Source organism: Streptomyces sp. NPDC057694 (genome assembly GCF_042799415.1).
GTDB lineage: Bacteria > Actinomycetota > Actinomycetes > Streptomycetales > Streptomycetaceae > Streptomyces.
In genome coordinates, this window is sequence record NZ_JBHVIX010000032.1 from 47,232 (window position 1) to 101,435 (window position 54,204).

Consider the following 54,204-nt stretch of genomic DNA (forward strand, 5'->3'; position numbering starts at 1 on the left):
GGGGGGTCGGGTTGTTTGCTGTTTGGGTGTGTTTTTGGGGTGTGCGGGGGTGGAGGCTGGGGCAGGTGGGGGGGGGGGGGGGGGCAGGACCGCGGGGGGCGCCCCCCCGCCCCCCCCCCCCCCCCACACCGGCCGGAAGAGCCGAAACAGGGATCTGACAGGCGGTTTCGGCTCGGCCCGCCGAAGGGCGGGCAGTGGGACTCCACCGACCTTCCGTGGCTCCTCGATCGAGGCTCAGCCGAACTGACCGGGCGTGTAGTCACCGCCCGCGATGCGGTTGAGAACGCCGATGCGGTTCGAGGAGTTGATGAGCGAGATGAAGCACACGATGGCGCCGAGCTGCTCGTCGTCGTAGTACTTGGCGGCGTTGGACCATGCGTCGTCCGTGATGCCGCCGGCGCCGTCGGCGATGCGGGTGCCCTGCTCCGTCAGCTCCAGGGCGGCACGCTCGGCGTCGGTGAAGACCTTCGCCTCACGCCAGGCCGCGACCAGATTGAGCCGCGTCGAGGTCTCCCCCGCGTGCGCGAGGTCCTTGGAGTGCACGTCCGTGCAGTATCCGCATCCGTTGATCTGGCTCGCCCGCAGCATCACCAGGTCCTGGGTCGTCTTCGGAAGCGTCGACTCCTTGATGAGCGCCGCGCTCGCCGCGCCGAAATTCTTCAGGGCCTTGGCGACGACCGGAATGGAGAAGAGGTTCAGACGGGGTTCCATGACAAACTCCTTTTTCCTTTGTCGGTGGGTACATCACTTAAGACACCGCCCACCGCCGGACTGTGACAAGGATGCGCGCGATCCGCTCCCGCCAATCACGCCCTTGAGAGGGACTCCAGCCGGATTCGAGACCGGCTAGCGGCACGTTGACCTCTTCGACGGCACCGCCTGCAATGTTGCTCGGAAACGGATCCGTTTCCGCAGACGCTCCGCAGACGCCGTCAGGAGGCGCACCTTGTCCATGGCCGAGCAGGTGACGTACCGGGCCGACGGACCCGGCGGATTCGCGCCGTCGGCCCGCTGGATCGAGGCTCACCCGGTCACCCGGGTACGCGTCGACTCGCTCGCCCTGGACGGCTCCCCCCGGCAGTCCGGCCCGGACCAGGCCCACGTACAGGTGCTCGCCAAGGCCGGAGACAGCATGCCGCCGATCATCGTGCACCGCCCCACGCTGCGCGTCATCGACGGTGTCCACCGGGTCCACGCGGCCCAGGTCAACGGGGACAGCGAGATCCCGGCCCGGCTGATCGACTGCGACCGGGCCACCGCGTTCGTGCTGGCCGTGCGGGCCAACGTCACCCATGGCCTGCCGTTGTCGCGCGCCGACCGGACAGCGGCGGCGGCGCGTATCGTCCGGGCCTTCCCCCAGTGGTCCGACCGCGCGGTCGCGGCGGCCGTGGGCATCTCCGACAAGACCGTCTCCCGCCTGCGCAAACAGGCGGGGGACGGTCGCGCGGCGCCGACCGGCACCCGGCTCGGCCAGGACGGCCGGACGCGCCCCCTGGACAGCGGGCGGCGCCGCCGCCGGGCCGCCGCGCTGCTGCGCGAGACGCCCGACGCGGGACTGCGTGAGGTGGCCCGCGCCACCGGGCTCTCCCCCGCCACGGTGCGCGACGTGCGGCGCCGGGTCGACCAGGGCGAGGACCCCGTGCCCGGCCGCTACCACGACGGCGGGCCCGCCGCCCCCTCCCCGACGCCAGCCGACCGCAGGCGCCCGCTCACCCCGCCCGCCCGCGATGAACGCGAGGCCGTCGCGGTGGACGGGCCCAGACTGCTCGCCAAACTCCACGAAGACCCCTCGCTGCGACTGAGCGAATCCGGCCGCCGCGCCCTGCGCTGGCTGCACCACTACTCCGTCACCGGCCAGGACATCGAGTCGCTCGCCCACGGGCTGCCCTGTCACTGGGCCCCGGAAGTCGCCGACCTGGCCCGCAGCTGCGCGGCCGCCTGGAGCGAACTGGCCGGACGGCTCCAGGAACGCGCCCGGTAACGCATCCGCTCGTCTCTCACCATCCACGCACCTCAGGAGGACGTCCGTGTCCGAGCACGCCGAGACACCCGGAACATCCACCGGCCCCGACAGCGGTCGTCGGACCGGCGTCTGGTTCATCGGAGCCCGCGGCTCCGTCGCCACCACCGCGGTCGCCGGAGGCGCCGCACTCGCCGCAGGGCTCTACGGGCCGACGGGCATGGTCACCGAGTCGCAGGCGTTCACCGGCGCCGCGCTGCCCGCCCTGTCCGACCTCGTCTTCGGCGGGCACGACACCGTCGAGACACCACTGCCCAAGCGCGCCGAGGCCCTCGCCGAACAGGGCGTCCTGCCGCACGGCCTGGTACGGGCCGTGCACCGTGAACTCGCCGCGGCCGACCGGGAGATACGCACCGGCGGACCGCTGGCCGGCGACACCCGCGCCGACGAGGAGCTGATCGCCGCGTTCGCGGCCGACATCGAGGACTTCACCCGGCGCGCCGGCCTCGCCCGGACCGTCGTCGTGAACGTCGCCTCCACCGAGCCCGCCCCGGCGAAGGACGCGGACCGGCTGCCGGCCAGTTCGCTGTACGCGGCGGCCGCCCTGCGCGCGGGCTGCGCCTACGTCAACTTCACGCCGTCCACCGGGATACGTCACCCGGCCCTGGCCGCGGCGGCCGCCGCGGCCGGAGTGCCGTACGCGGGCCGGGACGGCAAGACCGGCCAGACTCTGCTCCGTGCGGTGCTCGCGCCCATGTTCCGCCAGCGCGCGCTGGACGTAAGGGCCTGGTCCGGCACCAATCTCCTCGGCGGTGGCGACGGCGCCGCGCTCGCCGACTCCGCGGCCGCCGCGGCGAAGAACGCGGGCAAGAACCGGGTCCTTGAGGACAGCCTCGGCGTGCTGCCCGAGGGCGAGGTGCACATCGACGACGTGCCCGCACTCGGCGAGTGGAAGACCGCCTGGGACCACGTCGCCTTCGAGGGTTTCCTCGGCTCGCGGATGATCCTGCAGACCATCTGGCAGGGCTGCGACTCGGCCCTCGCCGCGCCCCTGGTGCTCGACCTGGCCCGGCTCACCGCCCGCGCCCACGAGGCGGGCCTCACCGGAGGCCTGACCGCGCTCGGCTTCTACTTCAAGGACCCCGACGGCACCTCGGCCGCCCTCGCCGAGCAGTACGACGAGCTCCTCGCGTTCGCCGCGACGCTGTCGGAGTCCCGGTGAGCACCCCCCGCGACTGGGCCGAACTCCTGCGGGTCTCCGCCCTGTTCACCGTCCCCGGCGACGCGCTCGCCGGTGCCGCGGCGAGCGGCGCCCGCCCCGGGGGCCGTACCGCCCTGGTGACCGGTGCCTCGCTGTGCCTGTACGAGGCGGGCATGGCCCTCAACGACTGGGCCGACCGGGCCGAGGACGCCGTCGAGCGCCCGCACCGGCCGCTGCCCTCGGGCCGGATCCGGCCCGGCCAGGCGCTGGCGGCGGCCGCCGGTCTGACCGTCGCCGGGGTGGGCCTCGCGCTGGCCGCGGGCCGCCCCGCCGCGCTGACCGCGACCGCGCTGGCCGGCACCGTGTGGGCGTACGACCTGCGCCTGAAGCACACACCGGCGGGCCCGGCCGCGATGGCGGCCGCCCGCGGTCTCGACCTCCTGCTCGGCGCCGTGGCGAGCACCGGCTCCCGTGCCGGTGGCGGCGGTACGGCCGCTGCCGTGCGCCGCGCCCTGCTGCCTGCCGCCGTGCTCGGCGCGCACACCTACGCCGTCACCACCGTCTCCCGGAGCGAGACCCAGGGCGGTTCGACGGGCGCACCGCTGGCCGCGCTCGGCGCGACGACCGCGCTCGGCGCGCTGACCGGCGCCCGGCGGCGCACCGGCCGGCGACCCCAGGTGTATGCCGGCACCGCCCTCGCCGGCGCCTACGTGGCGACGGCCGCGGCCCCCTATCTGCACGCCGCGCTCAACCCGTCGCCGCAGCTGACCCAGAGGGCCGTCGGCGGCGGGATCCGCGCGATGATCCCGCTCCAGGCGGCACTCGCGGCCCGCTCCGGTGCGCTCGCCTCCGCCGCGCTGCTCACCGGGCTCGGCCCGGTGGCCCGTCGGCTCGCCCGGAAGGTGAGTCCCACATGAGCGTCCGCCTCGGCTACGGCACCAACGGGCTGACCGATCTGCGGCTTGAGGACGCTCTCGCCGTCCTGGCCGAACTCGGTTACGACGGCGTCGGCCTGACGCTGGATCACATGCATCTGGACCCCCTCTCCCCCGGCCTCGCGGGCCGCGTCGACCACGTCGCCGCGATGCTGGACAGTTTCGGTCTCTCCGTCACCGTCGAGACCGGCGGCCGCTACGTTCTCGACCCCCGCCGCAAACACGGTCCGACCCTGCTCGACGCGGAGCCCGGGGCGCGGGCCGCGCGGACCGGGCTGCTGGTCACCGCGGTGCGGGTGGCCGCGGACCTCGGCGCGCACGCGGTGCACTGCTTCAGCGGCGTCCGGCCCGCGGGCGTCGACGAGGCCGCCGCCTGGGAGCTGCTCGGCGACTCCCTGGGTCCGGTTCTCGACGCCGCGGAGCGGGCCGGCGTGCCGCTCGCGCTCGAACCGGAGCCGGGCCATCTCGTCGAGTGCCTCGCCGACTTCCACCGGCTGCGCGCCCGAACGGGCGAACACCCGTGGCTCGGCCTCACGCTCGACATCGGCCACTGCCAGTGCCTGGAGCCGCTGCCGCCCGCCCAGTGCGTGCGCGCCGCCGCTCCCTGGCTGCGGCACGTACAGATCGAGGACATGCGGCGCGGAGCGCACGAGCATCTTCCCTTCGGCGAGGGCGAGATCGACTTCCCGCCGGTGCTGGCCGCGCTCGACGCCACCAACTACCAGGGCCTCACCGTCGTCGAGCTGCCCCGCCACTCGCACGCCGGACCCGAACTGGCCCGCTCCTCGATCGAGTTCCTGCGCGCACGGCTCGCCAAGCCGCATGACGCAGCCCCGGCCCCCGTCGCCGCGCTCGCGGCCCCGTCCACGTAGGGAGACCCGCGAGAATGCCGATCACGCAGGAGTGGGAGCTGCGCTTCTCAGCGGCCGGCCGCGAGAGCGACTCGCCGCAGGAGGCGCTGACAGCCCGGGTGCTGCTGCTGCGCACGGCCCGGCCCGACGCGGCCGCCGTGCGCAGGCTCTACGAGCGGGGCACCGGGGCCGAACGCCGGGCCGTCCTGCTGGCCCTGCCGCACCTGCGGCTCACCCCCGAGGAGGGCACGGCGCTGGTCGAGGACGCGCTGCGCGCCAACGACACCGGCCTCGTCGCCGCCGCCGTCGGGCCGTTCGCCGCGACGCACCTGGACGCCCACGCCTGGCGCCACGCCGTCCTCAAGTGCCTGTTCACCGGGGTGCCCCTGGCCGCCGTCGCCGCACTCGCGGAACGGGCCCGCGGCGACGGCGAACTCGCCCGCATGTTGGGCGACTTCGCCGCGGAGCGCACCGCCGCGGGGCGACCCGTCCCCGGGGATCTCAGCCATGTACTCGCCCTGACCGCCAAGGACACCTGATGCGCATCTTCGACCCGCACATCCACATGACCTCGCGCACCACCGACGACTACGAGGCAATGTATGCGTCCGGGGTGCGCGCCCTGGTCGAGCCCGCCTTCTGGCTCGGCCAGCCGCGCACCTCACCGCAGAGCTTCCTGGACTACTTCGACGCACTGCTGGGCTGGGAGCCGTTCCGGGCCGCGCAGTACGGGATCGCGCACCACTGCACCATCGCCCTCAACCCCAAGGAGGCGAACGACCCGCGCTGCACCCCGGTCCTGGACGAACTGCCGCGCTATCTGGTCAAGGACGGTGTCGTCGCCGTCGGCGAGATCGGCTACGACTCGATGACGCCCGCCGAGGACACGGCGTTGGCGGCGCAGCTCGAACTCGCCGCGGAGCACGGCCTGCCCGCCCTGGTGCACACCCCGCACCGCGACAAGCTGGTGGGACTGCGCCGCACCCTGGACGTGGTGGCCGAGTCGAAGCTGCCCGTCGACCACGTCGTCGTCGACCACCTCAACGAGACCACGGTCAAGGAGGCCAAGGCCGCCGGCGCCTGGCTCGGCTTCTCCGTCTACCCGGACACCAAGATGGACGAGCACCGCATGGTCGCCGTCCTGCGGGAGTACGGGCCCGAGCAGGTCCTGGTCAACTCGGCCGCGGACTGGGGCCGAAGCGATCCGCTCAAGACCCGCAAGGTCGGCGAGGCGATGCTCGCCGCCGGCTTCGACGAGGACGACGTGGACCGGGTGCTGTGGCGCAACCCCGTCGCGTTCTACGGGCTCAGCGGCCGGCTCGCGCTCGAACTCCCCGAGCCCGTGTCGCTGCACGAGGGCAACTCCATCCTGCGTGGCGGCGAGTGACCCATGCGCCTGACCCACCCCGACGGCTCCACCGTGCACCTCGCCTACTGCACCAACGTCCATCCGGCCGAAACCCTCGACGGGGTCGTCGCCCAGCTCGCCGCCTACGGTGAACCGGTCCGCCGGCGTCTGGGCACCGACCGCCTCGGTGTGGGACTGTGGCTGGCCCGCGACGCGGTGCGCGCCCTGAACGCCGATGCCGCCGCGCCGCGCCGCCTGCGCACCGAGCTGGAACGGCGCGGCCTGGAGGTCGTCACGCTCAACGGCTTCCCCTACCAGGGTTTCGGTGCCGACGTGGTCAAGTACCGCGTGTACCGGCCCGACTGGAGTGACCCGGAGCGGCTCGACTACACCAGCGATCTGGCCCGTCTGCTGGCCCGGCTACTGCCGCGGGACGTCACCGAGGGCAGCATCTCCACGCTGCCGCTGGCCTGGCGCACCGGCTTCGACGAGGCCGCCGCCGAAGCGGCGCACCGGGCGCTGGCCGAACTGGCCCGCCGCCTCGACCACGTGGAGCAGGAGACGGGCCGCTCGATCCGTGTCGCCCTGGAGCCGGAGCCGGGTTGCGTGGTGGAGACGACCGCCGACGCGCTCGCCCCGCTCGCCGCCCTGCCGGGCCACCGCATCGGCCTGTGCCTGGACACCTGTCATCTGGCGACCTCCTTCGAGGATCCCGTGCAGGCGCTCGCGGCCCTCGACCGGGCGGGCGTCCCCGTGCCCAAGGTGCAGCTGTCGGCGGCCCTGCACGCGGACGACCCGCGCGATCCCGCGGTCCGCGCCGCGCTCGCCGCCTTCGACGAGCCCCGCTTCCTGCACCAGACGCGGGCCCGCGCGGGCGGTGTCCTGCACGGTACCGACGATCTCGGGCAGGCGCTGGCGGGCGGGCTCCTGCCGGACTCCGTGCCCTGGCGCGCCCACTTCCACGTACCGCTGCACGCCCCGCCCGCCCCTCCGCTGGCCTCCACCCTCGACGTGCTGCGCACGACGCTCGCCGTGCTGGTCGGCGGGGAGACGGCCCGCAGCACCCACTTCGAGGTCGAGACCTACACCTGGCAGGCCCTGCCGCCCGCGGCCCGCCCGGGCTCCGGCGCCGAGCTCGCCGACGGTATCGCCGCCGAACTGCGCCTCGCCCGCGACCTGTTGACCGATCTCGGACTCAAGGAGCAGCTGTGACCGCGTCCGCGACAGACCCCACCCCCCTGCTCGTTCTCGACGTGGTGGGACTCACCCCCGCGCTCCTGGAACACATGCCGCGCCTGCGCGCCCTCGGCGGCGCCGGCTCGCGTGCCGGTCTCGGTACGGTGCTGCCGGCCGTCACCTGCGCCGCCCAGTCGACGTTCCTGACCGGCACCCTGCCCGCCGAGCACGGCATCGTCGGCAACGGCTGGTACTTCCGTGAGCTCGGCGAAGTGCTGCTGTGGCGTCAGCACAACGGTCTCGTCGAGGGCGACCGGCTCTGGGACGCGGCCCGCCGTCTGCACCCCGGCTACACCGTCGCCAACGTCTGCTGGTGGTACGCGATGGGCGCGGACACCGACTTCACGGTGACGCCGCGGCCGGTGTACTACGCCGACGGCCGCAAGGAGCCGGACTGCTACACGCGGCCGCCCGAACTGCACGACGAACTCCACGCCGCACTCGGCACGTTCCCGCTGTTCAGCTTCTGGGGGCCGGGCGCCGACCTCGTCTCCAGCCAGTGGATCATCGATGCGACCCTGCACCTCAACCGCACGCGCCGTCCCGACCTGACGCTGTGCTACGTACCGCATCTCGACTACGACCTTCAGCGCTTCGGCCCGAAGGATCCCCGCTCGCTCAGAGCCGCCGCCGACCTGGACGCGGCGCTCGCCCCGCTGCTCGACGACGCCGAGGCGGAGGGCCGCACCGTGGTCGTCCTGTCCGAGTACGGCATCACCGACGTCAGCCGGCCCGTCGACCTCAACCGGGTGCTGCGCCGCGCCGGCTACCTCGAGGTCCACACTCAGGACGGCATGGAGTACCTGGACCCGATGGCTTCCCGTGCGTTCGCGGTCGCCGACCATCAGCTCGCCCATGTGTACGTACGGCGGCCCGAGGACGTCGCCGGGGTGCGTCAGGCGCTGGAGGACGTCGCGGGGGTCGCCCGGCTGCTGGGCGACGAGGGCAAGAAGGAGCACGGTCTGGATCACCCGCGCTCGGGTGAGCTGGTGGCGCTCGCCGAGCCGGACTCCTGGTTCACCTACTACTACTGGCTGGACGACGCCCGCGCCCCGGACTTCGCGCAGCTCGTGGAGATCCACCGCAAGCCCGGCTACGACCCCGCCGAGCTGTTCTTGGACCCGCTCGACCCGTACGTCAAGGTGCGGGCGGCGGGTGCGGTGGCCCGCAAGAAGCTGGGCATGCGCTACCGGATGGCGGTGGTCCCGCTGGATCCGGCCCCGGTGCGCGGCAGCCACGGCAGGCTGCCGGAGCGGCCCGAGGACGGCCCGGTGCTGCTGTGCTCACGTCCCGGCGAGGTGAGCGGGACATTCGCCGCGACCGAGGTGAAGTCGCTGCTGCTGCGGCTCGCGGGGCTCACCTGACGCCTGCCTCCGAGTGCGAACTCCCTATGAAAAACGAGCGGTCCGGGCGGTGTGCACCGCCCGGACCGCTCATGACGCCTGCCGAAGAGCCCTGATCACCTGGCAAGTCGGGCGGGCTCGCCCAGCCGGGTCAGCTTGCTCGGGTTGCGCACCACGTAGATCCGGACGACGCGTCCGTCCTCCACGTCGACACTGATCGCGGTCGGCGCACCGTCGAACTCGACACGGCCCGCGGGCGTGCCGTTGAGCCACACGGCCTTCGTCCCCTGACCGTCGCCCACCTGCTGCACCCGGGCGAGCACCGGTGCCACTTCGGCCGCTCCGTGGATCGGAACGAGCGAGGCGGCCACCACTCCGCCTCCGTCGGTGATCATGACGACGTCGGGTGCCATGACCTCCAGCAGGTCCTGGAGCCTGCCGGTGCGCAGCGCGGCCAGGAACCGGTCCACGACGGCCTCTTGCTCCGAGCGGCTCACGCGCATCCGGGGCCGTCGGGCCGCCACGTGCTCGCGCGAGCGTTTCGCGATCTGCCGCACGGCGGCCGCCGACTTGCCGACGGCCTCGGCGATCTCCCCGTACGGCATGTCGAAGACCTCGCGGAGGACGAACACGGCGCGCTCGGTGGGAGCGAGCGTCTCAAGCACGGTGAGCATGGCGATCGAGACGCTCTCCGCGAGTTCGACGTCCTCTGCCACGTCGGGGCTGGTCAGCAGCGGCTCCGGGAGCCACTCCCCCACGTAGTCCTCGCGGCTGCGCGACAGGGTCCGCAGCCGGTTGAGGGACTGGCGGGTGACGGCCCTTACCAGGTACGCCCGCGGCTCGCGCACCTGGGCGCGGTCGACGTCGGCCCAGCGCAGCCAGGTTTCCTGGAGCACGTCCTCGGCGTCGGCCGCGGAGCCGAGCATCTCGTAGGCCACGGTGAACAACAGGGTGCGGTGGGCGACGAACGGGTCATGGGTCATGGCGTCATGAGTCACACCGATCATGTTGTCAGGCGGCGTCCGATGTCTGAGGGCGCTTCGTGGCCAACGGGATCTGGCACGCCTCGGAGTAGCCCTGCGACGTGATGCCGTGGGCGGTGTTGACCCTGGTCGACAGGTTGGCGAACCCGATGAACACGGTGAGCTCGACCAGGCCTGCCGGCCCGAGCTGCTTGAGCAGGCTCGCCGACAGCTCGTCGGTGACGGTCGGCGGGGTGTTGGTCATCGCCTCGGAGTACTCCATCACCTCGCGCTCCAGCGGGGTGAAGGCTTCGGAGTCGCGCCAGTTGGGCACCTGGCTGGCCTTGTCCAGGTCGAGGTTCTGGTTCAGCGCGGCGAAGTAGTTGATGTCCAGGCACCAGCTGCAGCCGACCTGGGCCGCGACGGCCATGTGCGAGAAGGTCTTGAGGCCCTCGTCGACCTGGTCCCACGCGGCGACCTTGCCCGAGAACTCCAGGTTGGACGTGGCGACGGCGGGGTTGTTGAAGACGACCTCGACGGGCTCCGGCACGGAACCGAGCTGCTTGACCAGAGCCTCAGCCATCTCGGCGGGCAGCTCGGCCTTGGGGATACGCGGGGCCATGGTGTTCTCCTTCTCGAGAGGCCTTGCGGCCTGGTTGTCATGAAGACACCGCCGGGCGTACGAGTGTGACAAACCACCCTCGTACGCCGGCGGGCGTGCCTGCGTCGCGGCCGGGAAGCCCGATCAGACCGCCGGGAACTTCAGGAGTTCACCCGCGCTGTCGCTCTGGGTGTTGTTGGTGACGTAGATGTCGCCCTTGGCGGTGACGGCCAGCCCGGTGGGCTCCGTCAGCTCGGTCTGGGTCGGAATCCGAGTGGCCTCCCGGGTACGGGGGTTGATCCGGGTCAGCGTGCCCGGCCCCCAGTTGTCCGACGGGCCGGAACCGATCGACAGGGCGATCAGGTCTCCGTTGGGCGCCACGGCGAGGTCGATGACATCGGTCAGGCCTGTGAGGAAGACCGTCGGCGCACTCCCGGGGACGTAGCGCCAGATGCGGCTCAGTCCCAGGTTCATTCCACCCATGTCGGCGATGTAGAAGGCACCGTCCCGGCCGCGCACCACACCGGTGGGCACCGCCTGCTGGGGTGTGTTGTCGCTGGTCCGGGTGTTGGTGGGAAAGGCGAACACGGTTTCGGTGGTGCCGTCGGGGTGGACCCGGATGAGGTCGTTGGCACCGGCGTCGGTGACGAGGAAGTCCGCTCCGTCCTTGGCGAACGCCCACGGGTTGGAGAAGACTTCGGTGACGCCGGGGTTGCCGGCGTCGGGGTTGTGCGCCAGCTCGTGCTGCGCCAGGTCGCCCAGCACCTTGCCCTTGGAGGTGCTCAGCGTGCCGAGCGGGCCGCTGCCCGCGCCGAGTGCCGCCCGGTCCGCAGGGACACCGCTCAGGCCGTAGCTGACCCGGTAGCTGCCGTTGCCGGCGTACTCGCCCTGGACCACGCCCGCCATCCGGGTCAGCACGCTGGTGCCGTAGTTCTGGTTGATCTGCTCGGAGGGCAGACCGGTGACCACGCGGCGCTTGGAGGAGCCCTCGACGCGGTACAGCGAACCGGTGAAGCCGAGGCACCGGTTGCGGCCGGCCTCGGCCGGCGGTGTGCAGGAGGCCGAGCTGCTGCCGGCTTCTCCGACGAGCAGTGAACCGTCCGCCTGCACGCGCAGCGACCGCGGGTTGTGCAGGTCGTTCGCCACGACCACGGCGGTCGGCGAGACCTTTGGGGCGGAATGACCGGACGCGGCCTGGCCCGGTATCGCGGTCGCCGCGACGGTACTCACGACCGCCATGGCCAAAAAGGCCCCCACCCAAGACTTTCTTGCACCAGACATGACTCTCCTCAGTGTGACCCGCCCCCGCCGTCAGGGGTGAATGCAAACGGCACGATAGACGCGGAAGTTGGCCGTATCGCGGTGTGCAAGTTCGGAGAATCCGCGCTTGCACATCAGCCGGTGAGGAATGAGCCGACGCCTTTGAAAGGCTGTTCAGCAGGTAGGAAGTAAGCGTGGCCCGAAGAATTCCGCAGGCAGCCCTTAGGGCCGCGCGCAGCGGCCCTCCAGTGCCTCTCCACCACAGCTCAGGCGGCGCGGGACAAAAGGGCCATGCCTCTCGCACCCCGCCGGGCGCCGGACGCGCGAGAGGGGTGGCCGAAGACCACCCCTCCCCCGCGTGCGGATCACTCAGGCGTCTCTGCGCCCCGGCAGGAACTGATCCAGGACAACCGCGAGGAACTTGGTGTGGTCCGGAAGCCCGGACTCCTCCACCAGGCCGTCGATGATGGCGCGCTGCGCCCTGGTGGGCTTGTACTGCAACTGCACGGGGCCGAGTCCGCGCAGGTCCGTGTCGTCGGGCTTGACCGTCACGGCGAACAGCTTGGACTGGAACTTGGGTGCCCTGCGGGCCTCCTCGACGACCTGCGCGATGCCCTTCTCCGCCGCGGCCTCGACGGCCATCAGCACGATCTGGGTGTGCGTGATGTCGTTCTGCTTGCGGTGCTTGCGAAAGCGCGCCGCGACGTTCTGGGACACGTAGAAGCCGACGGGCTTGGCGGTGTCCGCGTCGTTGAGCGGCTCGGGCTCCGGCTCCCGCACGGCCTCACGGGCGGGCTGCGGGATCACCGTCGGAGCGGCGGCCGGGGTGGGCATCGGGGTCACCGGGGCGGCGGGCTGCGTCTGGGCCGGGGTGGCCCAGCCGGCGAGCGCGCTCGCCGAGCCGCCGCCCCCGCCGCTGAACAGATTGCCGACGCCCTCGTCGGACATGCTCTGCTCCTCGGTGTCCTCGGCCGTGTGCTTCTTGCCCTTGGGCGGGGTCATGCGGCAGCGTCCTTCCTCAGCTCGAGTGCCCGAGCGAACATCTCTTCGGTGAATCCTTCGTAGTCGGAGGCCAGTCCTTCGACGGTCTCGGGCACGGAGCGGTCGCCCTCCCTGCGCCGGTCGGCCAACTCCTGCACGAGCAGCCCCCGTTTGCGCACGAGGCGCGCGACCGACTCCGTGTGTCCGATCAGGTGCTTGAACATGTGCGCGTCCTCGCCGAGCACCTTCTGCACCTGTCGCCGTACGTCGGCGTGGATGCCGGTGTACGTACGCCCCGTGTCGAACAGCAGCACCCCGAGCAGTTCCAGATGGGGGTTGAGCTGGCTGACGAATCGGACGTAGGAGAACTCCAGGCCGATCTGCGCCAGACCGTCCTCCGCTCCCCCGTCGCTCTTGACCGGGATGACCAGCCAGCGCGCGGCCGACAGAGCGAGCCGTTGGAGCGACGGGTTCTCGGGCGGGGTGTCGAGAATGATGATCTGGTACTCGTGCGCGATCGGCAGCAGGCACATCAGCAGTCGCAGATACGCGTGCGGCCCTTCCTTCGCGAGCAGCGTGTGGAAGAAGATGCCGAACTCGTCGCCGAGGGCCGGACCGCCCATGACGACGTCCAGGTTCTCCCGGACGCCCCGCCGGGGCCTGAGCGCGGTGCCGGTCCGCAGGGACTCCAGGAGCGCCGCTCCCCCGTCGTTCCACTCGGCGCGCTTGTAGCCGAGTTCCCGCGCGATGTTGCCCTGCGCGTTGCAGTCGATGATGAGCGTCCGCAGACCGCTGCGCGCCGCTTTCCCCGCCGCGTTGGCCGAGACCGACGACTTGCCCACGCCGCCCTTGCCGTTGCCGAACATGAAGATGTGCGACAGCGAGGCCCACGGGATCGGGGGCAGGTGCTGCTGATTGTCAGGTGCAGCGAAGGGACTGGACATGGATCCTCTCAGTCTGGTTCAGGCCCGAAGACGGGTGAGGGCGGGCGGGGACGGGTGGGGAAACCGGTGGAGAACGGCGACGAGCAGAGGGAGTTTTGCCCTTTTCTCGACGGTTTGACCAGCTGAAAGTTCTCTCAGAACGATCCTGCGCTCCGTAGAGGCCGACCCTGATGCCGAGGACCCCACGAAACCCCTCTTCGGGGCCCGGCAGACCCCTGCACGACTCCCTTTCGGCAGGTCGGCGAGGTGTTCTCTGTTGATGCTCAAGCTTGGTGCCCCGCATCTGTCGTCGTCCGGATCTTCGTTGTGGAGCAAACCCGATCGACAACCACTCCCCCAGTGGTGGGGCCGGCAGTGAGCACATCTGGCACTCCCACAGAACCAGCCACCTCCAAGGAAGTTGTGACGCAAAGCGCTGCACACGCTACCAGGATGATCTCCATACCCGCACAGCAACACGCGTCCGCACCGGCACAGGATCAAAGGTGCCCTCAGGCAGGGACACCCAGTCCCGCGCATGACGGCCCATCAACACCTACCCGGACAGGTTCGCCTGTGCAGCGGCAGGCAGCTCCGCGAACAGGCGCGCCATCAACCCCTCGGGCCAGCAGACCAAGACCCCGGCCTGCCCGCCGCCGGGCTCACGGGGCCATCCAGCAGCGCACATGTCCACAGGTGGCAAGGGACACTTGCGTCCGGATCCACACGCGGGTTTGGCCTCCTACCTGCATCCTGGACAGTCCTCAGGCCCGCACCCAAACGTCAATTCGGGCCCCCACTCGCACCTGCACGTTCACCCGCTTCCGCGCCACAGCGCCTGCCCTCCTGTTCACGGCCACGCGGGTAACCGAGCCCGCCTGCGGGCTTCTTCGCATTCCGACGGCCATGCCCGCGACCAGTTCTGCACGGCTCCGTACTCGTCATCGCATCAGCTGGCAGACCTGCGTCCCGGCACGGTGCCCGACCCGCGACCACACACACATTCCCGGGGACAACCAGGCAACCACTCCGACACGCTGACCGGCTTCGAGACCGATACACAGTCTGGCGGTCACTTCGACCGGCAAGAGTGCTGCTGACCCGGTAAGCAAATTGACGGGCAGTTGGGTGCTGCGTCCCACTCCTGGGCACGCACAGCCGCGCATCACTCGTCACACCGCGCTGCCCGTCGCAGCACGTACGGGAATGCGGGCATACCCGTTGGCTGCCATGTACGTGCATGGACTCACATCCATCCGCGCTGGCTGACCGGCACACAGGTGGGCGTACATCGAGACTTGCACACGGGCTTGCAACGTGACTTGGGTGCCCGCCGCCTTCCTGGTGAGGGTCAACGTCACCATGAAAGCACGTGGCATTACTTTCGCCAACGCATCCCATCAGGCAACAGAGTGAGCCAACACGACCATATGGAGCATCACCGAAAGCAGGACACGTCTCCACGCGTGAATCGTCACCGATCCACATGCTTGCCCGCAAGCTTGCGTCCATGTTTGCAGTGATGTTTGTTTCCCCAGGTCAGATGCTGTTTTTTAGCTTCAGTACGTCAGCACTATACGCATCTTCCTGCCGCTGGAACCAGTACCCATCGCAGACCTTGAAGACCTGTCAGACGGAGATCAGGTCGCGCCATCAGATCGTGCACAGTGGTTCTCGTCAGAGGGGACTCACCAGGGCAGTGCCACCCCTGAACAGATCTGGCAGCCCTGCAACGGAAGCGAGGCCGGGTGACCGGGCAGGGGTCGACCCACCGCTCGGCTTGCATCCGGTGTGTTCGACTGCGGGTGTCTCTGCTCCTCCTGATCTCGGCAGGAGCCGACGGCACAGGGGGAGCAGCAGCTCCTTTCGCGACCCAACGATGTCGGCTGCCGGGAAGCGGCTCCCGTACGGGCGTGAGTGAGTGCGCGGAGCGGTATGCGGTGCCGCGGCGCCTCTGTTCTCGCCTTCAGTGAGTCCTGTCCACCCTTTCTGCCACGCGACCCCGCACAGAATCCGCGTCTTTGCGCAGGCAAGCAGGTGCTTGTGCTCGATGCTGCCGAACACTCCGTCAGTATCCGAGTCAGGGGAGTGGCAAGCGGTCGGGAGCGCCTCACTGCCGTGCTGACCGTGAGGCAGTGCCCGGGCGTTCGGCCTCCGGGTCCGGCTCGACACAGCACCCTTTCAGTCCTCGTCAGCTCCCGGCCGGTCGTCACTCTCATTCACCTCCCATCAGCTCTCCTCCCGGGATCCCTGACCGGACAACACCTTGCTGGACGGGATCGATGGAACAGAGAAGTGCATGTATCCGTGCTGCTGCCCTGTCACTTCAGCAGCACGGTGACGCCCTCACGTCACACCGAGATTCCTGCCTTCGGCCATGAGCCCGGCATCCGGCCCGCAGCATCAGCCGCACCGAAAGGGCGCGCGGTAGAGGACCTCACTCGACTCAGGGCAATCCTTCAGAGCGCGAGGGACGCCGGCCGGGTCTCTGCTTGTTCCGCTGCCCGGGGTGGTTCAGGCTCCGCACGGAACACGGCCCGACAGCTCGGCCCGCTCCACGTCGTCACGGCGGGCACAGCTCTCCTGGCTTCTGTGCTCCCGACGACCACTGCGCGGCGCGGCTCTTTCGGAACGGGCGCTGACAGTTGCTTCTCGGCCCGGTCCGTCCGAGGCACAACAGCCGAGCTCCTGACGGCCCAGCAGTCCGCAAGTCCGCCGGCGGTGCGTCTGCTGAGGCAGCAGGTCTCTCGCCCGGAAGGGGAGTTCCTTGCCGGGCAATCAGTTTCCGGACCTGCCGCAGGTAGGTGCGCTGGCCGGCGCCCGCCGGGGCACGCCTCGACGCCGGCACGGCACGGTGGGTGCCGCACTCCGGCAGCGCACCAGGAAAGTCCGACCTGGCCTTGCCTGGTCGGTTCCGGCCTGCTCCTGCTCCTCCCGCCGTGACAGCCAGCAAGGGCGCGGCGGGAGGAGCAGGGAGAGCTCCGCAAGGGCTGTACGGTCCGGGCTGCCGAAGCGGCCGCAGCGGTCCGGCGATGCCGCTCGTCGGGACAGGTCCTAAGGGAAGTGGGGGAGAACCGCCGGAACCGCTCATCCCGCCGTTCTCGACCCCAGCTCTCAGAGCCTCTGAGAGAACTTATTGAGCGTTGAACTATCTGACGGGGGGGCGGGCAGGGAGGGAGACTCCTCAAGGCTCGCCATAAAAGCGCTGAAGGATCGCAGGAGGTCCGCTGGGAATGGTCCTGATCTCCGGTGGGGGAGTGGACCTCCACTCTCTTCGGTGTCCGTCCGGCGGTTCTCGCTCAGCCTGTCGGGGCGGGGTGGTCCGGTACCAAGGCGGGAGAGACCCTCAGTACGGCCCCACTGCCCGCCCGGGTCGTCGCCGACCTCACCCGACCCCCTGCCAGGCTCAGGCCCGCACAGGCCCACTGAGCGCTTGAGACCCACCGCAAAGGTGCTACCGAACAGATGCCACCGACACAGCCAGCTCGGGCGCGGGGGAGTGTGGTGCGGTTGAGGGGCCGGCGCGGCTCGACTGCGGGCGCCGGACCCCGCGCCCCCGACAGCGACTGAAGCGACTCACTCACCGAACCTGAAGAGCAGGCCCGGATCCGCGCGGCACGGGGAGCGACTGTAGAAGAGCGACCCTGGCTCCTCGGGTAGCTGGCTTGGGTCGCTGCGAAAAGACCAGGTCACAGACCTACGGACCCCAGGACAGCGACTGAAGCGACCGAACATCGCTATATATGAGCTAGTTAGTGTGTGTGCGTGTGCGTTATATATAGAAGCCTTCAGTCGCTTCAGTCGCTGTTGGGTTTGGGATTACCCCTCTGAGCTGCGAGAACGTGATGAGACCAGGGAGCAGCTACTGAAGCCGGTCAGTCGCTGCGCAAAGCCCGCCAGTAGCTGCGCCCACTGGCCGGAGCCCACACCCCCGCCGCCTCCCAGGCAAATATCCCCAGAAACGCACCTTTTGTTCGGGAGACGGGGTCCAGTCGCTTGAGTCGCTGTCAACAGCGACTCAAGCGACTGTCGCGGCAAGCTGTGCCAATGTTCGCCTCCCCTTCCGTGCGGGAGCACCACATAGAGGCAGTTGGGTCGCTAGAGTCGCTGGAGCTGACCGGTTCCGTACTCCCCACCCCGTCGAGGTTCCGGGACCCGACGAACCGACACGGCAGCGGACGCGCTGCGCAGCACCCTCCCCCGCCCCAGCAGGCTCGTTAGCTAGTCTGTGTTCGTCGTTGAGTCGCTTCGGTCGCTGATAGGGGAACAGGATGCCTTCTGAGCTGCGGTTTCCACGCAGCGACTCAGGGCAGTCCGCGGGGGATCGTTCAGTCGCTGCGTCGTCGTTGGCCAGCGCACAGTGGTGTGCCCGCCGCGGCTGGCCCGTGCTCCCGCTCTCTCCCGGCCGCAAGACCCCGGTCGGCAACTGCGCCGACTGCCGTACGAGTTCCCACGCCCCGGCGCAGTGCCCGTGTCTGCCCGCCGGTCGCTGGTGCCACGGTTTCCACGCGGCGACGCTGGACCAGGACCGCATCCGGCAGTGGTGGCGAGAGCGACCGCAGTTCGGCATCGGCGTTGCCTGCGGTGCGGCCGGGCTCATCGTCATCGACATCGATGCCCATGTGACCGAGCCCCCGGCCCGGGACCGCATCCTGCCCGGGATTCCCATCGGCGAGCAGGTCGATCTCACCGGCCTGACCAACGGATTCCACACGCTCGGCGTCCTGGCCGCGCTGCGGGGCAGGACCAGCCCGGACCAGGACACCGAAACGCTGCGGGTGCGCACGCCATCGGGCGGCATGCATGTCTGGTACCGCTCCGACCGCAGCTGGCAGTCCTCCGTCGGCTCCAGCCCCGCCCGGGCCCTCGCCTGGCAGGTCGACATCCGTGCCCACGGCAGCTACATCGTCGCCCCCGGCACGCACGTACGGAACGGCCCCTACACGCCGATCGGCGCCACCAGAGAACCCGCCCCGCTCCCGGCCTGGCTGGCCCACGAGTTGGAGCGCACCGGCCACCTGCCCGCCCACATCCCCGCGCCCAGGCTCGTCCCGCCCCGCGCCCGGCAAGCCGTTGCCGCCGCCGGCAGTGGCGACAGCGACCTGCTGACAGCGATTCTCGCCCCCGTGCACGAATGCGGCCGGGTCGCCGAAGGCGCCGGCTTCTCCTACCTCCTCAACCGCGCGGCCTACACTCTGGGCGGACTCGTCGCCGCAGGCCGTCTTGCCCGGCAAGAAGCCGACTCCTTCCTGCGAGACACCGCCCTCCAGGCCCGCCCAGGACAGGAACGACGCATCGACACCATCATCCGCAGCGGACTCGCAGCAGGTATCAAGCGTCCCCTCCACGACAGCGGGAGGCAGCCGTGACAGCCCCCAGATCCGACGCTCTTTTCGAGTTCAACCCCCAGGCGGTCGCCGCCCAGATCCGCGCCCAGGGCAACACCGCTGTCCCCGCGCCCACTCGGTCCGACAGCCACGACAGCCACGACGGGCTCGACGGCGCGGCGACCCCCGACGGACTGCTGCCCGACACCCTCTCGGACCGTGGCAACGCCAAGCTGTTCGTGCGGCTCTACGCCAACGACTACCGGCACGTTCCCGGCATCGGCTGGTACCGGTGGGACACCACCCGCTGGCAGATCGACGAGGACGACAGCGTCCAATGGGCAGCGGGCGACCTCGCCGAGGCCATCGCCGCTCACGACCCGCGCGGCCTGTTCACCACCACCGCCCTGGTCACCCACCGCCGGCGCGCCCTGTCGACCACCGGTATAAACGCCATGCTCAGCCAGGCCAAATCAGCCCCCGGCATGGTCCTCAACGCGGCCCGCCTGGACGCCGACCCCTACGCGCTGTGCACGCCCACCGGAATCGTCGACCTGCGCACCGGCCTGAGCAAAATCCCCGACCCCAACAAGGACTTCCACTCCCGGTCCACGTCCGTCGCCCCGCAGGCCCAGCCCACCCCCCGCTGGGAGCGATTCCTGACCGACACCTTCGGCAGCGAGGCCGAAGGGCGGGAGATGATCGACTATCTGCAGATCCTGCTCGGCTACTCCGTCACCGGCGACGTCGGCGGTCAGATCCTGCCGTTCCTCTTCGGCTCGGGAAAGAACGGCAAGTCCGTCCTCCTCGACGTCCTCATGAAGCTCCTGGGCGACTACGCGGACGCGGCCCCGCCCGGATTCCTCATGGCCCGCCCCTACGAAGGCCACCCCACCGACCTCGCCGAACTCCACGGCCGCCGCGTCATCGTCTGCTCCGAGGTCAAGCCCGGCGACAAGTTCGACGAGGCCCGCGTCAAGCTCCTCACAGGCGGCGACCGGATCAAGGCCCGCCGGATGCGCCAGGACTTCTTCAGCTTCGAGCCCACCCACAAACTGTGGCTGCTCGGCAACCACCGCCCCGAAGTGGGCACCGGGGGCTTCGCCTTCTGGCGGCGCATGCGCCTGATCCCCTTCGAGCGAGTGGTCTCCGACGACCGCAAGATCGACAACCTGGCCGACATCCTTGTCACCGAAGAAGGCCCCGGCATCCTCGGCTGGCTCATCGACGGAGCCCGCCGCTACCTCGCCGGCGACCGGGACCTCACCGGCCCCGAACGCGTCCGCATCGCCACCAGCGCCTACGCGGAGACCGAGGACCACACCGGCCGCTTCTACGACGAAACCTGCGCACTCGCACCCGAACTAAGAGCCGAACAGACATCCCTCTACAGCGCCTACAAGACCTGGTGCCACAATGAAGGAGCACCGGTCATGTCCTCACGGGCGTTCGCCGCACGCACCCGCGAACTCGTCGGCCTCGCCTCTCCCAAGGAGATGATCCTGTCGAACCAGCGTAAGCACTACCCCGGTATCGGACTGCTCACCGACGAGGAAAGGGACGCCCCCGCATGAGCTCCCTGATCACTGAGGACGAGATCAGCCACGAGACCGAACTGGTCTGGCTCGAGGACATCGACCAACTCGACTACGTCCGCCAGAGCCTCGACCGCCTGCCCACGCGGAAGGCAAAACCCGCCTACCACCGCGACGGCCGCATGGTCGGCTACGCCGTCCTCAGCGGCACGGCCAAAGCATCCCGCGCGTCCGGCACTTTCCGACGTCGAGTCTTCTGGCTGCTCCCGCACGACCGCGACAGCCAGCCCACCGGCCTCTACGCCACCGGCGCTCCCGCCGAAGGCGTCGACCCTCGCACCCTCACCCCGCGGGTCAAGGGCTACAAGACCGAACGTTCCGAAGGCGGCCCGCCCTCCTCGGCCATGGAAGAACTCGGGATAACCCTCCCTCTCTAGCGGCTGCCCGCAAGAGCCGTACGACCGCGACCGCCGGGACACTCTGTGTCCCGGCGGTCGTTTCGGTGTGGCACTCAGCAGCGACGGCCTACGGCCGATGCGCACGACGGGCGACCGCAGGGGCGACTAGGGGGCCAACTGGGGTGTGTCTGCGCGGGCGGCACGCCTAGGGTCTGCGTTCGAACGCTGTGGACAGGGCAGCGGCTCTTGGGGGAGGCAGGCACATCATGAGCGGGAACGGACCCTGGGCAGTGCGATCCGGAGGGAAGACGGACGGCATCGTTCTCGCCGTCGACTTTCCCGGTACGGGACGCAGAGAAGCCGGCTTCACGGATCTCGCCGAGCGGCTCGACAGCCCGTACGCCCTCTGGGAAACGCTGCCCCCGCCGCTGGCCTCCGGCACCACGCTCACCGGCGCCGAGTGGATCGACCGCTGGATGGCCGGGGTCGAGGCGAGCGGCCGTCCTGTGCGCGCCGTGATGGGATTCTGCGCCGCCAGCCCCTACGCGGCCGTCCTGGCACACCGCATCGGGGCGACGCAGGGCGAGACGCCGGACACGATCTTCTTCGACCCGGACATTCCGCAGGAGTTCTTCCTCTACTGGCAGTACCAGCAGATCATGGAGCGTTTCCTCCCGGAGCTGACCGCTGAGGAGACCGCCGCGGCGCGGCAGCGCGGCGAGCAGGCGCGCGAGCAGGCCGACGATCTCACCGGTCTGGGCACGCGGCTGAGCGGTCTGTTCCGCGAGTACGGCGAACCCGCCTGCCGCCGCGCCGGTCTCGACGACGAGCGCACGGCGGAGTTCCTCGGCGGATTCACCACGTACGTGTCCTTCGTGTGCGGCTCCAGCCAGATCTCGGCGCAGGAGCCCGAGGCACTGGTCGCGACCTGGTCCACCGCGATCGCCGTGACCTCCGCCGGCAGCGGCGAGGCGGGCCGACTGGTCGCCAAGGAGATCCCCTTCCCCGATGTCGCGCACGTCGACCTGCTGGCGACCGACGAGGTGGCCGCCGCCGTCTCCGCCCTCCTGCGGTGACCACCGTCTCCGGCCGCGAGGACGACACCATGGCAAGCGCGGACGCCCGCCCGGCCGCCGGCCCCGGTCCAGGGGAGCACGCGCTGACCGGGCCCGCGCGGCCCGTCCCCGGCACGCTGCTGCCCGACCTGCTCCATCTCGCGGCCATGACGCGAGCCGACGCCACGGCCCTGGTCGCGCCGGACATGACGTACACCTACGGCGAACTGCACGCGCGCGTGCAGCGGCTGGCCCGCAGACTGCTCGCGGAAGGCGTGGGCTCCGGGGACCTGATCGCCGTACTGCTGCCGCGCACCGCCGACTCCGTCGTCGCACTGCTCGCCGTCCTCACCGCCGGCGCCACCTACGTGCCCGTGGACAGCGGCTACCCGGAGAGGCGCATCACCGGCATGCTCGCCGACGCGCGCCCCCGCCTGCTGATCAGCACCCGCGACCTTGCCGCGCGGCTCGCGCCGGACGCGTCCGCGCTGTACCTGGACGACCCGGGCAGCGCCGCGGCGACGGACACCCTGTCGCCCGCCCCCGTCCGGGATGCCGAGCGCACCCGGCCGCTGACGCCGCACGACGCCGCGTACGTGCTGTTCACCTCGGGCTCGACCGGCCGTCCCAAGGGCGTCGTGGTCGAGCACCGCTCCCTGATGAACCTGATCGCCTCGCACCGCGAGCTGTTCTTCGGACGCGCGACCCGGCACCTCGGGCGGGAACGGCTGCGCGTCGCGCACACCGCCGCGCAGTCGTTCGACGCGGCCTGGGACCCGGTGCTGTGGCTGTTCGAGGGACACGAACTCCACCTCGTCGACGACGACGTCCGCCGGGACCCGGCCCTGCTGGTCCGGCACATCACCGAACAGCGCCTCGACGTCGTGGAGACCACCCCCACCTTCGCCGAACAGCTCGACCGCAGCGGCCTGTTCGACACCGGCCGCGCGCACCGTCTCGGGGTGCTCGCGCTCGGCGGCGAGGCCATCGGACCCGCGCAGTGGGACCGGCTGCGCGCTCTGCCGCACCTGCTCGCGCTCAATCTGTACGGGCCCAGCGAGTGCACCGTCGACGCGTTCGTCGCCGCCCTCGCGGACCATCCTTCGCCGACGATCGGCCGACGCCCCGTCCTCAACACCCGCGCCTACGTTCTCGACGAGCGGGGCCGGCCGTGCGCACCCGGCCGGACCGGTGAACTGCACCTGGCGGGAGCAGGAGTCGCCCGCGGCTATCTCGGCCGGCCCGGCCTCACCGCGGAACGCTTCGTCGCGGACCCCTGGATGCCGGAGGGCGGCCGCATGTACCGCACCGGCGACCTCGTACGGCTGTCTCCCGACGGCACTCTCGTCTTCGCGGGCCGCACCGACGACCAGGTCAAACTGCGCGGTCAGCGACTGGAGTTGGGTGAGATCGAGCAGGTGCTGCTGGAACACGCCCGTGTCGCGCACTGTGCGGTGCTGCTCCGTACGGACACTCCGGGCGCCCAGCACCTCGTCGCCTACGTGGTCGGCGAGGGCTGCGTCCCGGAGGAACTGCGGGCGTACGCCGCCGAATCGCTGGCCGCCTACATGGTGCCGTCGGCGGTGGTCGTCCTCGACTCCCTGCCTCTTTCCCCCAATGGCAAGCTCGATCGGTCCGCCCTGCCGGCCCCCGATTTCGGGGTTCCGGCGGGCGGGCGGCGCGAGCCGGGGACTCCGGGCGAGAAACTGCTGTGCCGGCTCTTCGCGGACATCCTCGGTGTCGGGGACGCCGACATCGGGCCCGAGGACGACCTCTTCGTTCGCGGGGCGGACAGCATGGGCGCCATCCGCCTCGTCGCCGCGGCCCGCGCGGAGGGCGTGGTCCTGCGCCTCCAGGACGTCTTCGAGCACCGTACGGCGCAGGCCCTGGCCGCGTTCGTGGCCGACCAGCTCTGAGAGCCGGGTGGCCGGGGCCCGCGTCTCCCGCGATCCCCGTCCACCCGGCGGTCCGGTCAGACCACGGCCGGCACCTCGGCCACCGGCCAGGGACCGCCCGTCAGGGACTCGTAGAGGCGGCCGAGGCGCAGGAGCGTCTGTTCGCCGTGGGGGCGGCCCATGAACTGCAGGCCGACCGGGAGCCCGTCCTCGGGGGAGCCGCAGGGCACGGAGAGGGCGGGCAGGCCCGTGAGGCTCGCTGGGTGGGCGAAGCGGGTGCTGGCGACGGGGACGACGTCCATGCCGCCGTCGGGCTGCGGCAGGAAGAACTCGCCGTGCGCCACCGGTGTGATGGCGACCGTGGGCAGGACGAACGCGTCGACGCCCTCGAACGCCTCCTGCCACCTGGCGTGCAGGAGCTGCCGGGTGCGCAGCGCGTCGATGTAGTCGCGGGCGGGAACCAGCGCGCCCTCCTCCAGCCGGTCGAGGGTGGTCGGGTGCAGCTCGGCGCCGTCCCGCAGGGCACGGCGGTGGTGGGCGCTCGCTTCCGCGGCCATGATCAGGGTGACGGCGGGCGACACCAGGTCGGCCATCGGAAGGCTCACCCGCACGATGCGGGCGCCCTGTGCGGCGAGTAGCTCCACCGCGGCGGCGACGCGCCGCGCCACGTCCGGGGCGCAGCGCGTGAACAGCTCGTCGTCCGGGACGGCGAGCGTCAGATCCGCCGCCGAGTCTGCAAGCGGATCCGGCCCCCGGTCCGAGGGCGCGGCGGTGTCCGTCCCGGTCAGCGCCGCGAACGCCAGTGCCGCGTCGGCCACGCTCCGGGACAGTACGCCCGGTGTGTCCAGTGACCAGGACAGCGGAGCAACGCCCTCACCCGGCAGCACCCCGTACGTCGGCTTCAGCCCGACCACCCCGCACATGGCGGCCGGGATGCGCACCGAGCCGCCGGTGTCGGTGCCGAGGGCGAGGGGACCCATGCCGGCCGCGACAGCCGCGGCCGCGCCACCGCTGGAGCCGCCGGCGGAACGTTCGGGGCAGCGCGGGTTGCGCGTCCCCGGGGTGACGGTGCCGAACGCGAACTCGTCCATCTGCGTCTTGCCCAGCACGAGGGCCCCCGCCGACCGCAGCCGCGCGACCACGGCGGCATCGGCGGCCGCCGGGCTGCCCCCGGCCCGGCGCAGCGCGGCGGAACCGGCCCACGTGGGCGTGCCCGCCACGTCGAACAGGTCCTTGACCGAGACGGGCACTCCGTCCAGCGGGCCACGCGGGCCCTCCTGGGCTATCCGCTTGGCGGCCCGCTCTGCCTCGTCGAGGACCGGCTCCTCCAGGACGACGGTGTACGCGCCCACCCCGGGGTCGGCCTCGCGGATGCGGGCGAGCACCTGCTGGACCAGGTCGACGGGGCTCAGGCTGCCGTCGGCGATGCGGGCCGCCGCCTCCACCGCGCCCAACTCGTGGCCGAAAGCGGTTGTTCCGGTGACGGTCCCGGTCTCTGACATCGCATTCACGTCCCTGTCACTTCCATTCGAGACGGAACGCGGGGTGCAGCCGCTGCCCGTCCAGGTCGAGGGCCTCCAGAGCCCGGCCGGCGCCAAGGAGCCGGCCGCGCCGCGCCCCGAGATCCGCCCGCCGTTCCTCGGCCACCGTGAGCCCGGCCGCCTCGGCGAGTACACCGACGGCGAAGGCGGCGTCGTCCGCCTGCCCGCCGGACGTAGGCTGCGCACTCTGTGATTCGTTCGACAATTCGTTTTCCTGCCGTCATGGCCGGACGTGGCCGAGCCGATGTGATTCCGTCCGGCAAACTAGCAAGTCCGCGGCCGTCACAGAAGATTGCCGAACGCCGATTCCGGGCAACTCCCGCACAATTTCAGTCCGTTGTTTTCTGTCAGGGGATATTAGGGGGTCAATAGGGGGCCCGCCTTCCGTACGCTGTCGGAAGTGACGACACGTGCAGCGACGATGGACTCCACCGTGCGGAACCGGGCGCCGGGACCCACGGACCCCCCGCAGACCGTCGCGCGGACCGGTCCGCGCTGGGACCGGCGGGCGACGGAACTCCTCGCCCGGTCCGTGCAGGTGACCGACCGGGGGGCCCAGCTGGCCACCGCGGAGTTCGCCGACTGGCTGGCCGAACGCCGACGTGAACACGACTTCGGGGTGCGGCGCATCGATTTCGCCGACCTGAAGGGCTGGAATTTCCTTCGGCCCACCGGGAATCTGACACACCAGTCCGGCAGATTCTTCACGGTGGAAGGGCTGCGGGTCCGGACCTCGGCCGGATTCTTCCCCGAATGGCGCCAGCCGATCATCCGGCAGCCCGAGGTCGGAATTCTCGGGATTCTGGTCAAGGAAATCGACGGTGTTCTTCATTTTCTGATGCAGGCAAAGATGGAACCCGGGAATCCGAACCTGTTGCAGCTGTCGCCCACCGTGCAGGCGACCCGCAGCAATTACACGGGCGTGCACCGCGGCGCACCCGTCCGGTACGTGGAGTACTTCGCCGGGTCACGCCGGGGCCGGGTCCTGGCGGACGTGCTCCAGTCCGAGCACGGCTCGTGGTTCTACCGCAAGCACAACCGCAACATGATCGTCGAAACCAGCGACGACGTGCCCCCGCACCCCGACTTCTGCTGGCTCACCCTCGGCCAGCTCCACGAACTGCTCAGCCGGGACAACACCGTCAACATGGACTCGCGCACCGTGCTGTCCTGCCTGCCCTCGCTCATGGAGCAGCCGGACAGCCGGCTGGCGCTCACCCCGGACGCGGAAGTCCTCAGCTGGCTCACCGAGCACCGTTCCACCCACGACTGGACGATCGAGACGGTCCCACTGGCCGGATTGCCCGGCTGGCACCGCACCGAGCGCGAGATCACCCGCGAGGACGGGCGCTTCTTCGACGTCGTCGCGGTCGCTGTGGAGGCCGGCAGCCGCGAGGTGCCGAGCTGGACGCAGCCGCTGATCGAACCGCACGGTGAGGGCGTCACCGCGTTCCTGGTCCACGAGTTCGACGGTGTGCCGCACGTCCTGGTGCACGCCCGCATGGAGGGCGGCCTGCCCCTGGTGGTCGAGATGGCACCCACCGTCCAGTGCGTCCCCGCCAACTACTCCGAGGACAAGCGCCCCCGCTACATGGACGAGGTGCTGGCCGCGCCACCCGCCCGGGTCCGCTACAGCGCCGTGCACGCCGAGGAGGGCGGCCGGTTCCGCAACGCCGTCAGCCGCTACCTCCTCGTCGAGGCTGACGACACCCTCGCCGCCGAGCCCCCGCCGCCCGAGTACGCCTGGCTGAGCGTGCGCCAGCTGGAACGGCTCACCAGCGCCGGGCTCAGTGTCAATGTCCAGGCGCGGACCCTGCTCGCGTGCCTGCGTTCCGTGGCGCGGCCCGTATGACGGGCAGCACGGAGCGGATCGCGGCCCCGCTGCGGATCGGGGTGCTGGGCGCGGCGGCCATCGCCCGGCGCCGGATGCTGCCCGCGTTCGCCGCCGTGCCGCAGACCCGGGTCACCGCCGTCGCCGGCCGCGTTCCGGGCCGCGCCGACGCCCTCGCCGCCCAGTACGACTGCGCCGCCGTCACCTCGTACGACGCGCTGCTCGACCGGACCGACGTCGACGCCGTGTACATCCCGACACCGTTCTCCCTGCACGCCCACTGGACCCGCCGGGCCCTGCTCACCGGCAAGCACGTGCTGGTGGAGAAGCCGCTGACCGCCGACCCCGGGGAGGCGGCGGAGCTGACCGAACTGGCCGCGGCCCGCTCGCTGGTGCTGATGGAGAACGTCATGTTCGTCCAGCACGGCGCCCACACCCGCATCAGCGCGCTCCTCGGCGAGGGCGCGATCGGCGAACTCCGGCACGTGAACGCCACGTTCACCATCCCGGAGCTGCCTGCCGACGACATCCGGCACCGTGCCGATCTGGGCGGCGGCGCCCTCGCGGACGTCGGTGTCTACCCGCTGAGCCTTGCCGCCCACGTCCTCGGTGAGGGCCTGCGCGTCGTCGGCGCCACCCTCGTCGACGACCCCCGCCACGGCGTCGACACCGCCGGCGCCGTCCTGTTGCGTACCCCGCCGTCCGAGCCCCGCCCGGTCACCGTGCAACTGACGTTCGGCATGCGCCACGTGTACGAGTCGTCGTACGAACTGTGGGGCAGCCACGGCCGGATCCGCCTGGACCGGGCCTTCACCCCGCCCGCCGACCACGAACCCGTCGTCGTGCTGAGCACCGGTGGGCGCGAACGGACCCTGCGGCTCCCGGCCGAGGACCAGGCCACGGCGACCGTACGGGCTTTCGCGGCCGCCGCGTGCGGTCCGGCGGGCGGCACGGACACGGCCCGGCGGGCCGCATCGGCCGCTGTGGAGCGGGCCCGGCTCCTCGCCGCTGTACGCAACACCGCCTCGGCCCCGGCGGCACCACCGGTCGCCCCGCTCGCACACGGAACAGGGGGCTGAGCGCCGTGGAGATCATCGGACGCGGGTTTCTCGCCCGCCATCTGTCCGCCCTCACCGGGGCGCACGAGGCCGTGACCGTGCTGGCCGCCGGGGTGTCGAGCACAGCGGTCGCCTCGCCGGAGTCCTTCGCCCGGGAGGCCGCCCTGGTGCGGGACACCGCCGGGCGTTGCCGGGCCGAGGGCCGCACGCTGGTGTTCTTCTCCACGGCGTCCCAGGCCCTCTACGGCAGTTGCGACACCCCCGCCGGAGAGGAAGCGGCGGCACCCGTCAACCCCTACGGGCGCCACAAGCTGGATCTCGAACGGCGGCTGGAGGAGGAACTGACCGACTCGGACGCCTCCTGGCTGGTGCTGCGGCTCAGCCATGTCGTGGGCAGCCACCAGCGCCCACACCAGTTGCTTCCGGCGCTGGTCGCGCAGATCGCCTCCGGTGACGTCCGCGTCTTCGCGGGCGCCCACCGCGATCTGATCGACGTCGCCGATGTCGTCGCCTGCCTGGACGCGCTGCTCGTCGCCGGCACACACCGCCAAGTGCTGAACGTGGCCGCGGGGACGCCGTACGCCGTCGAGGACATCGTGCGCGGTGTGGAGCGGCAGCTGGGCCGCACGGCACGCTGGGACGTGGTGGACGCCGGTGACCGGGGCGGGTGCACCACGGTCCGCGTCGACCGGCTGCGCCGTCAGGCCGGAGACCGCGCCCCGGCCGGCGGGCCCGAATACCTCGAACGGCTCCTGGCCCGGTACACGGCGGCGTACCGTCCGGCCTCCCTCACCTGACGCACCGTCCTCCTCGGAGGTCACGGCCTCAAACGGGCCTGGACGACGGCGAGGACGTCCGCCGCACGGTCGTTGAGATAGAAGTGCCCGCCGGGGAAGACATGGAGGTCGGTGGGGCCCTCGGAGTGGGCGGACCAGGCGTGGGCCTCCTCCACCGTCGTCATGGCATCGTCGTCGCCCGTCAGCACGGTCACCGGGCAGCGCACCCGGTCACCGGGGCGCGGTTCGTACGTCTCCACCGCGCGGTAGTCGGCGCGGATCGCGGGCAGCACCATGCGCACCAGTTCCTCGTCCTCGAAAACCTGCGCGTCGGTGCCGCTGAGCCGGCGCACCCCGTCCAGCAGGGCGCTGTCGGTGCGCTTGTGCATGTCCTCGCTGGGCCGGACCGCGCTCGGGGCACGCCGCCCCGACACGAACAGCCGCACCGGGGCACGTCCGGCCGCTTGCAGCCTGAGTGTCACCTCGTAGCCGAGGAGCGCGCCCATGCTGTGCCCGAACACCGCGAGGGGCCGCTCGTCGCCGTCGCCGACCGCGTCGACGACCCGGTCGGCCAGCTCTCGCAGATCCTCGACGGGTTCCTCGGAGCGGCGGTCCTGGCGCCCGGGATACTGCACGGCGAGTACGTCGACGCCGGGGGCGAGCGCGGCCGCCACGGGCACGTAGTAGCTGGCCGCACCGCCGGCGTGCGGCAGGCACAGCAGCCGCACGCCCGCGTCGGGGGCGGGCCGGTAGCGGCGGATCCAGACGCCGGTGTCCACTGCGGAGGTCATCAGGTACTGCTTTCTGTAGGAAGGGAACCGGCTGAGGAAAACCGGTCGGACGGAAGGGCGTGCCGGGCCCGGCCCTATGCGCCGGGCCCGGCACGGGAGCCCTCAAACGGTGGTGAGCGCGATGAGTTCGGGGGCGAGTTCGTCCGCGAGGTACTCGGCGAGCTCGACCGGATTGAGGTAGTCGTAGATCAGGGTGGTGGGCAGTTTCAGCCCGGTGATCGCGGTGAGGCGGTGCCCGAACTCGACCGCGGTGAGCGAGGCGAAGCCGAGGTCCATGAAGTCTCCGTCGGCGGTCACGGCGTCGGCCGACGCGTGCCCGAGAACGACGGAAGCCTGCCCGCGCACCAGCTCCACCAGGGTCTGAAGCCGCTGTCCGACGTCCTGCGCGGCGAGGGCGTGGCGCAGCGATTCCGGGCCGTCGACCCCGGCCAGCAGGCCGGATTCCCGCGTCCGCGGGGCGGCCGGAGCCGCCGCGGCGAGCGCCGCCCGCGCCTCGGGAATGCCCTCCAGGAGGCGGCTGCCGCGGGTGTCCGCGCGGGTGCCGGCGTACTGCGCCCAGTCCCGTCCCGTGACGACGAGCAGCCCGTCCGCCCGCTCCCTGGCCCGGTCGAGCACAGCTACGTCGAGCCCGTCGGGGTCGGCGGCGATCAGCCGTACCGGGCCCCTTGCGGCGGCCTGTTGCCGAGCCATCGCCTCCCACCAGCCGGCCAGCGCCGCGACGGCACCCGTGTCCGGGACGCCGACCAGGGCGTCCACATCCACGGCGAGGAACAGGGCGACCGGTTCCTCGCCCGCGAAAAGGCCGGTCACAGCGGGCAGTTCGGCGTCCAGGACCTCGCCGAGCGCCTTGTCCAGCGGGCCGTCGGCCGCGGCGACACGCGGAGCGTGCACCACGCCGGTCAGAGGACGCTCGCCGGGCAGCGATGCGGCGAGGTGGGCCAGGGCGGTGCCGTCCGACACGTCGCAGACGGCATGGGTGATCCCCTCCACGAGAGGTCCCACCGCCTCCGCCGGTTCCGGCTGGTGCGGCGCGGTGACCACAAGAACGTGCGCCGCTCCGGAGGCGAGCAGCCGGTGAGCCACGCCGTCCCGCCAGGTGCCGGTGCCGCCACTCACCACGAGCGTGCCCTGCGGCGAGGGAGCGGTGTCCCCGTCCGGGACGTCTGTCGCGCCGGCTCCCTTCAGCAGGCGCCGCGCGAAGACACCCGCGTCACGCACGGCCACCTCGGTCTCCTCGCCCGGGGCCGCCAGCACACCGGCCAGCCGCTTCAGTACCCGGTCACCGCACCGCACCGGAACGTCTACGACACCGGCCCAGTGCACTTCCGTGGCATCCAGGAGCAGCCTGCCGAGGCCCCACAGCACGGCCTGGCCGGGCGCGGTCACCCGTTCCGAGCCACCCGTCGACACGGCGCCCGAGGTCAGGGACCACACCGGTACCGCCGCCCCGACTCCGGACACGGCACGCAGCAGCGCCAGCGTGGCGAGGGCCGTGTCCCGGGTGTCCCCGGAGCCCTCTGCCGACGTCAGGGCGAGCAGCGACAGGACGCCGGCGAGTTCGCCGCCGTCCGCCGCCAGCGCCGACATCTCGGCGGCGAGCTCGTCGAACGAGGCTGCCCCGGGCCCGCCGACGGTGACCACCCGTACGTCGGCTCCCGCGGCCCTCAGCGCCGACGCGAGGCGCGTCACCATGGCGTCACCGCTCGCCGCCGGCGTCGGCACGGCCAGCACCCAGGTACCCCGCAGCCGTGCCGCGCCGCTGTCCGGCCGCCCGGCCACGGCAGTCCACCCGACGCGGTAGTGCGGAGCGGGAGCGGCGGCCCGCCGACGCCTCAGCCACGAGGTGAGAACCGGCAACGCCTCCTCTATCGCCGCGCGTTCCCGCGCGTCGTCCGCCTCATCGCCGATCCCCAGCAGCGCGGCCAGCGAGCCCAGGTCCTCGGCGGCCACGGCCCCCCAGAAACGGGCGTCGGAGTCCGTCGTCCCCGCGTCGTCCTGGGCGGCGGCGGCCGTGCCGTCCGGTGCCTCCAGCTCCTGCGGATCCAGCCAGTAGTGCTGGTGCTGGAAGGGGTAGGTGGGCAGGTCGATGGGGTGGGCGTGGGGGAGCAGGGCGTGCCAGTCGACGGGGGTGCCGGTGAGGTGGAGTTGGCCCACGGTGTTGATGAGGGTGTGTGTTTCGGGGTGGTTGGGACGGAGGACGGGGTGGGTGGTGATGTCGGTGTCGAGGGTTTGCTGGGTGAGGGTGGTGAGGGTGGTGTCGGGGCCGATCTCGATGTAGGTGCGGGTGTTGTGTGCCCGCAGGGTCGTGACGGCGTCGGTGAAGCGGACGGTGTTGCGGATGTGGTTGACCCAGTAGTCGGTTGTGCGCATGTCTTGTGGGTCGGTGGTTCCGGTGACGGTGGACACGATGGGGATGGCTGGTTCGTGGAAGGTGATGCTGTCCAGGGTGTGCCGGAATGTGTCGAGGATCGGGTCCATGAGGGGTGAGTGGAAGGCGTGGCTGACCTGGAGCTGTTTGGTGCGCCTGCCCTGGGCGGTCAGGGCGGCGGCTATTTCCTGGACGGCTGTGGTGGCGCCGGAGATGACGGTGGAGTGGGGGGTGTTGAGGGCGGCGATGCCGGCCTGGTCGCCGAGGCCGGTGAGCAGGGGCTGGAGTTCGTCCTCGGTGGCTTCTACGGCGATCATGGTGCCGCCGGGCGGGAGTTGCTGCATGAGCCGGCCGCGGGCGGCGACGAGGGTGCAGGCGTCGTCCAGGGAGAGGATTCCGCAGATGTGGGCGGCGGCGATCTCTCCGATGGAGTGCCCGGCGACGGCATCGGGCCGGATGCCCCACGACTCCAGAAGCCGGTAGAGAGCGACCTCCAGGGCGAAAAGAGCGGGCTGCGTGTACTCGGTGCGGGCCAGGGTGTCGGGGTCGGTGCCCCACATCACGTTCAACAGCGGTTGGGGCAGGAGCGGGTCGAGGTGGCTGCAGGCTTCGTCCAGCGCGGTGCGGAAGGCGGGGAAGGCCTCGTACAGTTCCCGTCCCATGCCCGGGCGCTGTGCTCCCTGTCCGGTGAACAGGAACGCGGTCCGGCCCCCGTCGATAACCGTGCCGGCATCGGTATCGGCCAACACGTCCAATTTCTCTGCGAGTTCGTGCAGTTCGGTGCCGATGACTACGGCTCGGTGTTCGAGGGCTGCGCGTGTGGTCGCGAGGGAGAAGGCCACGTCGGCCGGCCGGAGCTCGGGCCGCTGGGTGACGTAGGAGCGCAGTTGCTCGGCTTGTGCCCGCAGGGCTTGGGGGGTGGCGGCTGACAGGATCCAGGGCACGGCGCCGCCGCCCCAGGACTCGGTCCTCTCCACCGGGAGGGGTTCCGGGGCCTCCTCCAGAATGACGTGGGCGTTGGTGCCGCTGAATCCGAAGGACGAGACGGCGGCCCGGCGCGGGTGGTCGGCCTGGGTCCACTCCCGTTCCTCGGTGAGGAGTTGTACGTTCCCTGCCGTCCAGTCGATGTGGGGGGAGGGTTCGTCGGCGTGCAGGGTGCGCGGCAGGGTTCCGGCCCGTAGCGCCATCACCATCTTGATGATGCCGCCGACACCGGCGGCGGCCTGGGCATGCCCGATGTTGGACTTCAACGACCCCAGCCACAGGGGCCGTTCGGTGGCGCGGTTTTGTCCGTAGGCGGCCTGAAGTGCCTGGACCTCGATCGGATCGCCGAGCGTGGTGCCCGTGCCGTGTGCTTCGACGGCGTCGACGTCGGCGGGGGAGAGACCGGCGGTGGCGAGGGCTTGGCGGATGACGCGTTGCTGGGAGGGGCCGTTGGGGGCGGTGAGGCCGTTGGAGGCACCGTCCTGGTTGACCGCGCTGCCGCGAACGACCGCGAGGACCCGATGGCCCAGACGCTCGGCGTCGGAGAGGCGCTCCACGAGGAGCATGCCGGCGCCTTCGGCCCAGCCGGTGCCGTCCGCGCCCGCACCGAACGCCTTGCAACGGCCATCGGGAGCGAGCCCCCGGTGTCGGCTGAAGTTGACGAAGGCGCCGGGCGTCGCCATGACGGTGACGCCGCCGGCGAGGGCCAGAGTGCACTCGCCGGTGCGCAGGGCCTGGACGGCGAGGTGGAGGGCGACCAGGGACGAGGAGCAGGCGGTGTCGACGGTGACCGCCGGTCCTTCCAGCCCGAAGGTGTAGGAGAGGCGGCCGGAGACCACGCTGGCGGCTGTCCCGGTGCCCATCAGGCCTTCCATGTGTCCCGGCACCTCCCGCAGCCGGGTGCCGTAGTCGTGGTACATGACGCCGGCGAAGACACCGGTGCGGCTGCCGCGCAGGGTGGCCGGGTCGATGCCTGCCCGCTCGAAGGCCTCCCACGACGTCTCCAGCAGCAGCCGTTGCTGCGGATCCATGGCCAAAGCCTCGCGCGGAGAGATCCCGAAGAACGCCGGATCGAACTCGGCCGCACGGTGCAGGAACCCACCCTCACGGGAGTAGGTGGTGCCGGGGTGGTCGGGGTCCGGGTGGTAGACGTTCTCCAGGTCCCAGCCGCGGTCGGAGGGGAACTCGGACACGGCGTCGCCGCCGGACAGGACGAGGTCCCACAGGTCCTCGGGCGTCATCACATCACCGGGGTAGCGGCAGCTCATGCCAACGATCACGACGGGGTCGTCGGTACCGGCCGTGGCGGGCACCGGGGTAGCCGTCACGGGGCCTGCCTCGCCGACGACCTGCGTCAGCACGTGGTCGGCGAGGGCGGCGGACGTCGGGTAGTCGAACACCAGGGTGGCGGGCAGGCGCAGCCCCGTGGTGGCGGTGAGGCGGTTGCGCAGTTCCACCGCGGTCAGCGAGTCGAAGCCGAGGTCTCGGAACGACTTCTCGGGCTCGACCGCGTCCGGCGAGGTGTGTCCGAGGACTGTCGCGACTGCCGACCGGATCAGGTCCAGGACATGGGCGGCGCGTGCCGGGGTGTCCAACGGGGCCAGAGCCTGCGCGAGTTCACCACCTTCGGCCCCCCTACCGGTCGAGGTACCCGCAGCCTTGCGTCGGGCCCGGGCCGGGGAGGGCAGGAGGGCGCGCAGGATCGGCGGTATCTGTCCGGTGTCGGTGAGTGCGCGCAGGGCGGGGAGGTTGAGGCGTACGGGGATGAGCAGGCCGTCGTGGTTGGCGGTGGCAGCGGTGTCGAGGAGTGTGAGGCCTTCTTCGGCTGAGAGGGGGCTGGCTCCTGATCGTGTCAGTCGCTGTTTGTCGGTGTCGGCGAGCCCGCCCGTCATCGCGCTCGTCTCGGCCCACAGGCCCCACGCCAGCGACTGACCGGGCAGGCCCTGGGCGCTGCGGGTGTGGGCGAGGGCGTCGAGGAAGGTGTTGGCGGCGGCGTAGTTGGCCTGGCCGGGGTTGCCGAAGATGCCGGCGGCGGAGGAGAACAGGACGAAGGCCGTCAGGTCGTGGTCCCGGGTGAGTTCGTGGAGGTTCCAGGCGGCGTCGACCTTGGGCCGCAGGACCGTGTCGAGTCGGGATTCGTCGAGGGATTCCAGGGTGGCGTCGTCGAGGACGCCGGCGGCGTGGACGACTGCGGTGAGGCGGCGTCCGGTGAGTGCGTGGGTCAGGGCGTCGCGGTCGGCGGTGTCGCAGGCGAGCATCTCCACGGTCGCCCCGAGGCCGGTCAGGTCCGTCTCGAGTTGGTTCATGCCGTCGGCGGCACGGCCGCGTCGGCTCACCAGGACCAGGTGCCGGACACCATGGGTGGTGACGAGGTGGCGGGCGACGATGCCGCCCAGGGTCCCGGAGGCACCGGTGATCAGTACCGGACCGTCACCGAACCCCGGAGCCACGTCCACGGACGTGGGCGGGGTGGGTGCGGGTGCCAGACGCGGGACGCGGATACCACCGTCGCGCAGGGCCCATTGGGGTTCGCCGGTCGCGAGCCCGGCGGCAAGCGCGGTGGCAAGTTGGTGTGCTTCGGCGTCGTGGGGGAGGTCGGCGAGGACGAAGCGTCCGGGGTGCTCGGCCTGGGCCGCACGGACCAGACCCCACACCGGCGCGACACGCACATCGACCGGTCCATCACCAGGAACGGCAACCGCGCCCCGGGTGACCACGACCAGCCGCGCATCGGCCAGCCTTTCATCGGTCACCCACCGCTGCACCACACCCAGCACATCACCCAGCCCGGCCCGCACCGCATCGGGAACCTCGCCCGTACCCGCCGGGCACTCCAGCACGACGGTGCCGGGGACGGTACCGCCGGAAGCGATCAGCGCATCCAGGTCCGCGAAGGCCGGGCCGTTCCCGGCGAGCGGGCCGTCACCGAGCACGGTCCAGGTCTCGTCGGCCGAACCCGAACCCGAACCCGACCCCGTCTGCGTCGGCACCCACTCGACCCGGAACAGCGAATCGGTGCCCTGGGAAGCGGCCATCTGCTCCCTGCTCACCTCACGCAGCGCCAACGACTCCACCGACGCGACCAACTGGCCTTCCACGTCCGCTACGCGAAGGGCGACGCTCTGTCCGACAGGGGTGAGGTGGACCCGAAGGGCCGTGGCACCCGCCGCGTGCAGCGCGACGCGACGCCAGGAGAAGGGGATACGGGCGCCGCCCCCCGGCTCGTCGGTCGCCGCCGCGGCGGCGTGCAGAGCGGAGTCCAGCAGGGCGGGGTGAACCCCGAACTCCTCGGCCGTTTCGGCCGCCTCCTCCGCAAGCGCGACCTCGGCGAACACCTCGTCGCCGCGCCGCCAGACGCTGCGCAGACCCTGGAAGACGGGTCCGTACTCGTAGCCCCGGCCGGCCATCGTCTCGTAGAAGCCGACGATGTCGACCGGTTCCGCGTCGCGCGGCGGCCAGACGGCGAAGTCGTCGGCTTTGTCCGTGGTCCCGGTACCCGAAGCGAGAAGGCCGGTCGCGTGGCAGGTCCAGGGGGCGTCGATCGTGTTGTCCTCGACACGGGCATACACGTTGACCGGGCGAACGTTCTGGGCGTCCGGTTCACCGACGACGACCTGCACCTGGACGGCGCCGGGATCCGTCGCCCCGGTCGCCGGCAGTACCAGCGGCGCCTGGAGGGTCAGCTCCTCGACGGTGTCGCAGCCGACCTCCTGCCCGGCTCGCAGCGCCAGCTCGACCAGGGCGGTGCCGGGCACCAGAACGGTGTCGTGGACGGCGTGGTCCGCCAGCCAGGGATGGGTCGCCAGCGACAGTCGCCCGGTGAGCAGCAGCCCCGAGCGGTCGGCGAGCGTGATGGCACCGCCCATGAGCGGGTGCCGTGCCGCGTTCAGTCCGGCGGCGGTGAGGTCTGCGGTGGTGGTGGGCGCGTCCAGCCAGTAGCGCTGGTGCTGGAAGGGATAGGTGGGCAGGTCGACGGGGTGGGCGTGGGGGAGCAGTGCCTGCCAGTCGACGGATCCGCCGCGGGTGAAGTGGATGCCTGCGGCTTGGATGACTGTGTGTGTTTCGGGGTGGTTGGGGTGCAGGACGGGGTGGGTGGTGATGTCGGTGTCGAGGGTTTGCTGGGTGAGGGTGGTGAGGGTGGTGTCGGGGCCGATCTCGATGTAGGTGCGGGTGTTGTGTGCCCGCAGGGTCGTGACGGCGTCGGTGAAGCGGACGGTGTTGCGGATGTGGGTGACCCAGTAGTCGGCTGTGCGCATGTCTTGTGGGTCGGTGGTTCCGGTGACGGTGGAGACGATGGGGATGGCTGGTTCGTGGAAGGTGATGCTGTCCAGGGTGTGCCGGAATGTGTCGAGGATCGGGTCCATGAGGGGGGAGTGGAAGGCGTGGCTGACCTGGAGCTGTTTGGTGCGCCTGCCCTGGGCGGTCAGGGCGGCGGCTATTTCCTGGACGGCTGTGGTGGTGCCGGAGATGACGAGGGCGCCGGGTGCGTTGACAGCGGCGATGCCGGCTTCGTGCTCGTGTCCGGCCAGCAGGGGCAGGACCTGGTCGGTCTCTGCCTCTACGGCGATCATGGTGCCGCCGGGCGGGAGTTGTTGCATGAGCCGGCCGCGGGCGGCGACGAGGGTGCAGGCGTCGTGCAGGGAGAGGATTCCGCAGATGTGGGCGGCGGCGATCTCTCCGATGGAGTGTCCGGCGACGGCGTCGGGCCGGATGCCCCACGACTCCAGAAGCCGGTAGAGAGCGACCTCCAGGGCGAAGAGAGCGGGCTGCGTGTATTCGGTGCGGGCCAGGGTGTCGGGGTCGGTGCCCCACATCACGTTCAACAGCGGTTGGGGCAGGAGCGGGTCGAGGTGGCTGCAGGTCTCGTCCAGCGCGGTGCGGAAGGCGGGGAAGGCCTCGTACAGTTCCCGTCCCATGCCCGGGCGCTGTGCTCCCTGTCCGGTGAACAGGAACGCGGTCCGGCCCCCGTCGATAACCGTGCCGGTGCCGGTCACCGTGTCGAGTTGTTCGGTGAGTTCGTGCAGTTCGGTGCCGATGACCACGGCCCGGTGTTCGAGGGCTGCGCGTGTGGTCGCGAGGGAGAAGGCCACATCGGCCGGCCGCAGCTCGGGCCGCTGGGTGACGTAGGAGCGCAGTTGCTCGGCCTGTGCCCGCAGGGCTTGGGGGGTGGCGGCTGACAGGATCCAGGGCACGGCGCCGCCGTCCCAGGATTTGGGTGTCTCCGCCGGGGCGGACGGTTGCGGGGCCTGCTCGATGATGACGTGGGCGTTGGTGCCGCTGAATCCGAAGGACGAGACGGCGGCCCGGCGCGGCTGTCCGGCCTGGGTCCACTCCCGCTCCTCGGTCAGGAGCTGCACATTCCCTGCCGTCCAGTCGATGTGGGGCGAGGGCTCGTCGGCGTGCAGAGTGCGCGGCAGGGTTCCGGCCCGTAGCGCCATCACCATTTTGATGATGCCGCCGACACCGGCGGCGGCCTGGGCGTGCCCGATGTTCGACTTCAACGACCCCAGCCACAGCGGTCGCTCATCCGGACGGTTCTGTCCGTAGGCGGCCTGGAGTGCCTGGACCTCGATCGGATCGCCGAGCGTGGTGCCGGTGCCGTGTCCCTCGACCACGTCGATCTGTGCGGGCGTCAGGTTCGCCGCGTCGAGGGCCTGGCGGATGACGCGTTGCTGGGAGGGGCCGTTGGGGGCGGTGAGGCCGTTGGAGGCACCGTCCTGGTTGACCGCGCTCCCGCGAACGACCGCCAGGACGCGATGGCCCAGACGCTCGGCGTCGGAGAGACGCTCCACGAGGAGCATGCCGGCGCCTTCGGCCCAGCCGGTGCCGTCCGCGCCCGCACCGAACGCCTTGCAACGGCCATCGGGAGCGAGCCCTCGTTGGCGGCTGAAGTTGATGAAGGCTTCTGGTGTGGCCATGACGGTGACGCCGCCGGCCAGCGCCATCTCGCATTCGCCGTCGCGCAGGGCCTGGACGGCGAGGTGGAGGGCGACCAGCGACGAGGAGCAGGCGGTGTCGATGCTGAGGGAGGGGCCTTCGAGGCCGAAGGTGTAGGAGAGTCGGCCTGCGATCACACTGGTGGCGTTTCCTGTTCCCATCAGGCCTTCGAGGTGGCCGGGGATTTCGTTCAGGCGTGAGGCGTAGTCGTGGTACATGACGCCGGCGAAGACGCCGGTGCGGCTGCCGCGCAGGGTGGCCGGGTCGATGCCCGCCCGCTCGAAGGTCTCCCAGGAGGTCTCCAGCAGCAGCCGTTGCTGGGGGTCCATGGCCAAAGCCTCGCGCGGGGAGATTCCGAAGAACTCCGGGTCGAAGTCGGCGACGGTGTCCAGGAACCCGCCGTGGCGGCCGTAGGTGGTGCCGGGGTGGTCGGGGTCGGGGTCGTAGAGGGTGTCGGTGTCCCAGCCACGGTCGGTGGGGAACGAAGAGATCACGTCCCTGCCCGACAACACTGTCTCCCACAGCCCCTCCGGAGAGACGACACCCCCCGGGAAACGGCACCCCATCCCCACAATCGCAATCGGCTCACTGGAGGCTGCGCGCAGGGCGTTGTTCTGCTGGCGCAGCAGCTCCGTTTCCTTGAGTGAGGCGCGGAGTGCTTCGACGACCTTTTCGTTGGGCGTTGCCATGATGTGCTCCGGAATACGAGGTGGGTCAGGAGTCTTTGCCGTCGAGCGCCATGCGAATCAGGTTGTCGACGTCCATCTCGTCGATGGATTCCGTCTCTTCCCCTCCCGCGACGGTCTCTTGCTGCCGCGCCGGATCAGCGAGTTGCAGTACCAGGTCCAACAGGCCGGCCTCGCGGAACCGAGACATGGGAATGGCGGAGACGGCCTCCCTGAAGGCCTGCTCCTCGAAGTCGTGCTGCTCTGCGGCGGAGCTGTCCGGCACGAGTTCCAGCCGGAGCTGCTCGGCGAGCAGGGCGGAGGTCGGGTAGTCGAAGATGAGCGTGGCGGGCAGGCGCAGCCCGGTGGCGGCGCCGAGCCGGTTGCGCAGTTCCACCGCGGTCAGCGAGTCGAAGCCCAGCTCGGTGAACGACCTCTCCGGGCTCACGACGTCAGGTGACGTGTGCCCGAGGACGGTGGCGACTTCGCTGCGCACCAGATGGATCAGGTGCCGTTCCGTTTCGGTCCTGGTCATACCCGTGAGTCGTTCGCGCAGGCCGCCGCTGCCTGCCGTCGTCTCTGTCGCACGCCGCGGCTGCGTGCGGACGAGTGCGCTGAGCAGTCTGGGCATCTGTCCGGTGTCGGCGAGTGCGCGCAGGGCGGGGAGGTTGAGGCGTACGGGGATGAGCAGGCCGTCGTGGTTGGCCGTGGCAGCGGTGTCGAGGAGTGTGAGGCCTTCTTCGGCTGAGAGGGGGCTGGCTCCCGACCGTGTCAGTCGCTGTTTGTCGGTGTCGGCGAGCCCGCCCGTCATGGTGCTGGTTTCGGCCCACAGGCCCCAGGCGAGGGAGAGTGCGGGCAGGCCTTGGGCGTTGCGGGTGTGGGCGAGGGCGTCGAGGAAGGTGTTGGCGGCGGCGTAGTTGGCCTGGCCGGGGTTGCCGAAGATGCCGGCGGCGGAGGAGAACAGGACGAAGGCCGTCAGGTCGTGGTCCCGGGTGAGTTCGTGGAGGTTCCAGGCGGCGTCGACCTTGGGCCGCAGGACCGTGTCGAGACGGGACTCGTCCAGGGATTCCAGGGTGGCGTCGTCGAGGACGCCGGCGGCGTGGACGACTGTGGTGAGACGCCGTCCGGTGAGTGCGTGGGTCAGGGCGTCGCGGTCGGCTGCGTCGCAGGCGAGCACCTCCACGGTCGCCCCGAGACCGGTCAGGTCCGTCTCGAGTTGGTTCATGCCGTCGGCGGCACGGCCGCGTCGGCTCACCAGGACCAGGTGCCGGACGTTATGGGTGGTGACGAGGTGGCGGGCGACGATGCCGCCCAGGGTCCCGGAGGCACCGGTGATCAGTACCGGACCGTCACCGAACCCCGGAGCCACGTCCACGGACGTGGGCGGGGTGGGTGCGGGTGCCAGACGCGGGACGCGGATACCACCGTCGCGCAGGGCCCATTGGGGTTCGCCGGTCGCGAGCCCGGCGGCAAGCCCGGCGGCAAGTTGGTCTGCTTCGGCGTCGTGGGGGAGATCGGCGAGGACGAAGCGTCCGGGGTGCTCGGCCTGGGCCGCACGGACCAGGCCCCACACCGGCGCGACACGCACATCGACCGGTCCGTCGCCGGGGACGGCGACCGCGCCGCGGGTGACGACGACCAGCCGCGCATCGGCCAGCCTTTCATCGGTCACCCACCGCTGCACCACACCCAGCACATCACCCAGCCGCGCCCGCACCGCGTCGGGAACCGTCCCGGCCTCGATGGGCGTGCAGTCCCACACCACCGTGCCGGGAACGGCACCGCCCGCAGCGATCAACGCATCCACATCCGCGAACGCGAGACCACCCTCACTCAAAGGCGAGTCCCCCAGCACAGCCCACGGCCCGTCGTCGCCCGAGCCGTCACCCGCCCCGGCCGCCACCCACTCCAACCGGAACAGCGAATCGCCTCCCGCCGCTGAAGCCGCTGCGGCCATCTGCTCCTTGCTCACCTCACGCAGCGCCAACGACTCCACCGACGCGACCGGCAGCCCGGCCTGGTCGAACAGATCCACGGTCACACCACCGCGCTCCTCATCCGGCGCGATCCGCACCCGAAGCGTCGTCGCGCCCACGGCGTGCAGGGAAACGCCGGACCACGCGAACGGCAGCCGAGTGGCACCGTCGACCACGAGCGAGGTCAACCCGATCGCGTGCAGGGCGGAGTCGAGCAGCGCCGGGTGCAGTCCGAACGCGTCGGCCGTGTGGGCGATCTCCTCGGGCAGGGTCACCTCGGCGAACACCTCGTCACCGCGCCGCCAGGCGCTGCGCAGGCCGCGGAACACCGGCCCGTAAACCAGGCCCTTATCGGCGAAAGCGTCGTACACGTCGGAGACGTCGACCGAGATGGCCCGGTCGGGCGGCCAGGGCGCGTCGTACTTGTCAGGAGCGGAACCCGCCGTCGCCAGAACGCCGTCAGCGTGCGCGGTCCATTCGACGGCCGTGACACCGGCCGGAGTGTGAGGACGTGAGTGGATTTGGATGGTGCGGCGGCCTTGTGTGTCGGCTTCGTTCACGGAGACCTGGAGGTGCACGGCGCCGGTGTCCGGGAGTACGAGCGGTGCCTGGAGGGTCAGTTCTTCCAGCGTGGCGCAGCCGACTTCGTCGCCGGTGCGCAGGGCCAGTTCGACCAGGGCGGCGCCCGGGACGAGGACGGTGCCGTGGACGGCGTGGTCGGTCAGCCAGTTGTGGGAGGCGGTCGAGAGGCGGCCTGAGAACACGGTCCGGTCGCTTCCGGCGAGTTGCATGGCTGCGCTGAGCAGGGGGTGTTCGGTGTGCTGGAGTCCGGCGGCGGTGAGGTCTGCGGTGGTGGTGGGCGCGTCCAGCCAGTAGTGCTGGTGCTGGAAGGGGTAGGTGGGCAGGTCGACGGGGTGGGCGTGGGGGAGCAGGGCGTGCCAGTCGACGGGGGTGCCGGTGAGGTGGAGTTGGCCCACGGTGTTGATGAGGGTGTGTGTTTCGGGGTGGTTGGGACGGAGGACGGGGTGGGTGGTGATGTCGGTGTCGAGGGTTTGCTGGGTGAGGGTGGTGAGGGTGGTGTCGGGGCCGATCTCGATGTAGGTGCGGGTGTTGTGGGTGTGGAGGGTGTGCAGGGCGTCGGTGAAGCGGACGGTGTCGCGGATGTGGGTGACCCAGTAGTCGGTTGTGCGCATGTCTTGTGGGTCGGTGGTCCCGGTGACGGTGGACACGATGGGGATGGCTGGTTCGTGGAAGGTGATGCTGTCCAGGGTGTGCCGGAATGTGTCGAGGATCGGGTCCATGAGGGGGGAGTGGAAGGCGTGGCTGACCTGGAGCTGCTTGGTGCGCCTGCCCTGGGCGGTGAAGTGTTGTGCGATGTGGGTGGTTGCGGTGGTGGTGCCGGAGATGACGGTGGAGTGGGGGGTGTTGAGGGCGGCGATGCCGGCCTGGTCGCCGAGGCCGGTGAGCAGGGGCTGGAGTTCGTCCTCGGTGGCTTCGACGGCGATCATGGTGCCGCCGGGAGGGAGTTGCTGCATGAGCCGGCCGCGGGCGGCGACGAGGGTGCAGGCGTCGTGCAGGGAGAGGATTCCGCAGATGTGGGCGGCGGCGATCTCTCCGATGGAGTGCCCGGCGACGGCATCGGGCCGGATGCCCCACGACTCCAGAAGCCGGTAGAGAGCGACCTCCAGGGCGAAGAGGGCGGGCTGGGTGTATTCGGTGCGGGCCAGGGTGTCGGGGTCGGTGCCCCACATCACGTTCCGCAGGGGTTGGGGCAGGAGCGGGTCGAGGTGGCTGCAGGCTTCGTCCAGCGCGGTGCGGAAGGCGGGGAAGGTCTCGTACAGTTCCCGTCCCATGCCCGGGCGCTGTGCTCCCTGTCCGGTGAACAGGAACGCGGTCCGGCCCCCGTCGATAACCGTGCCGGTGCCGGTATCGGCCAACGCGTCCAATTTCTCTGCGAGTTCGTGCAGTTCGGTGCCGACGACTACGGCCCGGTGTTCGAGGGCTGCGCGTGTGGTCGCGAGGGAGAAGGCCACGTCGGCCGGCCGGAGCTCGGGCCGCTCGGTGAGATGCGTCCGTAGCCGCTGTGCCTGTGCCCGCAGTGCCGTCTGAGACTTGGCACTGATCAGCAGCGGGACGATCGGCGAGACGGTTGGCGAGACGGACTCCTGCGCGGCTTCTTCCACGGAACCGGCCGGGGCCTCCTCCAGAATGACGTGGGCGTTGGTGCCGCTGAATCCGAAGGACGAGACGGCGGCCCGGCGCGGCTGTCCGGCCTGGGGCCACTCCCGTTCCTCGGTGAGGAGCTGCACGTTCCCTGCCGTCCAGTCGATGTGGGGCGAGGGCTCGTCGGCGTGCAGAGTGCGCGGCAGGGTTCCGGCCCGTAGCGCCATCACCATTTTGATGATGCCGCCGACGCCGGCGGCGGCCTGGGCATGCCCGATGTTGGACTTCAACGACCCCAACCACAGGGGCCGTTCGGTGGCGCGGTTTTGTCCGTAGGCGGCCTGGAGTGCCTGGACCTCGATCGGATCGCCGAGTGTGGTGCCCGTGCCGTGTGCTTCGACGGCGTCGATGTCGGCGGGGGAGAGACCGGCGGTGGCGAGGGCTTGGCGGATGACGCGTTGTTGGGAGGGGCCGTTGGGGGCGGTGAGGCCGTTGGAGGCACCGTCCTGGTTGACGGCGCTGCCGCGAACGACCGCCAGGACGCGATGGCCCAGGCGCTCGGCGTCGGAGAGGCGTTCGACGAGGAGCATGCCGGCGCCTTCGGCCCAGCCGGTGCCGTCCGCGCCCGCACCGAACGCCTTGCAACGGCCGTCGGGGGCCAGTCCTCGTTGGCGGCTGAAGTTGATGAAGGCTTCTGGTGTGGCCATCACGGTGACGCCGCCGGCCAGCGCCATCTCGCACTCGCCGTCGCGCAGGGCCTGGACGGCGAGGTGGAGGGCGACCAGGGACGAGGAGCAGGCGGTGTCGATGCTGAGGGAGGGGCCTTCGAGGCCGAAGGTGTAGGAGAGTCGGCCTGCGATCACACTGGTGGCGTTTCCTGTTCCCATCAGGCCTTCGAGGTGGCCGGGGATTTCGTTCAGGCGTGAGGCGTAGTCGTGGTACATGACGCCGGCGAAGACGCCGGTGCGGCTGCCGCGCAGGGTGGCCGGGTCGATGCCCGCCCGCTCGAAGGCCTCCCACGACGTCTCCAGCAGCAGCCGTTGCTGGGGGTCCATGGCCAAAGCCTCGCGCGGGGAGATCCCGAAGAACTCCGGGTCGAAGTCGGCGACGGTGTCCAGGAACCCGCCGTGGCGGCCGTAGGTGGTGCCGGGGTGGTCGGGGTCGGGGTCGTAGAGGGTGTCGGTGTCCCAGCCACGGTCGGTGGGGAACGAAGAGATCACGTCCCTGCCCGACAACACTGTCTCCCACAGCCCCTCCGGAGAGACGACACCCCCCGGGAAACGGCACCCCATCCCCACAATCGCAATCGGCTCGGTGCGGGATGTGGCGACGGCACGGGGGGAATCCGTGGGAGCTTCGGCGTGCTTCCCGACGAGGTCGTTCAGTACGCGGTCGGCCAGGGCGGCGGATGTCGGGTGGTCGAAGATGAGCGTGGCGGGCAGGCGCAGCCCGGTGGCGGCACCGAGCCGGTTGCGCAGTTCCACTGCCGTCAGCGAGTCGAAGCCCAGCTCTTTGAAGGACTGCGTGCTCGGGACGGCGTCCGGGGAGGAATGGCCCAAGACACCGGCGACCTCATGGCGGACCAACCCCTGTACGTGCTCGGCCTGTTCGGCCGGCGACAGGCCGGCCAGACGGTCGGCAAGGGTGCGGCTGCCCGCCGCCGCGCCCACCGTCCCGGCCGCGGCCTGACGTCGCGCCGTCCCGGGCACCAGCGCCCGCATCAGTGCGGGCAGGGTGCCTGCCTGGGCCTGGGCGCGCAGCGCCGGACGGCTGAGTCGCATCGGTACGAGGAGATCCGGAGCCCCCTCACCGAGCGCTCGGTCGAGGAGTGTGAGGCCTTCTTCGGCTGAGAGGGGGCTGGCTCCTGACCGTGTCAGTCGCTGCTTGTCGGTGTCGCCGAGCCCGCCCGTCATCGCGCTCGTCTCCGCCCACAGGCCCCACGCCAGCGACTGACCGGGCAGACCCTCGGCGCGCCGTGCGTGCGCGAGGGCGTCGAGGAAGGTGTTGGCGGCGGCGTAGTTGGCCTGTCCGGCGTTGCCGAAGATGCCGGCGGCGGAGGAGAACAGGACGAAGGCCGTCAGGTCGTGGTCCCGGGTGAGTTCGTGAAGGTTCCAGGCGGCATCGACCTTGGGCCGCAGCACCGTGTCGAGACGGGACTCGTCCAGGAATTCCAGAATGCCGTCGTCGAGGACACCGGCGGAATGCACGACCGCGGTGAGACGGCGTCCGGCGAGTGCGTGGGTCAGGGCGTCGCGGTCGGCGGCGTCGCAGGCGAGCACCTCCACCGTCGCCCCGAGGCCGGTCAGGTCCGTCTCGAGTTGGTTCATGCCGTCGGCGGCACGGCCGCGCCGGCTCACCAGGACCAGGTGCCGGACGTTATGGGTGGTGACGAGGTGGCGGGCGACGATGCCGCCCAGGGTCCCGGAAGCACCGGTGACCAGAACCGGACCGTCACCGAACCCCGCAGCAGCGTCCACGGACGTGGGCGGGGTGGGTGCGGGTGCCAGACGCGGGACGCGGATACCACCGTCGCGCAGGGCCCATTGGGGTTCGCCGGTCGCGAGCCCGGCGGCAAGCCCGGTGGCAAGTTGGTGTGCTTCGGCGTCGTGGGGGAGGTCGGCGAGGACGAAGCGTCCGGGGTGTTCGGCCTGGGCCGCACGGACCAGGCCCCACACCGGCGCGACACGCACATCGACCGGTTCCCCGGCTGTGAGGGCGACCGCGCCGCGGGTGACCACGACCAGCCGCGCATCGGCCAGCCGCTCATCGGCCACCCACCGCTGCACCACACCCAACACATCACCCAACCGCGCCCGCACCGCATCGGGAACCTCGCCCGCACCCGCCGGGCACTCCAGCACGACGGTGCCGGGGACGGTACCGCCGGAAGCGATCAACGCATCCAGGTCCGCGAACGCGAGACCACCCTCACTCAAAGACGAGTCCCCCAACACAGCCCACGGCCCGTCGTCGCCCGAGCCCGAAGCCGTCTGCGTCGGCACCCACTCCACCCGGAACAAGGAGTCGGAGCCGGTCCTCCCAGCAGCCGCGGCCATCGCCGCGGTCACCTGCTCGTACGACATCTCCCGCACATTCAACGACTCGACGGCGGCAACCGGCGCGCCCGTCGGGTCCGCCGCGGTCACGGAGAAGCTGTCCGGGCCGACCGGCGCGATCCGCACCCGCAGAGCTGTGGCACCGGTCGCGTACAGGGAAACGCCGGACCACGCGAACGGCAGCCGAGTGGCACCGTCGGCCACGAGCGAGGTCAACCCGATCGCGTGCAGGGCCGCGTCGAGAAGGGCCGGGTGCATTCCGAACCCATCGGCCTCGGACGCTTGCTGCTCAGGCAGGGCCACCTCGGCGAACACCTCGTCACCGCGCCGCCAGGCGCTGCGCAGGCCCTGGAAGGCGGGGCCGTATTCGTAGCCGCGGTCTTCGAGATTCTCGTAGAAGCCTTCGATCTCCAGAGGTTCAGCGTCGCGCGGCGGCCAGGTGATGAAGTCGGCCGCCGGGGCCGGAGAGAGGACGCCCGGAGACAGGAGACCGCCGGCGTGCCGGATCCAGCCGGCGTCGGCGCTCTGGGCGTGCTGCGGGTCGGGCTGCGGCCGGGAGTACACGTGGACGGGGCGCACCCCGTGTTCGTCGGGCGCCCCGACTGCGACCTGGACCTGCACGGTGCTCTCGGGCGGCAGGATCAGTGGCGCTTCAAGCGTGAGATCGTCGAGCCGACCGCAGCCGACCTCGTCGCCGGCGCGCAGGGCCAGCTCCACCAGGGCCGTCCCCGGTATGAGCGTCACCCCGCCCACGGCGTGGTCACCGAGCCAGGACTGAGCCACCGGAGACAGCCTGCCGGTGAGCAGGACGCCGTCACCCTCCGCGAGAGCGACGGACGCGCCGAGCAGGGGGTGGTGGGCGGCGCCGAGCCCGGCCGCGCTCATGTCACCGGTGCCGCCGGGGACGTCGAGCCAGAACCGCTGTCGCTGGAAGGCATAGGTGGGAAGGTCCACCTGTCGCGCGCCACGTCCGTCGAGAACGGCTCCCCAGCCGACGGGTGTCCCGGCCGCGTACAACCGGGACACCGCGGTGAGCAGGGCCTTCTCCTCCGGTTCGGCGCGACGGAGCAGGGCGACGACGACGGCCTGACGGCCGGGGGCGGTCAGACCGGTCGCACCGCCCTTCAGCACGGCCACTGCGTCCACTGCGTCCACTGCGTCCAGCGCGTCCAGGTGCTGCTGGATGGCAGGCAGCAGAGCCGGCGACGGACCGACCTCGACCCAGCGTTCGACACCCTGTGCCCGCAGGGTCGTGACGGCGTCGGTGAAGCGGACGGTGTTGCGGATGTGGGTGACCCAGTAGTCGGCTGTGCGCATGTCTTGTGGGTCGGTGGTTCCGGTGACGGTGGAGACGATGGGGATGGCTGGTTCGTGGAAGGTGATGCTGTCCAGGGTGTGCCGGAATGTGTCGAGGATCGGGTCCATGAGGGGGGAGTGGAAGGCGTGGCTGACCTGGAGCTGTTTGGTGCGCCTGCCCTGGGCGGTCAGGGCGGCGGCTATTTCCTGGACGGTTGTGGTGGTGCCGGAGATGACGAGGGCGCCGGGTGCGTTGACAGCGGCGATGCCGGCTTCGTGCTCGTGTCCGGCCAGCAGGGGCAGGACCTGGTCGGTGTCGGCCTCGACGGCGATCATGGTGCCGCCGGGCGGGAGTTGTTGCATGAGCCGGCCGCGGGCGGCGACGAGGGTGCAGGCGTCGTGCAGGGTGAGGATTCCGCAGATGTGGGCGGCGGCGATCTCTCCGATGGAGTGTCCGGCGACGGCGTCGGGCCGGATGCCCCACGACTCCAGAAGCCGGTAGAGAGCGACCTCCAGGGCGAAGAGAGCGGGCTGGGTGTATTCGGTGGTGTCGAGCGCCTCGGCCTCCACGCTGCCCGGCACGGCGAACATCACGTTCAACAGGGGTTGGGGCAGGAGCGGGTCGAGCACGGCGCACACTGAGTCGAGGGCCTGCCGGAACCGCGGGAACCGATCGCGCAGTTCGCGCCCCATACCGGCCCACTGCGACCCCTGCCCGGAGAACAGGAACGCGGTGGCCCCCGGCGTCGACGTGCCCGTCATCTCGTCGGCCGGACTCTCGGTGCCCTCGACGAACCGTGCGACGGCGGCGAGCAGTTCGGAGCGGTCAGTGCCGAGCGCGACGAAACGGTGGGGGAGCGCGGCACGAGTGACGCCGAGCGAGTACGCGACGTCGGCGGCGCCGAGGTCGGGACGGGCGAGCAGGTGCGCGTGCAGCCGGGCCGCCTGGGCACGCACCGCCTCGGCACTGCGCGCAGAGACCGGCCAGGGAAGGAGGGCGGGGCCCGTGGCAGGTGTCTCGCCGCTCTCCACTCCGGCCGCCGTCGGTTCCGGTTCCAGCACCTGCTCCAGCACCGGCTCCAGCACCTGCTCGATGATCACGTGCGCGTTGGTGCCGCTGACGCCGAACGACGACACCGCTGCCCGGCGCGGTTCCCCGGTCTCGGGCCACGGCGTCGGCTCGGTGAGCAGGCGTACCGCACCGGCCGTCCAGTCGACCTGGCGTGACGGCTCCTGCGCGTGCAGGGTGCGGGGCAGGGTTCCGGCCCGTAGCGCCATCACCATCTTGATGATGCCGCCGACACCGGCGGCAGCCTGGGCATGCCCGATGTTGGACTTCAACGACCCCAACCACAAGGGCCGTTCGGTGGCGCGGTTTTGTCCGTAGGCGGCCTGGAGTGCCTGGACCTCGATCGGATCGCCGAGTGTGGTGCCGGTGCCGTGTCCCTCGACCACGTCGATCTGTGCGGGCGTCAGGTTCGCCGCGTCGAGGGCCTGGCGGATGACGCGTTGTTGGGAGGGGCCGTTGGGGGCGGTGAGGCCGTTGGAGGCACCGTCCTGGTTGACCGCGCTCCCGCGAACGACCGCGAGGACGCGATGGCCCAGGCGCTCGGCGTCGGAGAGACGCTCCACGAGGAGCATGCCGGCGCCTTCGGCCCAGCCGGTGCCGTCCGCGCCCGCACCGAACGCCTTGCAGCGGCCATCGGGAGCGAGCCCCCGCTGGCGGCTGAACTCGACGAACGTGTCCGGCGTCGCCATGACGGTGACGCCGCCGGCGAGGGCCAGAGTGCACTCCCCGTCGCGCAGGGCCTGGACGGCGAGGTGGAGGGCGACCAGCGACGAGGAGCAGGCGGTGTCGACGGTGACCGCCGGTCCCTCCAGCCCGAAGGTGTACGAGAGGCGGCCGGTCGCGATGCTGCCCGCGCTGCCGTTGCCGACATACCCCTCGACACCCTCCGGGAGAGCCGCCGCACCCGCGGCCGTGCCGAAGCGCGCGCCGTAGTCGTGGTACATGACGCCCGCGAAGACACCGGTGCGGCTGCCGCGCAGAGTGGCCGGGTCGATGCCCGCCCGCTCGAAGGCTTCCCAGGAGGTTTCCAGCAGCAGCCGTTGCTGGGGGTCCATGGCCAAAGCCTCGCGCGGGGAGATCCCGAAGAACGCCGGATCGAACTCGGCCGCGTTCCGCAGGAATCCGCCCTCACGGGAGTACGTCTTGCCGGTGCTCGACGGATCCGGGTCGTAGAGGCCCTCGATGTCCCAGCCCCGGTCACCGGGCATGACGTCGATCGCGTCCCGGCCCTCGTCGACCAGCGCCCAAAGATCCTCCGGCGACTCGACACCACCCGGGTACCGGCACGCCATCCCGACGATCGCGATGGGCTCGTGCCGGGCGGCCTCGGCCCGACCGAGACGGCGGCGGGTCTCGGCCAGATCCGTCGTCACCCGCTTGAGGTAGTCACGCAGCTTCTGCTCGTTGGACATCAGTCAGTCACCATTCGAGTCGTCGTCGCAGACGATCGGAGTCCGGGGGCGGCACCAGAGGTCGGCGTCAGGGGGGTGGGTACGGGGCTTCAGCCGAGTTCGTTGTCGATGAAGGCGAAGATCTCGTCGTCCGTCGCCGCGTCGATCTTGTCGGCGACCTGTTCGGTGTCCGCCTGCCGTGCCGCATCGTCGAAGCGGGCGAGCAGGGCGGCCAGGCGCAACTGGATGCCGGTGCTCTCCTCGTCGGCCGGGTCGAGACCGGTCAGCATCTGCTCGATCCGGTCGAGTTCGCCGAGAAGCCCTTCCGGTCCGGCCGGGGGGAGTTCCGGGATCTGTGCGCGCAGATGACGGGCCAGGTCCGCGGAGGTCGGGTGGTCGAAGACGACCGTGGCGGCCAGCTTCAAACCGGTGGCCGAACGGAGCCGGTTGCGCAGCTCCACCGCAGTCAGCGAGTCGAACCCAAGATCCTTGAAGGCGCGCTCGGCCTCGACCGTCGCGGCGGAACGGTGTCCCAGCACCCCTGCGACCTCTGCGCGCACCAGGTCCAGCAGATGCGCCGCGCGACGGCTCTCGCTCATCGCCGTCAGCCGCTCGACCAGTCCGCCGTCCGACGCCGTGGTCCCTCGCGCCGAGGCCTGCCGCCGCGACCTGACGGGCACCAGCGACCGCAACAGAGCGTGCACGCCTTCGGAACGACCGCGCAGTCCGGGGAGGTTGAGGCGGATCGGAGCGAGGAGGGTATTGCTCTTGTCGGTGGTTGCTTGGTCGAGGAGCGCGAGGGCGTGGGTCTGGCTGAGTGGTTGTGCGCCGAGGCGTGCGATGCGCTGTTTGTCGGTGTCGGCGAGGTGGGTGGTCATGGTGCTGGTTTCGGCCCACAGGCCCCAGGCGAGGGAGAGTGCGGGCAGGCCCTGGGCGTTGCGGGTGTGGGCGAGGGCGTCGAGGAAGGTGTTGGCGGCGGCGTAGTTGGCCTGGCCGGGGTTGCCGAAGATGCCGGCGGCGGAGGAGAACAGGACGAAGGCCGTCAGGTCGTGGTCCCGGGTGAGTTCGTGGAGGTTCCAGGCGGCGTCGACCTTGGGCCGCAGGACCGTGTCGAGTCGGGATTCGTCGAGGGATTCCAGGGTGGCGTCGTCGAGGACGCCGGCGGCGTGGACGACTGTGGTGAGACGCCGTCCGGTGAGTGCGTGGGTCAGGGCGTCGCGGTCGGCTGCGTCGCAGGCGAGCACCTCCACGGTCGCCCCGAGACCGGTCAGGTCCGTCTCGAGTTGGTTCATGCCGTCGGCGGCACGGCCGCGTCGGCTCACCAGGACCAGGTGCCGGACGTTATGGGTGGTGACGAGGTGGCGGGCGACGATGCCGCCCAGGGTCCCGGAGGCACCGGTGATCAGTACCGGACCGTCACCGAACCCCGCAGCAGCGTCCACGGACGTGGGCGGGGTGGGTGCGGGTGCCAGACGCGGGACGCGGATACCACCGTCGCGCAGGGCCCATTGGGGTTCGCCGGTCGCGAGCCCGGCGGCAAGCCCGGCGGCAAGTTGGTCTGCTTCGGCGTCGTGGGGGAGATCGGCGAGGACGAAGCGTCCGGGGTGCTCGGCCTGGGCCGCACGGACCAGACCCCACACCGGCGCGACACGCACATCAACCGGTCCATCACCAGGAACGGCAACCGCGCCCCGGGTGACCACGACCAGCCGCGCATCGGCCAGCCTTTCATCGGTCACCCACCGCTGCACCACACCCAGCACATCACCCAGCCCGGCCCGCACCGCATCGGGAACCTCGCCCGTACCCGCCGGGCACTCCAGCACGACGGTGCCGGGGACGGTACCGCCGGAAGCGATCAGCGCATCCAGGTCCGCGAAGGCCGGGCCGTTCCCGGCGAGCGGGCCGTCACCGAGCACGGTCCAGGTCTCGTCGGCCGAACCCGAACCCGAACCCGAAGCCGTCTGCGTCGGCACCCACTCGACCCGGAACAGCGAATCGGTGCCCTGGGAAGCGGCCATCTGCTCCCTGCTCACCTCACGCAGCGCCAACGACTGCACGGACGCGACCGGCAGCCCTGCCTGGTCGAACAGATCCACGGTCACACCACCGCGCTCCTCATCCGGCGCGATCCGCACCCGCAGAGCTGTGGCACCGGTCGCGTACAGGGAAACGCCGGACCACGCGAACGGCAGCGGTGTGCCCGAACCTCCGTCGACGGAGCTGAAGTTCATGGCGTGCAGGGCGGAGTCGAGCAGCGCCGGGTGCAGTCCGAACGCATCGGCCGTGTGGGCGATCTCCTCGGGCAGGGTCACCTCGGCGAACACCTCGTCGCCGCGCCGCCAGGCGCTGCGCAGGCCCTGGAAGACGGGTCCGTAGTCGTAGCCCCGGCCGGCCAGTCCGTCGTAGAAGTCACTCACCAGGACCTCGTGGGCGTCCTGCGGGGGCCATACGTCCATGAGGGCGGCTGGGGCCGGGTGCGCGTTGGCCTCGATGAGGGCACCGACCGCGTGGCAGGCCCAGGCCGCCCCGGCCGTGTCCTGCTCGGTTCGTGAGTGGATTTCGATGGTGCGGCGGCCTTGTGTGTCGGCTTCGTTCACGGAGACCTGGAGGTGCACGGCGCCGGTGTCCGGGAGTACGAGCGGTGCCTGGAGGGTCAGTTCTTCCAGCGTGGCGCAGCCGACTTCGTCGCCGGTGCGCAGGGCCAGTTCCACCAGGGCGGCGCCCGGGACGAGGACGGTGCCGTGGACGGCGTGGTCGGTCAGCCAGTTGTGGGAGGCGGCCGAGAGGCGGCCTGAGAACACGGTCCGGTCGGATCCGGCGAGTTGCATGGCTGCGCTGAGCAGGGGGTGTTCGGTGTGCTGGAGTCCGGCGGCGGTGGGGTCTGCGGTGGTGGTGGGCGCGTCCAGCCAGTAGTGCTGGTGCTGGAAGGGGTAGGTGGGCAGGTCGACGGGGTGGGCGTGGGGGAGCAGGGCCTGCCAGTCGACGGATCCGCCGCGGGTGAAGTGGATGCCTGCGGCTTGGATGACTGTGTGTGTTTCGGGGTGGTTGGGACGGAGGACGGGGTGGGCGGTGATGTCGGTGTCGAGGGTTTGCTGGGTGAGGGTGGTGAGGGTGGTGTCGGGGCCGATCTCGATGTAGGTGCGGGTGTTCTGTGCCCGCAGGGTCGTGACGGCGTCGGTGAAGCGGACGGTGTCGCGGATGTGGTTGACCCAGTAGTCGGCTGTGCGCATGTCTTGTGGGTCGGTGGTCCCGGTGACGGTCGACACGATGGGGATGTCTGGTTCGTGGAAGGTGATGCCGTCCAGGGTGTGCCGGAATGTGTCGAGGATCGGGTCCATGAGGGGGGAGTGGAAGGCGTGGCTGACCTGGAGCTGCTTGGTGCGCCTGCCCTGTGCGGTCAGGGCGGCGGCTATTTCCTGGACGGTTGTGGTGGTGCCGGAGATGACGAGGGCGCCGGGTGCGTTGACAGCGGCGATGCCGGCTTCGTG

26 protein-coding genes and 2 pseudogenes are annotated in these 54,204 nt (G+C 71.0%); 17 read left to right on the plus strand and 11 right to left on the minus strand.

The features are described from left to right. Window positions 1-234: 234 nt before the first annotated feature. Entirely contained in the window at window positions 235-711 is a 477-nt protein-coding gene (locus ACFVDP_RS39485; RefSeq protein ID WP_383501160.1) for a carboxymuconolactone decarboxylase family protein, read from the minus strand. A 241-nt stretch (window positions 712-952) separates the two neighbouring features. Between ACFVDP_RS39485 and ACFVDP_RS39490 the strand changes: the two genes are divergently transcribed. From ACFVDP_RS39490 to ACFVDP_RS39525, 8 genes and pseudogenes are all read left to right on the plus strand, one after another. Next, a complete protein-coding gene (locus tag ACFVDP_RS39490) occupies window positions 953-1,981 on the plus strand; it encodes a ParB N-terminal domain-containing protein (protein ID WP_383501162.1) in 1,029 nt (342 codons plus the stop codon). Window positions 1,982-2,027: 46 nt separating this feature from the next. Continuing rightward, the gene (locus tag ACFVDP_RS39495; RefSeq protein WP_383501166.1) at window positions 2,028-3,182 is read left to right on the plus strand and encodes an inositol-3-phosphate synthase; all 1,155 of its coding nucleotides are present in this window, start codon (window positions 2,028-2,030) and stop codon (window positions 3,180-3,182) included. Continuing rightward, window positions 3,179-4,078 (plus strand): SCO3242 family prenyltransferase, encoded by a 900-nt coding sequence (locus ACFVDP_RS39500; RefSeq protein ID WP_383501168.1) that lies wholly within the window; start codon window positions 3,179-3,181, stop codon window positions 4,076-4,078. Before ACFVDP_RS39495 ends, ACFVDP_RS39500 begins: the two co-directional genes overlap by 4 nt. Beyond that, window positions 4,075-4,968 (plus strand): sugar phosphate isomerase/epimerase family protein, encoded by an 894-nt coding sequence (locus ACFVDP_RS39505; RefSeq protein ID WP_383501171.1) that lies wholly within the window; start codon window positions 4,075-4,077, stop codon window positions 4,966-4,968. The genes ACFVDP_RS39500 and ACFVDP_RS39505 overlap by 4 nt, the downstream gene beginning before the upstream one ends. Window positions 4,969-4,970: 2 nt before the next feature. Beyond that, window positions 4,971-5,486, plus strand: a pseudogene (locus tag ACFVDP_RS39510) (EboA domain-containing protein); the annotation flags it as partial. Further along, window positions 5,486-6,334 (plus strand): TatD family hydrolase, encoded by an 849-nt coding sequence (locus tag ACFVDP_RS39515; RefSeq protein WP_383501174.1) that lies wholly within the window; start codon window positions 5,486-5,488, stop codon window positions 6,332-6,334. The pseudogene ACFVDP_RS39510 and the gene ACFVDP_RS39515, both read left to right, overlap by 1 nt. Window positions 6,335-6,337: 3 nt before the next feature. Then, complete coding sequence (gene eboE, locus ACFVDP_RS39520; RefSeq protein WP_383501177.1) at window positions 6,338-7,507, plus strand: metabolite traffic protein EboE; 1,170 nt, start codon at window positions 6,338-6,340, stop codon at window positions 7,505-7,507. Further along, window positions 7,504-8,895, plus strand: coding sequence for an alkaline phosphatase family protein (locus ACFVDP_RS39525; RefSeq protein ID WP_383501180.1), 1,392 nt, complete (start codon window positions 7,504-7,506; stop codon window positions 8,893-8,895). Before eboE ends, ACFVDP_RS39525 begins: the two co-directional genes overlap by 4 nt. Before the next feature lie 95 nt (window positions 8,896-8,990). On the opposite strand, the gene ACFVDP_RS39530 is transcribed toward ACFVDP_RS39525, so the two are convergent. The 5 genes from ACFVDP_RS39530 to ACFVDP_RS39550 all read right to left on the minus strand — a co-directional run bounded on the left by ACFVDP_RS39530 (window position 8,991) and on the right by ACFVDP_RS39550 (window position 13,622). Next, the gene (locus ACFVDP_RS39530) at window positions 8,991-9,857 is read right to left on the minus strand and encodes an RNA polymerase sigma-70 factor (protein WP_383501183.1); all 867 of its coding nucleotides are present in this window, start codon (window positions 9,855-9,857) and stop codon (window positions 8,991-8,993) included. Window positions 9,858-9,885: 28 nt separating this feature from the next. Beyond that, window positions 9,886-10,458 carry a carboxymuconolactone decarboxylase family protein gene (locus tag ACFVDP_RS39535; RefSeq protein ID WP_383501186.1) on the minus strand — a complete coding sequence of 191 codons (573 nt, stop codon included), beginning with the start codon at window positions 10,456-10,458 and terminating at the stop codon, window positions 9,886-9,888. A 123-nt stretch (window positions 10,459-10,581) separates the two neighbouring features. After that, complete coding sequence (locus ACFVDP_RS39540; RefSeq protein WP_383501189.1) at window positions 10,582-11,676, minus strand: ScyD/ScyE family protein; 1,095 nt, start codon at window positions 11,674-11,676, stop codon at window positions 10,582-10,584. A gap of 390 nt (window positions 11,677-12,066) precedes the next feature. Continuing rightward, window positions 12,067-12,699, minus strand: coding sequence for a hypothetical protein (locus tag ACFVDP_RS39545; RefSeq protein ID WP_383501192.1), 633 nt, complete (start codon window positions 12,697-12,699; stop codon window positions 12,067-12,069). Further along, the gene (locus ACFVDP_RS39550) at window positions 12,696-13,622 is read right to left on the minus strand and encodes a ParA family protein (RefSeq protein WP_383501194.1); all 927 of its coding nucleotides are present in this window, start codon (window positions 13,620-13,622) and stop codon (window positions 12,696-12,698) included. Before ACFVDP_RS39550 ends, ACFVDP_RS39545 begins: the two co-directional genes overlap by 4 nt. A gap of 4,364 nt (window positions 13,623-17,986) precedes the next feature. On the opposite strand from ACFVDP_RS39550, the gene ACFVDP_RS39555 reads away from it, so the two are divergent. From ACFVDP_RS39555 to ACFVDP_RS39575, 5 genes are all read left to right on the plus strand, one after another. Then, window positions 17,987-18,970, plus strand: a complete 984-nt coding sequence (locus tag ACFVDP_RS39555) for a bifunctional DNA primase/polymerase (RefSeq protein ID WP_383501197.1) — start codon at window positions 17,987-17,989, stop codon at window positions 18,968-18,970. Then, window positions 18,967-20,502, plus strand: a complete 1,536-nt coding sequence (locus ACFVDP_RS39560; protein WP_383501200.1) for a phage/plasmid primase, P4 family — start codon at window positions 18,967-18,969, stop codon at window positions 20,500-20,502. The genes ACFVDP_RS39555 and ACFVDP_RS39560 overlap by 4 nt, the downstream gene beginning before the upstream one ends. After that, window positions 20,499-20,900 carry a DUF6009 family protein gene (locus ACFVDP_RS39565; protein WP_383501203.1) on the plus strand — a complete coding sequence of 134 codons (402 nt, stop codon included), beginning with the start codon at window positions 20,499-20,501 and terminating at the stop codon, window positions 20,898-20,900. Before ACFVDP_RS39560 ends, ACFVDP_RS39565 begins: the two co-directional genes overlap by 4 nt. Before the next feature lie 227 nt (window positions 20,901-21,127). Further along, window positions 21,128-21,937: a hypothetical protein gene (locus tag ACFVDP_RS39570; protein WP_383501206.1), complete on the plus strand. Its 810-nt coding sequence runs from the start codon at window positions 21,128-21,130 to the stop codon at window positions 21,935-21,937. After that, complete coding sequence (locus ACFVDP_RS39575) at window positions 21,934-23,832, plus strand: amino acid adenylation domain-containing protein (protein WP_383501209.1); 1,899 nt, start codon at window positions 21,934-21,936, stop codon at window positions 23,830-23,832. The genes ACFVDP_RS39570 and ACFVDP_RS39575 overlap by 4 nt, the downstream gene beginning before the upstream one ends. Before the next feature lie 56 nt (window positions 23,833-23,888). Here the strand turns inward: ACFVDP_RS39575 and ACFVDP_RS39580 are convergent, their stop codons facing one another. Beyond that, window positions 23,889-25,313, minus strand: coding sequence for an amidase (locus ACFVDP_RS39580; protein ID WP_383501211.1), 1,425 nt, complete (start codon window positions 25,311-25,313; stop codon window positions 23,889-23,891). 43 nt (window positions 25,314-25,356) lie between these two features. On the opposite strand from ACFVDP_RS39580, the gene ACFVDP_RS39585 reads away from it, so the two are divergent. From ACFVDP_RS39585 to ACFVDP_RS39600, 4 genes are all read left to right on the plus strand, one after another. Next, on the plus strand, window positions 25,357-25,545 hold the full coding sequence (locus tag ACFVDP_RS39585) for a hypothetical protein (protein WP_383501214.1): 189 nt from the start codon (window positions 25,357-25,359) through the stop codon (window positions 25,543-25,545). A 228-nt stretch (window positions 25,546-25,773) separates the two neighbouring features. Beyond that, on the plus strand, window positions 25,774-27,204 hold the full coding sequence (locus ACFVDP_RS39590; protein WP_383501232.1) for an NDP-hexose 2,3-dehydratase family protein: 1,431 nt from the start codon (window positions 25,774-25,776) through the stop codon (window positions 27,202-27,204). Continuing rightward, the gene (locus tag ACFVDP_RS39595; protein WP_383501217.1) at window positions 27,174-28,262 is read left to right on the plus strand and encodes a Gfo/Idh/MocA family protein; all 1,089 of its coding nucleotides are present in this window, start codon (window positions 27,174-27,176) and stop codon (window positions 28,260-28,262) included. The genes ACFVDP_RS39590 and ACFVDP_RS39595 overlap by 31 nt, the downstream gene beginning before the upstream one ends. A 5-nt stretch (window positions 28,263-28,267) precedes the next feature. Further along, window positions 28,268-29,038 (plus strand): NAD-dependent epimerase/dehydratase family protein, encoded by a 771-nt coding sequence (locus tag ACFVDP_RS39600; RefSeq protein WP_383501220.1) that lies wholly within the window; start codon window positions 28,268-28,270, stop codon window positions 29,036-29,038. 20 nt (window positions 29,039-29,058) lie between these two features. Here ACFVDP_RS39600 and ACFVDP_RS39605 read toward each other — a convergent pair whose 3' ends face one another. The 4 genes and pseudogenes from ACFVDP_RS39605 to ACFVDP_RS39620 form a co-directional block, all read right to left on the minus strand. Continuing rightward, on the minus strand, window positions 29,059-29,808 hold the full coding sequence (locus tag ACFVDP_RS39605) for a thioesterase II family protein (protein WP_383501223.1): 750 nt from the start codon (window positions 29,806-29,808) through the stop codon (window positions 29,059-29,061). Window positions 29,809-29,910: 102 nt separating this feature from the next. After that, window positions 29,911-39,786, minus strand: a pseudogene (locus ACFVDP_RS39610) (SDR family NAD(P)-dependent oxidoreductase); the annotation flags it as partial. A gap of 25 nt (window positions 39,787-39,811) precedes the next feature. Next, entirely contained in the window at window positions 39,812-50,695 is a 10,884-nt protein-coding gene (locus ACFVDP_RS39615; RefSeq protein WP_383501235.1) for a type I polyketide synthase, read from the minus strand. A 128-nt stretch (window positions 50,696-50,823) separates the two neighbouring features. Then, the coding region (locus ACFVDP_RS39620; RefSeq protein ID WP_383501226.1) for an SDR family NAD(P)-dependent oxidoreductase at window positions 50,824-54,204 on the minus strand (3,381 nt) is incomplete at its 5' end.

What these genes read in the sequence shown, in the direction of transcription:
- ACFVDP_RS39515 (WP_383501174.1), top strand. Translation starts at nt 5,486, where the DNA reads ATGCGCATCTTCGACCCGCACATCCACATGACCTCGCGCACCACCGAC.
- ACFVDP_RS39550 (WP_383501194.1), bottom strand. Translation starts at nt 13,622, where the DNA reads ATGTCCAGTCCCTTCGCTGCACCTGACAATCAGCAGCACCTGCCCCCG.
- ACFVDP_RS39545 (WP_383501192.1), bottom strand. Translation starts at nt 12,699, where the DNA reads ATGACCCCGCCCAAGGGCAAGAAGCACACGGCCGAGGACACCGAGGAG.
- ACFVDP_RS39605 (WP_383501223.1), bottom strand. Translation starts at nt 29,808, where the DNA reads ATGACCTCCGCAGTGGACACCGGCGTCTGGATCCGCCGCTACCGGCCC.
- ACFVDP_RS39540 (WP_383501189.1), bottom strand. Translation starts at nt 11,676, where the DNA reads ATGGCGGTCGTGAGTACCGTCGCGGCGACCGCGATACCGGGCCAGGCC.
- ACFVDP_RS39490 (WP_383501162.1), top strand. Translation starts at nt 953, where the DNA reads ATGGCCGAGCAGGTGACGTACCGGGCCGACGGACCCGGCGGATTCGCG.
- eboE (WP_383501177.1), top strand. Translation starts at nt 6,338, where the DNA reads ATGCGCCTGACCCACCCCGACGGCTCCACCGTGCACCTCGCCTACTGC.
- ACFVDP_RS39485 (WP_383501160.1), bottom strand. Translation starts at nt 711, where the DNA reads ATGGAACCCCGTCTGAACCTCTTCTCCATTCCGGTCGTCGCCAAGGCC.
- ACFVDP_RS39505 (WP_383501171.1), top strand. Translation starts at nt 4,075, where the DNA reads ATGAGCGTCCGCCTCGGCTACGGCACCAACGGGCTGACCGATCTGCGG.
- ACFVDP_RS39565 (WP_383501203.1), top strand. Translation starts at nt 20,499, where the DNA reads ATGAGCTCCCTGATCACTGAGGACGAGATCAGCCACGAGACCGAACTG.
- ACFVDP_RS39590 (WP_383501232.1), top strand. Translation starts at nt 25,774, where the DNA reads ATGGACTCCACCGTGCGGAACCGGGCGCCGGGACCCACGGACCCCCCG.
- ACFVDP_RS39535 (WP_383501186.1), bottom strand. Translation starts at nt 10,458, where the DNA reads ATGGCCCCGCGTATCCCCAAGGCCGAGCTGCCCGCCGAGATGGCTGAG.
- ACFVDP_RS39580 (WP_383501211.1), bottom strand. Translation starts at nt 25,313, where the DNA reads ATGTCAGAGACCGGGACCGTCACCGGAACAACCGCTTTCGGCCACGAG.
- ACFVDP_RS39570 (WP_383501206.1), top strand. Translation starts at nt 21,128, where the DNA reads ATGAGCGGGAACGGACCCTGGGCAGTGCGATCCGGAGGGAAGACGGAC.
- ACFVDP_RS39530 (WP_383501183.1), bottom strand. Translation starts at nt 9,857, where the DNA reads ATGACCCATGACCCGTTCGTCGCCCACCGCACCCTGTTGTTCACCGTG.